The 52,949-nt window shown below is 67.1% G+C and carries 52 protein-coding genes and 1 pseudogene (1 of these 53 only partly in view); 24 read left to right on the top strand and 29 right to left on the bottom strand.

Translation table 11 applies throughout. From position 1 onward, the window contains the following. On the bottom strand, positions 1–405 hold the beginning of the coding sequence (locus HWX25_RS24395; protein WP_175911004.1) for a hypothetical protein. It extends 771 nt beyond the left edge of the window; the window shows 405 of its 1,176 coding nt (coding positions 1–405); its start codon is at positions 403–405; the stop codon falls past the left edge of the window. Positions 406–609: 204 nt separating this feature from the next. Between HWX25_RS24395 and HWX25_RS24400 the strand changes: the two genes are divergently transcribed. The 4 genes from HWX25_RS24400 to HWX25_RS24415 all read left to right on the top strand — a co-directional run bounded on the left by HWX25_RS24400 (position 610) and on the right by HWX25_RS24415 (position 2,972). Next, entirely contained in the window at positions 610–1,710 is a 1,101-nt protein-coding gene (locus tag HWX25_RS24400) for a nitronate monooxygenase (RefSeq protein WP_175911006.1), read from the top strand. Positions 1,711–1,878: 168 nt separating this feature from the next. Next, positions 1,879–2,250 (top strand): GFA family protein, encoded by a 372-nt coding sequence (locus tag HWX25_RS24405; protein ID WP_059691687.1) that lies wholly within the window; start codon positions 1,879–1,881, stop codon positions 2,248–2,250. Continuing rightward, a complete protein-coding gene (locus HWX25_RS24410; protein WP_175911009.1) occupies positions 2,247–2,390 on the top strand; it encodes a hypothetical protein in 144 nt (47 codons plus the stop codon). The genes HWX25_RS24405 and HWX25_RS24410 overlap by 4 nt, the downstream gene beginning before the upstream one ends. A 126-nt stretch (positions 2,391–2,516) precedes the next feature. Next, positions 2,517–2,972 carry a MarR family transcriptional regulator gene (locus HWX25_RS24415; RefSeq protein WP_059818265.1) on the top strand — a complete coding sequence of 152 codons (456 nt, stop codon included), beginning with the start codon at positions 2,517–2,519 and terminating at the stop codon, positions 2,970–2,972. Between the two features lie 58 nt (positions 2,973–3,030). Here HWX25_RS24415 and HWX25_RS24420 read toward each other — a convergent pair whose 3' ends face one another. The 5 genes from HWX25_RS24420 to HWX25_RS24440 form a co-directional block, all read right to left on the bottom strand. After that, positions 3,031–3,774 carry a GNAT family N-acetyltransferase gene (locus tag HWX25_RS24420; protein WP_175911011.1) on the bottom strand — a complete coding sequence of 248 codons (744 nt, stop codon included), beginning with the start codon at positions 3,772–3,774 and terminating at the stop codon, positions 3,031–3,033. A 141-nt stretch (positions 3,775–3,915) separates the two neighbouring features. Then, on the bottom strand, positions 3,916–4,245 hold the full coding sequence (locus HWX25_RS24425; protein WP_175911013.1) for a DUF4148 domain-containing protein: 330 nt from the start codon (positions 4,243–4,245) through the stop codon (positions 3,916–3,918). 72 nt (positions 4,246–4,317) lie between these two features. Then, on the bottom strand, positions 4,318–4,644 hold the full coding sequence (locus HWX25_RS24430) for a DUF4148 domain-containing protein (protein WP_175911015.1): 327 nt from the start codon (positions 4,642–4,644) through the stop codon (positions 4,318–4,320). A 66-nt stretch (positions 4,645–4,710) separates the two neighbouring features. After that, on the bottom strand, positions 4,711–5,130 hold the full coding sequence (locus HWX25_RS24435; RefSeq protein ID WP_059451383.1) for an organic hydroperoxide resistance protein: 420 nt from the start codon (positions 5,128–5,130) through the stop codon (positions 4,711–4,713). A gap of 276 nt (positions 5,131–5,406) precedes the next feature. Then, positions 5,407–5,871: a RidA family protein gene (locus tag HWX25_RS24440; RefSeq protein ID WP_175911017.1), complete on the bottom strand. Its 465-nt coding sequence runs from the start codon at positions 5,869–5,871 to the stop codon at positions 5,407–5,409. A gap of 356 nt (positions 5,872–6,227) precedes the next feature. On the opposite strand from HWX25_RS24440, the gene HWX25_RS24445 reads away from it, so the two are divergent. Continuing rightward, positions 6,228–7,160, top strand: coding sequence for a LysR family transcriptional regulator (locus tag HWX25_RS24445; RefSeq protein WP_175911019.1), 933 nt, complete (start codon positions 6,228–6,230; stop codon positions 7,158–7,160). A 111-nt stretch (positions 7,161–7,271) separates the two neighbouring features. Here HWX25_RS24445 and HWX25_RS24450 read toward each other — a convergent pair whose 3' ends face one another. Next, positions 7,272–7,985 carry an SDR family oxidoreductase gene (locus tag HWX25_RS24450; RefSeq protein ID WP_175911021.1) on the bottom strand — a complete coding sequence of 238 codons (714 nt, stop codon included), beginning with the start codon at positions 7,983–7,985 and terminating at the stop codon, positions 7,272–7,274. Between the two features lie 740 nt (positions 7,986–8,725). On the opposite strand from HWX25_RS24450, the gene HWX25_RS24455 reads away from it, so the two are divergent. Beyond that, the gene (locus HWX25_RS24455) at positions 8,726–9,388 is read left to right on the top strand and encodes a HEAT repeat domain-containing protein (protein ID WP_175911023.1); all 663 of its coding nucleotides are present in this window, start codon (positions 8,726–8,728) and stop codon (positions 9,386–9,388) included. Positions 9,389–9,731: 343 nt separating this feature from the next. Here the strand turns inward: HWX25_RS24455 and HWX25_RS24460 are convergent, their stop codons facing one another. After that, positions 9,732–10,220, bottom strand: coding sequence for a YbaK/EbsC family protein (locus HWX25_RS24460; protein ID WP_059814369.1), 489 nt, complete (start codon positions 10,218–10,220; stop codon positions 9,732–9,734). 468 nt (positions 10,221–10,688) lie between these two features. On the opposite strand from HWX25_RS24460, the gene HWX25_RS24465 reads away from it, so the two are divergent. Then, a complete protein-coding gene (locus tag HWX25_RS24465) occupies positions 10,689–10,976 on the top strand; it encodes a YciI-like protein (RefSeq protein WP_059451388.1) in 288 nt (95 codons plus the stop codon). Positions 10,977–10,989: 13 nt separating this feature from the next. Here the strand turns inward: HWX25_RS24465 and corA are convergent, their stop codons facing one another. Then, the gene (gene corA / locus HWX25_RS24470; RefSeq protein WP_059814477.1) at positions 10,990–11,967 is read right to left on the bottom strand and encodes a magnesium/cobalt transporter CorA; all 978 of its coding nucleotides are present in this window, start codon (positions 11,965–11,967) and stop codon (positions 10,990–10,992) included. Positions 11,968–12,146: 179 nt separating this feature from the next. Between corA and cydX the strand changes: the two genes are divergently transcribed. Both cydX and HWX25_RS24480 read left to right on the top strand, forming a co-directional pair. Next, positions 12,147–12,293, top strand: a complete 147-nt coding sequence (gene cydX / locus HWX25_RS24475; protein ID WP_082750519.1) for a cytochrome bd-I oxidase subunit CydX — start codon at positions 12,147–12,149, stop codon at positions 12,291–12,293. Beyond that, complete coding sequence (locus HWX25_RS24480) at positions 12,290–12,907, top strand: ATP-binding protein (protein ID WP_059524280.1); 618 nt, start codon at positions 12,290–12,292, stop codon at positions 12,905–12,907. Before cydX ends, HWX25_RS24480 begins: the two co-directional genes overlap by 4 nt. Before the next feature lie 108 nt (positions 12,908–13,015). Here the strand turns inward: HWX25_RS24480 and HWX25_RS24485 are convergent, their stop codons facing one another. Next, positions 13,016–14,116, bottom strand: coding sequence for a saccharopine dehydrogenase C-terminal domain-containing protein (locus tag HWX25_RS24485; RefSeq protein WP_040144221.1), 1,101 nt, complete (start codon positions 14,114–14,116; stop codon positions 13,016–13,018). 371 nt (positions 14,117–14,487) lie between these two features. Further along, positions 14,488–14,952 carry an Lrp/AsnC family transcriptional regulator gene (locus HWX25_RS24490; RefSeq protein ID WP_006481526.1) on the bottom strand — a complete coding sequence of 155 codons (465 nt, stop codon included), beginning with the start codon at positions 14,950–14,952 and terminating at the stop codon, positions 14,488–14,490. Positions 14,953–15,291: 339 nt separating this feature from the next. On the opposite strand from HWX25_RS24490, the gene HWX25_RS24495 reads away from it, so the two are divergent. Together HWX25_RS24495 and HWX25_RS24500 are read left to right on the top strand one after the other, a co-directional pair. After that, positions 15,292–15,843, top strand: coding sequence for a Spy/CpxP family protein refolding chaperone (locus HWX25_RS24495; RefSeq protein WP_175911025.1), 552 nt, complete (start codon positions 15,292–15,294; stop codon positions 15,841–15,843). Between the two features lie 129 nt (positions 15,844–15,972). Continuing rightward, the gene (locus tag HWX25_RS24500; RefSeq protein WP_059524276.1) at positions 15,973–16,404 is read left to right on the top strand and encodes a PGDYG domain-containing protein; all 432 of its coding nucleotides are present in this window, start codon (positions 15,973–15,975) and stop codon (positions 16,402–16,404) included. A 52-nt stretch (positions 16,405–16,456) separates the two neighbouring features. On the opposite strand, the gene HWX25_RS24505 is transcribed toward HWX25_RS24500, so the two are convergent. The 8 genes from HWX25_RS24505 to HWX25_RS24540 all read right to left on the bottom strand — a co-directional run bounded on the left by HWX25_RS24505 (position 16,457) and on the right by HWX25_RS24540 (position 24,314). Further along, the gene (locus HWX25_RS24505) at positions 16,457–16,819 is read right to left on the bottom strand and encodes a DUF3022 domain-containing protein (RefSeq protein WP_175911027.1); all 363 of its coding nucleotides are present in this window, start codon (positions 16,817–16,819) and stop codon (positions 16,457–16,459) included. A gap of 13 nt (positions 16,820–16,832) precedes the next feature. Beyond that, on the bottom strand, positions 16,833–17,621 hold the full coding sequence (locus HWX25_RS24510; RefSeq protein WP_175911029.1) for a YhfC family intramembrane metalloprotease: 789 nt from the start codon (positions 17,619–17,621) through the stop codon (positions 16,833–16,835). A 54-nt stretch (positions 17,622–17,675) separates the two neighbouring features. Continuing rightward, on the bottom strand, positions 17,676–18,719 hold the full coding sequence (locus HWX25_RS24515) for a LacI family DNA-binding transcriptional regulator (RefSeq protein ID WP_059814385.1): 1,044 nt from the start codon (positions 18,717–18,719) through the stop codon (positions 17,676–17,678). Positions 18,720–19,042: 323 nt separating this feature from the next. Then, positions 19,043–20,008: a D-glycerate dehydrogenase gene (locus HWX25_RS24520; protein ID WP_175911031.1), complete on the bottom strand. Its 966-nt coding sequence runs from the start codon at positions 20,006–20,008 to the stop codon at positions 19,043–19,045. A gap of 5 nt (positions 20,009–20,013) precedes the next feature. Next, positions 20,014–21,294 (bottom strand): MFS transporter, encoded by a 1,281-nt coding sequence (locus tag HWX25_RS24525; protein ID WP_059814388.1) that lies wholly within the window; start codon positions 21,292–21,294, stop codon positions 20,014–20,016. A 163-nt stretch (positions 21,295–21,457) separates the two neighbouring features. Further along, on the bottom strand, positions 21,458–22,450 hold the full coding sequence (locus HWX25_RS24530) for a sugar kinase (RefSeq protein ID WP_175911033.1): 993 nt from the start codon (positions 22,448–22,450) through the stop codon (positions 21,458–21,460). Positions 22,451–22,478: 28 nt separating this feature from the next. Then, on the bottom strand, positions 22,479–23,243 hold the full coding sequence (locus HWX25_RS24535) for a sugar phosphate isomerase/epimerase (protein ID WP_175911034.1): 765 nt from the start codon (positions 23,241–23,243) through the stop codon (positions 22,479–22,481). A gap of 177 nt (positions 23,244–23,420) precedes the next feature. After that, positions 23,421–24,314 (bottom strand): LysR family transcriptional regulator, encoded by an 894-nt coding sequence (locus HWX25_RS24540; RefSeq protein ID WP_175911036.1) that lies wholly within the window; start codon positions 24,312–24,314, stop codon positions 23,421–23,423. 113 nt (positions 24,315–24,427) lie between these two features. Between HWX25_RS24540 and HWX25_RS24545 the strand changes: the two genes are divergently transcribed. Continuing rightward, the gene (locus HWX25_RS24545; RefSeq protein ID WP_175911038.1) at positions 24,428–25,504 is read left to right on the top strand and encodes a YeiH family protein; all 1,077 of its coding nucleotides are present in this window, start codon (positions 24,428–24,430) and stop codon (positions 25,502–25,504) included. A gap of 115 nt (positions 25,505–25,619) precedes the next feature. Then, entirely contained in the window at positions 25,620–27,353 is a 1,734-nt protein-coding gene (locus HWX25_RS24550) for a ClcB-like voltage-gated chloride channel protein (RefSeq protein ID WP_208456483.1), read from the top strand. Positions 27,354–27,436: 83 nt separating this feature from the next. Here HWX25_RS24550 and HWX25_RS24555 read toward each other — a convergent pair whose 3' ends face one another. Continuing rightward, entirely contained in the window at positions 27,437–28,057 is a 621-nt protein-coding gene (locus HWX25_RS24555) for a TetR/AcrR family transcriptional regulator (protein ID WP_059524255.1), read from the bottom strand. Positions 28,058–28,248: 191 nt separating this feature from the next. On the opposite strand from HWX25_RS24555, the gene HWX25_RS24560 reads away from it, so the two are divergent. From HWX25_RS24560 to HWX25_RS24575, 4 genes are all read left to right on the top strand, one after another. Continuing rightward, the gene (locus HWX25_RS24560) at positions 28,249–29,358 is read left to right on the top strand and encodes an efflux RND transporter periplasmic adaptor subunit (RefSeq protein WP_175911040.1); all 1,110 of its coding nucleotides are present in this window, start codon (positions 28,249–28,251) and stop codon (positions 29,356–29,358) included. Continuing rightward, positions 29,355–32,501: an efflux RND transporter permease subunit gene (locus HWX25_RS24565; RefSeq protein WP_175911042.1), complete on the top strand. Its 3,147-nt coding sequence runs from the start codon at positions 29,355–29,357 to the stop codon at positions 32,499–32,501. The genes HWX25_RS24560 and HWX25_RS24565 overlap by 4 nt, the downstream gene beginning before the upstream one ends. 2 nt (positions 32,502–32,503) lie before the next feature. Next, positions 32,504–34,066, top strand: coding sequence for an efflux transporter outer membrane subunit (locus tag HWX25_RS24570; RefSeq protein ID WP_175911044.1), 1,563 nt, complete (start codon positions 32,504–32,506; stop codon positions 34,064–34,066). A gap of 123 nt (positions 34,067–34,189) precedes the next feature. Next, complete coding sequence (locus HWX25_RS24575; protein ID WP_059814414.1) at positions 34,190–35,218, top strand: MerR family transcriptional regulator; 1,029 nt, start codon at positions 34,190–34,192, stop codon at positions 35,216–35,218. A 68-nt stretch (positions 35,219–35,286) separates the two neighbouring features. Here the strand turns inward: HWX25_RS24575 and HWX25_RS24580 are convergent, their stop codons facing one another. Then, positions 35,287–36,669 (bottom strand): sigma 54-interacting transcriptional regulator, encoded by a 1,383-nt coding sequence (locus tag HWX25_RS24580; protein ID WP_175911046.1) that lies wholly within the window; start codon positions 36,667–36,669, stop codon positions 35,287–35,289. Positions 36,670–36,918: 249 nt separating this feature from the next. Between HWX25_RS24580 and HWX25_RS24585 the strand changes: the two genes are divergently transcribed. The 4 genes from HWX25_RS24585 to HWX25_RS24600 all read left to right on the top strand — a co-directional run bounded on the left by HWX25_RS24585 (position 36,919) and on the right by HWX25_RS24600 (position 42,098). After that, positions 36,919–37,803 (top strand): MBL fold metallo-hydrolase, encoded by an 885-nt coding sequence (locus HWX25_RS24585; protein ID WP_059524243.1) that lies wholly within the window; start codon positions 36,919–36,921, stop codon positions 37,801–37,803. Positions 37,804–37,832: 29 nt separating this feature from the next. Beyond that, positions 37,833–39,524: a bifunctional protein tyrosine phosphatase family protein/NAD(P)/FAD-dependent oxidoreductase gene (locus HWX25_RS24590; protein ID WP_059814423.1), complete on the top strand. Its 1,692-nt coding sequence runs from the start codon at positions 37,833–37,835 to the stop codon at positions 39,522–39,524. 18 nt (positions 39,525–39,542) lie between these two features. Beyond that, on the top strand, positions 39,543–40,349 hold the full coding sequence (locus HWX25_RS24595; protein WP_059814425.1) for a sulfite exporter TauE/SafE family protein: 807 nt from the start codon (positions 39,543–39,545) through the stop codon (positions 40,347–40,349). A 138-nt stretch (positions 40,350–40,487) separates the two neighbouring features. After that, on the top strand, positions 40,488–42,098 hold the full coding sequence (locus HWX25_RS24600) for a DUF3472 domain-containing protein (RefSeq protein WP_175911048.1): 1,611 nt from the start codon (positions 40,488–40,490) through the stop codon (positions 42,096–42,098). 86 nt (positions 42,099–42,184) lie between these two features. On the opposite strand, the gene HWX25_RS24605 is transcribed toward HWX25_RS24600, so the two are convergent. The 4 genes from HWX25_RS24605 to HWX25_RS24620 form a co-directional block, all read right to left on the bottom strand. After that, positions 42,185–43,006 (bottom strand): ABC transporter permease subunit, encoded by an 822-nt coding sequence (locus HWX25_RS24605; RefSeq protein ID WP_059524235.1) that lies wholly within the window; start codon positions 43,004–43,006, stop codon positions 42,185–42,187. Beyond that, positions 43,003–43,932, bottom strand: a complete 930-nt coding sequence (locus tag HWX25_RS24610; RefSeq protein ID WP_059691659.1) for an ABC transporter permease subunit — start codon at positions 43,930–43,932, stop codon at positions 43,003–43,005. The genes HWX25_RS24605 and HWX25_RS24610 overlap by 4 nt, the downstream gene beginning before the upstream one ends. Further along, the gene (gene potA / locus HWX25_RS24615) at positions 43,929–45,089 is read right to left on the bottom strand and encodes a polyamine ABC transporter ATP-binding protein (protein WP_059524233.1); all 1,161 of its coding nucleotides are present in this window, start codon (positions 45,087–45,089) and stop codon (positions 43,929–43,931) included. Before potA ends, HWX25_RS24610 begins: the two co-directional genes overlap by 4 nt. 86 nt (positions 45,090–45,175) lie before the next feature. Continuing rightward, entirely contained in the window at positions 45,176–46,270 is a 1,095-nt protein-coding gene (locus tag HWX25_RS24620; RefSeq protein ID WP_059524232.1) for a polyamine ABC transporter substrate-binding protein, read from the bottom strand. Positions 46,271–46,630: 360 nt separating this feature from the next. Between HWX25_RS24620 and HWX25_RS24625 the strand changes: the two genes are divergently transcribed. Next, positions 46,631–46,834 carry a DUF1289 domain-containing protein gene (locus HWX25_RS24625; RefSeq protein ID WP_027784516.1) on the top strand — a complete coding sequence of 68 codons (204 nt, stop codon included), beginning with the start codon at positions 46,631–46,633 and terminating at the stop codon, positions 46,832–46,834. Positions 46,835–46,909: 75 nt separating this feature from the next. Here the strand turns inward: HWX25_RS24625 and HWX25_RS24630 are convergent, their stop codons facing one another. From HWX25_RS24630 to HWX25_RS24640, 3 genes are all read right to left on the bottom strand, one after another. Further along, positions 46,910–47,551, bottom strand: a complete 642-nt coding sequence (locus HWX25_RS24630; protein WP_059524231.1) for an OmpW family outer membrane protein — start codon at positions 47,549–47,551, stop codon at positions 46,910–46,912. 66 nt (positions 47,552–47,617) lie between these two features. Further along, a complete protein-coding gene (locus tag HWX25_RS24635) occupies positions 47,618–48,808 on the bottom strand; it encodes a nitronate monooxygenase family protein (protein ID WP_175911050.1) in 1,191 nt (396 codons plus the stop codon). Between the two features lie 129 nt (positions 48,809–48,937). Next, positions 48,938–50,374, bottom strand: coding sequence for an aldehyde dehydrogenase family protein (locus HWX25_RS24640; RefSeq protein WP_175911053.1), 1,437 nt, complete (start codon positions 50,372–50,374; stop codon positions 48,938–48,940). 268 nt (positions 50,375–50,642) lie between these two features. On the opposite strand from HWX25_RS24640, the gene HWX25_RS24645 reads away from it, so the two are divergent. Further along, on the top strand, positions 50,643–51,008 hold the full coding sequence (locus HWX25_RS24645) for a hypothetical protein (RefSeq protein WP_059467440.1): 366 nt from the start codon (positions 50,643–50,645) through the stop codon (positions 51,006–51,008). Positions 51,009–51,236: 228 nt separating this feature from the next. Here HWX25_RS24645 and HWX25_RS33785 read toward each other — a convergent pair. Next, positions 51,237–51,362: pseudogene (locus tag HWX25_RS33785) on the bottom strand (hypothetical protein); the annotation flags it as partial. A gap of 43 nt (positions 51,363–51,405) precedes the next feature. Here HWX25_RS33785 and HWX25_RS24650 point away from each other — a divergent pair. After that, complete coding sequence (locus tag HWX25_RS24650; protein ID WP_175911055.1) at positions 51,406–52,374, top strand: site-specific integrase; 969 nt, start codon at positions 51,406–51,408, stop codon at positions 52,372–52,374. The last annotated feature ends 575 nt before the right edge of the window (positions 52,375–52,949 follow it).

Below are 52,949 nucleotides of genomic sequence, written 5' to 3' on the forward strand. Positions count from 1 at the left end.
CATCGCTTCCAGATGAACCTCGTAGTCGAGTCCGGCTTCGGCGGCGAAGCGCGCGAAGATCCCCGGAATCCCGCCCCACGGGCCCGGCTCGCGTTCGGCGCGGGCCCCGGTCTGCCCGAAGTTTTCGTCGATGACCCGCGCTGTGCCGCCCGTATCCTCGCGGTCGGACCGCATCGCGCCGTACGAACGCACTGGCGTGTAACGGCCGTGCGTGAGGCTATCGCCGACGAACAGGATGCGTTGCGGCGTGCGCACTGCCGGTACGGGCGACCCGGCAGGCAAGTGCGTGGCATCCGTGGCCGAGGCGGCCGTCGCCGGCCCGACGACCAGCAACGCCACGACGCACGTCAGTGCGAAACGCACGATCGGGCAACAGAACGAGGGCACGACGGGCATTTCACTCATTGCGGAGTTCCGGAGGACGCGTGGCCGCAGTATTTCACGAAGCGGCATGACGAGACATATGCCGTTCGTCGGACTTGGATGCGTTTTCCCCGTCCGCTATCCTGAGCGCTGAACTTTCGAACGGCGGCCCGCCGGCACAACCCACGTGCCGCGCACCCGCACGCTTCCCGTTTGCGTTCACGCCGCCCACAGGAGACGCACGACATGATTCCCTCGACCGACAACCGGACGCTGTTGCGCACGCTCGGCATCCGCACCCCGATCATCCAGGCGCCGATGGCCGGCGTCAGCACGCCCGCGCTGGCGGCCGCCGTGTCGAATGCGGGCGGGCTCGGCTCGCTTGGCGTCGGCGCGACGAACGCCGAAGGTGCGCGCAAGATGATCCGCGACACGCGCGCGCTCACCGACCGGCCGTTCAACATCAATCTGTTCTGCCACCAGCCGGCCCGCGCCGACGCTGTCGTCGAACGCGCGTGGCTCGACTGGCTCGCGCCCGCGTTCCGCGAACAGGGCGCGACGCCGCCGGCGTCGTTGTCGGAGATCTACACGAGCTTCGTCGCGGACGATGCGATGCTCGCGATGCTGATCGAAGAAAAACCGGCGGTCGTCAGCTTTCATTTCGGGTTGCCGTCCGATGAGGCCATTGCCGTGCTGAAGCGCGCGGGCATCACGCTGTTCGCGTCCGCGACGAATCCCGACGAAGCCCGGCAGATCGTCGCGGCCGGCATCGACGCGATCGTTGCGCAGGGCATCGAGGCCGGCGGGCACCGTGGCGTATTCGACTCGACGGCGCACGACGACCGGCTCGGCACGTTCGCGCTGACGCGCCTGCTGGTGCGCGAATGCGCACTGCCGGTGATCGCGGCCGGCGGCATCATGGACGGCGACGGCATCGCCGCCGCGCTGGCGCTCGGCGCGCAGGCCGCGCAGCTCGGCACCGCCTTCGTGGCGTGCCCGGAGACGTCGATCGACGACGGTTATCGCCGCGCGATCCTCGGCGACGCAGCGCGCCGCACGACATTGACGACCGCGGTCTCCGGACGGATCGCACGCGGCATCGCGAACCGACTGACCGCGCTCGGCGACGATCCGCACGCACCGGCCACGCCGGCCTATCCGATCGCATACGACGCCGGCAAGGCACTGCATGCGGCCGCGAAGGCGAACGGCGAGTTCGGCTACGGCGCGCAATGGGCCGGGCAGGCGGCGCCGCTCGCCCGGTCGCTGCCGGCGGCCGAACTGTTCGCGACGCTCGAGCGCGAGACACGGGCGGCCATCGCACGGTTACAGCATGCGCTGGACTGATTTCCCGGTTACATGCGGCGCGCCGGCGCTCGGCGCATGGGCCGCAATGCGCATGGCCGTGGACAAAATTGCAACGTCCTGTATCCACGCGCGGCGTGGATACAGCGTGATACAACGCATCGGCGAAGGCCCGTTATAAAGCGGACATGAACTCTTGAGGAGCACGACATGTCTGCTACGTGGTTCAACGGATCCTGCCATTGCGGCGCCGTGAAATTCGAAGTCCGGACCGCGCTTGCGCCGGCGACTCGCTGCAACTGCAGCCTCTGCCGCCGTCGCGGCGCGCTGATGAGCCCGATGTTCGCCGCGGCCGACTTGAAGATCGTCGAGGGCGAGGGCGCGCTGACGCTCTACCGCTTCAACACGCACACGGCTCGTCACTATTTCTGCAGCCGCTGCGGCGTCTATCCGTTTCATCAGACGCGCAAGGATCCCGCGTGCTGGCGCGTCAATCTCGGTTGCCTCGACGGTGTCGATCCCTATGCGCTCGATGCGACCGTCGCCGACGGCGCAAGCCTTTCCGTCGTGGAGGACGCATGAAGCGCTGGCTGATGATCCTGCTGTTCGCCGCCGGCGGCCTCGCGACCGAAATCGCTCATCCGGTGCAGTGTTCGCTGCTGTCAGTCAGCCGCCAGCGGACCGGCGACCGACGGGGTCGGAACGACGGCGGACAAGACTGAACCGGAACAGGTGCCGTGGGCGTCGAGTCATGTTGATCGGAAACGATAATCATGCTACCGATAAGATCGCACGCGATATATAATGCGTCCATCTGCGACACGAACAGTCGTCGCTGGAGAACGCCCATGAAACCGACCGAAACACAATCGCCCGCCGCACCGAAGCTGTCCGAATTCCTGTGCTTTGCGATCTACTCGACGAATCTCGCGTTCGGCAAGGCATACAAACCGATCCTCGAAGAGCTCGGCCTCACGTACACGCAATACATCACGATCATCGCGCTGTGGGAGGAGGGCAACCAGACGGTCGGGCAACTCGGCGAAAAGCTGTTCCTCGAATCGAACACGCTGACGCCGATCCTGAAGAAGCTCGAGGCGATGGGCTATCTGGAGCGGCACCGCGATCCGTCGGACGAACGCCAGGTGCTCGTGAGCCTGACGAAAAGCGGCCGCCGCGTGCGCGAGAAGGGGCTCGACATGAATCTGGTCGAAGCCACCGGGCTGAAACCCGACGAATTCGCGAAGATGCAGAAGGCCATCGTCACGCTGCGCGGCAACCTGATCGATTCGATCGACGAATAGACGATTAAACGCAGGCTCGATGTCGAGCCTGCGGTGCGATTGCCGGCGCGGCCCGTTCTTATGGCTGGCGTTCCGGCTGGCCCGTCCCGGTTTCCTCGGGCCCCAGCACCAGCAAATGCATGTCGCGACGCGTCACGAAGCCGAGTGCGCGATAGCGCTCGATCGCGCCGTGATTCGACGTGAGCACGTGCAGGAACGGCGTTTCCGCCCGCGCGCGGATGGTCGCGACCAACGACCGGATCAGTCCGGCCGCGAGGCCTTGGCCCCGGAAAGCCACATCCACGCACACCGCGCTGATCTCCGCATGACCGCCGGCCCTCAGCCGCTGACCGGCCATCGCCACGAGCCGGCCTTGCCGGCGTACACCGATATAGCCGCCGAATTCGACCGTGCGCGGGCCGAACGGGCCTGGCTCCGTCGCCGCGATCAGTTCGAGCATTTCCGGCACATCGGCTTCGGTGAGCCGGACATGCTCCAGAGCAGGCGCGCCGTCGAGCGTTCCCTGCCAGATCATCTGATGCAGCATCGCCCGCCAGACCACGGAAAAACCGGCCGGCGTCGGGATCTCGTCCGGCGTGACGAGTGCCGCCGGTCCATGCGCGTCGATCAGTCCGTGCAACGCGTCGAACGCGGTCGGGCTGCGGTCGGCCATGCCCGCAAACGGTGCGAGCGCAGGAGGAAAGCGACGCGCAAGCGCGTCGCCGAGGGCGAAACGATGCTGCTCCCCGGTGAGCGCGCGCCATACGGCATTGTCGAGCGGATGCGATCCGCCATCTTCCTGGTCCGTCGTCGGTTCCAGCATCGTCTGCTCCTTGATTGAAGGCCGCCCGTCGCACAGCATAGACGCGATCGTCCGCGCCGGTTGCGGGCAAACATAAAGCGCATACGATTACATCGTATGCGCTTTATTTGGCGGGCGGTGTCGTCGATTTCGTCGCGACGCTCAACGACCGAAATAGATCGAGCGCTCGGCCGTGCGAATCGCGATGCGACTGCCGGATTGCGTCGCACCGTCGGCGTTGTTGCAGTAACCGGCTGTCCGGGTGTCGGCCGCCGTTGCATCGTTGTCGCGCACCCGCTTCAGCGCGGCCTGCAGGTTGTCCGGATAGTTGGGATCGTTCGGGCGATTCGGCAGATAGCCGGCCTGCTGGAGGGCGGCCAGTTCCGCCCGCACTTGCGCGCGCGTCACGGTGCTTTCGGTCGCGAAGGCCGGTGCGGCAACGGAAGCCGACACGGCGACGAGCAGGGCTGCAATCAGTTGGGTCTTCATCATTTACCTCGACAGAAAAGAGTAATCGGAATGTGAACGCCGCGCGCCGGCAATCGGCGTCGATCGCGACTTCGTTCAACGGCCGAAATAGATCGAGCGCTCGGCTGTGCGCGTGACGGGACGGCTGCCCGATTGCGTGACGGCTGCGGCGTCGGCGCCATAACCGGACGTCGCCGTATCGGCTGCGACGGTGTCGTTCGCGTGGATACGCGTCAGCGCGACCTGCAGGTCGTCCGGGTAGTGCGGATCGTTCGCGCGGCCCGGCACATAGCCGGCCTGCTGCAACTGGACGAGTTCGGCACGCACTTGTGCACGCGTCACGACGGCGTCACTGGCAAAGGCCGGCGCGGCAACGGCGGCGGACACGGCAACGAGAAGGGCAGCGATCAGTTGGGTTTTCATCATTCACCTCGACAAGAAAATGGCAGGACATTCAGGAGGGCAGCACGTGGCCACCCGGGGCATGGCTCAGACGATGCGGATCTCGACATCGATATTGCCGCGCGTCGCCTTCGAATACGGGCAGGTCTGGTGCGCGGTGTCGACGATGTGCTGCGCGACGTCGCGATCGAGTCCCGGCACGCTCACGTTCAGGCGGGCCTGCAGGAAGTACGCGTTGCCGCCCGTGCCCAGATCCACTTCGGCATCGACCGCGAGATCGGCCGGCAGCGTGACCTTCGCCGCGCGCGCCGCGAGCTGCATCGCGCCGATGAAGCAGGCCGACCAGCCGGCCGCGAACAGCTGTTCCGGATTCGTGCCGTTCCCGGCGCTGCCCGGCGACGACAACTGGATGTCGAGGCGGCCGTCGGAACTGCGAGCCGCGCCGTCGCGGCCGCCGGAAGTCGTATGCGTCTTGCCCGTGTACAGCACTTTTTCGATCTTGCTCATCGTTCACTCCGTCAGGTAGGAAGGTTTTTCTCTGATGCGATTCGATCGCATGCGATGCAGTTTGGTCGAGACGACCGAGCACGTCAAGCGGATTCGATTAAATCGCATACGATATTTTGTATTTCAATGTATCTAGAGCGTGGCGAGCCTTGCCGGACAAGGCTCCCGGGCGATCAAACCCTTATATTGAAAAGACGACCCGGACCGGAAGATTCAGCGATGGCAGGGCAGATGGCCGCGCCGGAATAGCGGTCGCCCGGGCCTTCGGCAACCCGGTCATGCCGGGCGGACTTCGGCGATCACGACCAGGACCACCGCCGCGTCGGCCGGCAACTGGCGGTGGGAAAAGGCCGAGCGCGCGTGTCCGGCCTTGTTGCCCAGCACCTGGGCGAACAGGTCGGAGGCGCCGTCGATCACGGCCGGTTGACCGTGGAAGCCGTCGGCCGACGCGACGTGCCCCTCGACGCGCACGATGTGATGCAGGCGGTCGAACCCGCCGAGGTGCTTTCCGATCTGGGCAAGCACGTTCAGCGCCGCGAGCTGCGCCGCGCGCCGACCGTCATCGACGCCCAGTTGTTCGCCGACGCGCCCCGTATAGGCCACCTTGCCGTCGACGAGCGGCAATTGCCCGGAAATGAACAACAGGTTGCCTGCCTCACTGACGGCCGTATAGCTGCCGAGCGGTTGCGGCGGTTCGGGTAGCGTGAAGTCGAGTTCGGCCAGCTTCTGTTCGATCGTCATGGCATGCTCCTTCGGGGATCGTTGATGAGTTGGCCGCGGTGTGGACGCGCGACTCGCCACGGCCTCTGTCAGTCACTCTAGTGAGGCGGTCGGGGCCGGTAAATATCGTTCGCGCAATTGACTCGACACGCGGTGTAACGAATCGCCCGCGGTGCAACGCGGTGCGAACGCGTACCACCGGTATCGCCGATACGCTGGTTTCCTGGCGGCGATTCATGCACACTCGGTGCTTCAGCGTCCCGCCGCGAAACAACGCGCGCTGGCGGGCCGGAAGCGCCGTGCCTGGTTGCGGGCGCACGCCGGATTCGCCGTCTTGCAACCGCGCCAGGCGGCACGAGGAAGCAGGAGCCGCCCCCATGCAGAGAAAATTCGATGACCTCCTGCTCGGCAGCATCGAGCTGTTCTGTCTGGCAGCCGAACTCGGCAGCTTCACGCTTGCCGCAACGGCCGCGAGCGTCACGCCGGCCGCGGTGAGCCGGTCGGTCGCGCGGCTCGAGGAGCGTCTCGGCGTACGCCTGTTCGTCCGGACGACGCGCCAGATCCGGCTCACCGATTCTGGGCGGCGCTATTTCGAGCAATGCCGTGATGCGTTGTCGCAGCTCGTCGACGCGGAGCGCGAAGCGACGGGGCAGCAGGCAACGCCGGCCGGCGTGCTGCGCATCAGCATGCCGACGCCATACGGACACTATCGCGTGCTGCCGCTGCTGCCCGCGTTTCGCGAGCGATACCCGGACGTACGCGTCGAAACCCATCTCAGCAACCGCAACATCGACTTCGCCGAGGAGGGTTTCGACCTTGCGATCCGCGGCCGCGCGCCAGCGGATTCGAGCCTGGTCGCACGCAAGCTGGAGGACGCCGAGCTCGTCGTCGTCGCGACGCCGGGCTATCTGAAGCGCGCCGGCGTGCTGCGCACGGTCGACGATCTGCACTCGCACGAATGCATCCAGTTCGAGCTTCCGAGCAGCGGCCGCCCGATTCCATGGCTGTTCAGCGACGGATCGGCGGAAATCGACGTTGCGACGACGGGCGGCTACGGCACGTCGGGCGACGTCCTCGCCGGCGTCACGCTCGCGCGCAGCGGTGCGGGCCTGTTCCAGACCTATCGCTTCATCGTCGAGCGGGATCTGCGGGAAGGCACGCTCACTGAGGTGCTGTCCGCGCAGGGCGGGCGATCGCGGCCGTTCATGCTGCTGTATCCGCATGCACGCTATCTGTCGTCACGCGTGCGCGTCTTCGTCGACTTTCTCGTCGAACATCTCGAACAGGCACCCGCAAGGCGGACTCGCTAGTCGCGGCCAGCCATGCCGTCGACCGGGCAGAGCGGGGCGCCGACGCCACGCCTGCGCCGGCATCGGGGCGCCGGCATCATCCGCGCCGGCGCATGTTCACGACGTTGCCGCTCAGTGCCCGGCGCTCTGGCCACCGTCCACGTGCAGAATCTCGCCGGTGACGAACGGCGCCGAATCGAGATACAGGATCGCGCCGACGATGTCGCTCATCTCGCCCATCCGGCCGACCGGATGCAGCGATGCGAGCGTCGCGTGCGTGTCAGGCGCGTGCATCGGCGACTTGATGATGCCGGGCGACACCGCGTTCACGCGGATGCCGGCCTTCGCATATTCAATTGCGAGCGACTTCGTCGCCGCATTGATCCCGCCTTTCGTCAGCGATGCGAGCACCGACGGCACATTGCTGTTCGCGTGATCGACGAGGCTCGTCGTGATGCTGACCACGTGACCGCCGCCGTTTCCGTTGCGCTGCATCGCCGCAATCGCGCGCTGCGTGATGTGGAAGAAGCCGTCCATGTTCACGCGGGTGATGGCCGCATAGTCGTCCGCCGTGTATTGCGTGAACGGCTTCGCGATGAAGATGCCCGCGTTGTTGACGAGCGTGTCGACCCGGCCGAAGCGCTCGATGGCGGCGTCGACCACGCGCCGCGCGACAGCCGGGTCGCCGATGTCGCCCGCGACGGTGACGAGATCGGGGGCGTCCGACGTCCCGATCGAACGGGACGTCGCGACCACGCGATGGCCCTGCGCGCGGAATGCGTTGACCGCTTCGGCGCCGATGCCTTGCGATGCGCCGGTGACGATGATGACTTTGGAAGTGCTCATGATATGCCTCGACAGGTGACTGGTTTTCGGCTTCAGCGCCGACCGGATCGATGAATCCGATGGACGCAACTCTAGGCGCGGCGGGCCGGAGTTCGAATACCCACCATGGACCAACAGTCTTGCGTCGCGGGAACAAATGCGGGGCGGGGGAAGCGGCGAGGATGCTGGAGGAGCTGCGTCGACGCGATCGCCAGTGCGCCGTCTTTCACACACAGCGACACGCGTCGATCGTTGTGAATTCGAAGGTTTGCGCAGCGGAATGCTGGGAATGTCGTGTACCGGATCGTTCGTCACGCATCGGGCACTTCTGTTTTTTATCGAAAATATCCGGATAACTTTTCTTATCATGATAGCTGTATTTTTTATTAAAACTCCCGGATACGAAAACGCGCCTGACCGAACGCCTCCCCAAGAGAATCAGGGCAGGGCATGCGGCCGCACGTGGATGTTCGGTGCGTAATCCGGCACTCCGAACACGACCAAAACTGGCACAATCCTGCCCACATCCGTAGATACGGCCCGATATCGCCCGGAGATTGCCCGGTGGCGGACGACGCCGATTCGCTCGTCCCGGACGCTTGCTTCGGCCGGCGCAGCACCTGCGCGAGCGCCCCCGAACAGCCGGCGCGGTATGCGCGTCTCGCGGCATGCCGGGTGCCGCGAGACGCGACGAGAGTCGCGAGCGGGCGGCTCGATACATCCGGTTTTGGGGCTGCAGGGGCAACGTAGTTTTACGCCGCATGCATCGCACCGTGACGCAGGCCGCAATCAATACACTTTCCATGCACGCGTTGAACACACTGCACGAACAGGTCGAAAAATTCAGGGAATGGGCGGCGCTATACCCAGTCCACCAGCGAAGTGTCGAGTGGGAATGTGAGTACGGCCATTGGGAAGCGCTGTGGGACGCGTCGCTTGCCGTCGTCGACTCGCTTGCGCCGGCCGCCTGGACCGCAACCGCGTGCGCCGATCTGCTTTACGCGATTGCCCGCGACCAAGCGCTGGAACACATTTCGAGCATGCTCTGGACGCAACCCGACGCGTTACTGGCACTTGCGCGCGCCTCGATCGACGCGTCGGAGCCGAACGCCAAATGGCAGTTGGCCGCGCGACTCGGCGGGCTGGGTTCGCATGCCGCCGAGGCCGAGGCACTGCTGTTGCGCCTGGTGGACGACGAGGACGAATACGTGCGCCGGCGTGCCTTGCTTGCGTTGGGCGCACTGAAGTCCACGCATGCCGAGGCGCTCGCGGAGCGTGCGTGGCACACCGGACACGAATATCAGCGGATTGCCGCGTTGTGGGTGCTCAAGAACATCCAATCCGGAAAGCTGGTGCAATACGTGAAGCTGGCCGAGGCAGACGGTCGCGAGTACGTCGTACGGAACGCGCGAGACGTGTCATGAATATGGGTTGAACGGCCGCGGCACATCGTGCGGCTGGGACCCGGCGGCGGTTGGTCGGCAGATCTGCCGCTAGAGCGACATTTCCATGTAGCCCAAAGCGGACATTACAACTTAGCCACCACAACAAAACTTATCGATAACTATGATTATGTCAAATATGGAATTCACCCAACATCACCACTGAAATCCCGACCAGACGCCCAGAATCCCGCCTCACCGGTCGCTCGCAGCACCGATTTCCAGCGTGAACGCAACTGCGGCAAAACCAGCGACACGCAACGCCCCCGACGGCCGCCCGCCAGACGCCGTCTCCAACTACCGCAAACCGCCCGCTACAGGACGATCAGGACAACCACATCCCCTGCATCTTGTGCGAGAAATGCGCTCGCTCGGCCGTCTCCATCAGCGACAGGAATTCGTCCTGCATCATGTGGATCAGCGCTTCGTGGTCGCCGGCCTCGAAATACACTTCCGGCTGCTGCGCGAGATGTTCCTCGAGGAACGTCTTCATCCCGTACGCCATGCACACCGGCGGCAACGCGCCGAGGTCGCAATCCTTGAACAGTTCGCGCAGTTTGATTTCCCTGGCGAGCACGAGATGACGGCCGGTCTTGACCCAGAGGTCCGACAGGCGCACCGCGTGCGACGTCGGCAGCACGGCGGCGACGTAGCCTTCGTCGTCCTCGAGCAGCACGGTTTTCGCGAGGCGATCGCCGGGGATATGCGCGGCGGCGGCCGTCTCCATGCTGGTATGGCTATACGGGTGGTACACGACTTCGTACCGCGATGACTTCTGGCGCAGGCAATCCTGCAGGGTGGCTGATACAGGCATGGCACACCTCGTCTTGACGAATCGGGCGAACGAAGTTCGCTCCGGATTCGTTCAGCATAGGTCGCATTGCGGCCAATGGAAACGCCCTCGCACGACGTCCGCACGGGCGGTCCGATATCCGGCTTCGGCCCTTTTTGCGGTCGACACGGCCGCCCTCGCCGGCAGGCGAAATTCGTGCCCGGAATGCGCATGGAACATCCCGACCACACCCGCCTTTCTTGAAGACAAAACGAGCGATAACCGGTCCGGTGCGATGACTCGAATCCATGCGACGGCGGCTCCTAACCAGACCGTTAGTTGCATTTAAAGAAAGGGCGTCGGGGCCTGAAAATCATCTCGTCAGCCGCCCGGGATCAGCCGGCCACGCAGCGGCGAAGCCGTCGCAAACCATGCCCGACAAAGACCGAAACGCGCCCTATACTGAGCCAACCGCCCGCCATCCTGCGGCAGCCGATTCCGGGAGCGACCATGCACTACCAGTTGATCTACGAACTCGTCGACGATTATCTGTCCCGCCGCGAACAGTACCGCGCCGAGCACCTCGCACTCGCGCAGGCGGCAACCGAGCGCGGTGAGCTCATGCTCGCAGGCGCATTGCAGGATCCAGCCGACCGGGCCGTGCTCGTCTTCGAAGGCGACTCGCCGGAAGCCGCCGAATCGTTCGCCCGCGCCGATCCGTACGTGCAGCACGGCCTCGTCAAATCCTGGTGCGTGCGTCCGTGGCGCGTCGTGGTCGGCAAGCACGCCCCGCGCTAGCGGCGTCCCCCTGCTACAGCCACCCCGCCCGCTTGAAGCGCCACCACAACGCGAGATCGGCGGCGACCATCACCGCGATGCAGCCGTAGAAGCCGTACTTGAGGTGCAGTTCGGGCATGTTCGCGAAGTTCATCCCGTAAATGCCGGCGATCATCGTCGGTATCGCGAACAGCGCGGCGAACGAACCGAGCCGCTTGGTCACCTCGTTCTCCGAGAGCGAAATCATCCCGAGGTTGACCTGGATCGCGGTCACGACCATCTCGCGCCGCCCTTCGATCGTCTTCACGATCCGCTGCAGGTGGTCGTACACGTCGCGGAAGTAATGCTCCATCCCGCTGCAGATCTGCGGAATGCGTCCGCCGGTGAGCTTCGCGAGCGGCTCGATCAGCGGCGCCGTGTGCTGGTGCAGCGTCACGAGCCGGCGTTTCAGCGAATAGAGATCCTCGATGATCGCGCGCGACGACGCGGGCGAGGCCTTGGTGAAGATGCGGTCCTCGAGTTCCTCGAGCTCGTTGCCGAGCGTCTCAAGGATCGGGAAATAGCGGTCGACGACCTGATCCATCAGCGCATAGAACACGAACGCCGACCCTTCCTGCAGCAGATGCGGCTCGCGCTCGCAGCGCTTGCGCACGTCGCGGAAGTCCTGCTCGGTATGGTTGCGGATCGACAGCACGTAGTTCGGGCCGACGAACACGTTCAGCTCGCCGACCTTGAATTCGCCGTCGTCGTCGAGCTCGACCATATGCAGCACCGCGAACAGCGAATCGCCGTACTCCTCGATCTTCGGCCGCTGATGCCCCTTGCGGGCATCCTCGAGCGCAAGCTCGTGCAGCCCGAATTCCTCACCCATCAGGTCGATCTCGTCCGGCGTCGGATCCTTCAGCGCGACCCACACGAAACACTCGGGTTTCGACACGTAGTCGCTGATGGCGTCGATATCGATTTCGGCCAGCTTGCGGCCGTCCTGGTATGCAGCACAGTTGATCAGCATGTTGTCCGTCATGTTGCAGTTTTCGCATCAGTTTACCGGTTTGACGCGCGGGCGGTCCGGCTTGCGCGACACGCCGATATTGGTCATGATCGGACTGCGTGCGACGCGGCACGCGCACGACATCGCTTCGACAGACGCACGGCACGGCCGTGCGGCCCAACCGTCAAGGAGACAAACCCATGTGGTATTTCTCGTGGATACTCGGCATCGGCGTGGCGCTCGGCTTCGGCATCATCAACGCGATGTGGCTGGAGGCGGAAGTCTTCTCGCGCGGCGACAAGCGCAGCGACGCGTCGCGCGGGGATCCGGGGGGCCGGTATTCGTGACGCACCTGGTTTTCTTCTGCGGTCATGCCGGCACCGGCAAGACCACGCTCGCGAAGCGGCTGATCGGGCCGCTGATGCGCGCGACCGGCGAAGCCTTCTGCCTGCTCGACAAGGACACGCTCTACGGCCGCTACAGTTCGGCCGCGATGGGCGCCCTCACCTCCGATCCGAACGATCGCGACAGCCCGCTCTACCTGAAACACCTGCGCGATCCCGAATACCAGGGCCTGCTCGACACGGCCCGCGAGAACCTCGCGCTCGGCATCGGCGTGCTCGTGGTCGGCCCGCTGTCGCGCGAAGTGCGTGATCGGCGCATCCTCGACCGCACGTGGCTGGGCATCGGGCCGGACGTCGTGCTGACGGTCGTATGGGTCCATACCGCGGAAGACGTCGCGCACCAGCGGATCGTCGCGCGCGGCAATCCGAACGACGCGTACAAGCTCGCGCATTGGGACGAATACCGGCAACGCCGCTTCGTGCCGACCGGCCACGAATGCGACGGCATCGTGATGTTCGACAACACCGCGCCGTCCGACGCGGACATCGATGCGCTGCTGTACCGCATCGCGCCGCCGGCGCCGCAGGCAACGATCGTCCCGCCGCTGCCCGCCTGAGCGGCGCGCACCGCCCTGCTCTTCCCCGCCGCGACGCGCTAAAAAAACAACGCCGGAAGCGCTGTTGCGCTCCCGGCGTCGCACGGCCCTCGTGCCGGAGACCGGTCGTCAGGCGACTTCGTGCACGCGCTCCATCGTGCCACCTTCGTACAGCTTGCCGAAGCGGTTCGCGAGGAACGCCTTCAGCGACACCTTTTCCTGCGGGATGAAACCGCTCTGCGGCAGCTTCTTTTCGCGGAACAGATCCAGCACCGCGCACATCGCGCCAGCCGTCGTGATCTGGATCGCGCTCATGTGCATCCCGCACACGTCCTTCGCGAAAATCTTGCGCGTGAATACGTCCTGCACGAGCTGGCCGTCCTTCACGCCCGTCACCGTGACGAACACGAGCACGACGTCCTGCTTCGTCGACGGCACCGCGCGGCGCATGATCGACTTCAGCGTGTCGCGGTCGCTCGACAGGCGCAGGTCCTCGAGCAAGAACTGCACGAGTTCGCGGTGGCCCGGATAGCGCACCGACTTGTAGTCGAGCGTCTCGACCTTGCCCGACAGCGTTTCGCACAGCGTGCCCAGGCCGCCCGACGTGTTGAACGCTTCGTATTCGGTGCCGTCGAGCGAGAAGTGCTCGAGGCCTTCGAGCGGCTGCACCCACTGCTTGCGGCCGTCGCGGATCGCTTCGCACGGCTGGCAGTATTCGTTGATCAGACCGTCGACGCTCCACGTCAGGTTGTACTTCAGCGCGTTGGTCGGATACTCGGGCAGCGCGCCGACGCGCATCTTCACGTCGCGCACTTCGCTGAAGCCGTTCACGAGCTCGTGTGCGGCGATGCCGATGAAGCCCGGCGCGAGGCCGCACTGCGGCATGAACGCGCGGTCCGAACCGTCCGCCAGTTCGCGGATCGCGTGCGTCGCGCGCACGTCTTCGGTCAGGTCGAAGTAATGAACGCCGGCAGCCTTGGCCGCCGCGGCGACGTTGACCGCGAGGTAATACGGCAGCGCGTTGACGAGCGCATCGAAGCCCTTCACGGCTTCACGGATCGCATTGGCGTCGGCCGAATCGACACGTTGCGTCGCGATGCCTTCACGCGACAGCTTGGCGAGCGCATCCGCGTCGCGGTCGAACGCGACCACTTCGTAGTCGCCCGTTTCACGCAGCATGTGAGCAATGGTGTGGCCGATCAGACCTGCGCCGACGATGGCGATTTTCATGCGCTTATCTCCTGAGGATGAGTTTGGTGTTGGTGTACGGCGTCGAGCCATGAACACAGTTTAGGGACACGCAAAATCAGTTCCAAGACGAAGAATGATGCGAAACGACCGTTTAATTCGACGATATGACGACGCATTTCGTCACAACGACCAAATCATCTAAAAATCGCGTATATGACGCGCCGCAAACGGGCCGCGATGGGCGCGTTTGGACGGGCACGAAGGAACATGCAAGGAGGAAGATGCGCGAGGCAACGCCCCGCCCCGCGGCGAGCGCCGTCGACGGGTATCAGGGGAAGGGAAAGGAGGAAAAACCGACGCGACGAATCGAATCGCGCCGCGATGTCACACGCGACACCGCACGCGATACGTCATCCGCCGATCGTGCCGCGATCGATCTTGCGCGACAGGATGATCGACGTCGTCGTACGCTCGACGCCTTCGAGCGTGCCGATCTGGTCGAGCAGATCGTTGAGCCGCTCCGGCGAATCCGCACGCAGCCATGCGACATAGTCGTATTCGCCGCTCACCGCGCACAACAGCTGCACCTCGGGCATCCGGTCGAGCTTGCGCAGCACGTCCTTGCCGAACTTCGGCGTGAGGATGATGCCGACGTACGCATAGATGCTTGCATCGAGCACGTCCTGTCCGAGCCGCACGCTGTATCCGGCGATCACGTTGGTGCGCTCGAGCCGCGCGATGCGCGCGACGACCGTCGTGCGTGCGACATCGAGCTGTCGCGCGAGATCGGCGACGCTTGCGCGCGCATCCGCTTGCAGCAGCGCGACGAGTTGCCGGTCGAGGTCGTCGAGTTGGTCGAGGCGAGGTGGACGCATGAGGCTGGGCCGGTGTGCAACGCGCCGGCGAAATGGAACGTGACGCGATGATAGCGCCGAACGCCGGTGCGCCCAAACGGCATCGCACGCGGTCATGGGCTCACGCGTTCGCATCGCCCGCCTCGTTCGCGTGCGGCGTCCGACGTGTCGATCGAACGCCGTCGATCGTCGCCCGCCCGCTATGTCCCTTTCAATTTCGATTCGTATCGGATGTAAGCAAGTGTCGCTTTCGCTGTCGCGTTTCAGGCGACGTGCTACTAATAACGGGTGACAAGAGTTCGGCGCTCGCGGCATCGGCCGCCGCGCCCGCTCGCACGACACCACCCCGGAGAGCCAACCATGAAGAAAATCTCGCTCACCCTCGCCACGCTCGCCGTTGCGGCCAGCGCATTCGCGCAAACGCCGCCGCAACCGCAAACGCCCGCTCCGTCGACGGCGACTGCGACGGCCGCATCGGCCCCGAGCGCCGAACAGCGCGCGGCGCGCCACGAAGCGCGCATCGAGCAACGCATCAAGTACCTGCACGATCAGCTGAAGATCACGTCAGCGCAGGAGCCGCAATGGAAGACGTTCGCCGACACGATGCGTGAAAACGGCGACACGATGGGCCGCCTCTATCGCACGCGGATGGAAAGCCAGAACGTGTCCGCGGTCGACGACATGAAGCAGTACGCGGAACTCGCGCAGGCGAACGCGGACGGCGCGAAGAAGCTCGCCGACGCATTCGCGCCGCTCTACGAGAGCTTCCCGGCCGACCAGAAGGCACTCGCCGACACGACGTTCCGCAGCTGGCTGCATCACGGCGGCGAACACCGCGGCAAGGGCAAGGCCAGAAGCAAGGAAGGCAAGGCGGCCGCCGCGCCGGCCGCAAGCGCGCCCGCACAACCCTGACGTCCGCCCGCCGGCGTCGCGCTGCCCGCCCGGGCCGAACGGCGTCGCGCATCCCGCAGGAACCCGGTGCGTCACACGGCGCGCCGGATTCGGGATAAGCTCCCGGCTTTTCCCGCACTTCCCCCCGCCATGCTCGAACTCAAGCACATCGATTTGCGTACCGACCCGCAGGCCCGTCGCGTCGTGAAGGACGAAACCGTCACGGTCGCATTCGCGGAGGCCGACGGCGAACTGATGAGCCTCGAAGGCCCGAACCGCTATGTCGCGGGCGACGCGCTGATCACCGGCTCGACCGGCGACCGCTGGGTCGTGTCGCGCGCACGCTTCGACGCGAAATACCTGCCCGCCGATCCGGCACTCGCGCACGGTGCGCCGGGCGCCTACCGGAACCGGCCGGCCGTCGTGCTCGCCCGCCGGATGGACGAGCCCTTCACGATCGCCCGCTCGGAAAACGGCGACACGCTGCGTGGCGTCGCCGGCGACTGGGTGATGCAGTATGCGCCCGGCGACTACGGCGTCGTCCAGGCGCAGCGTTTCGCGCAGGTCTACCGCGACGCGTAACGCGTAGCGCGCGACGCCGGCATCGCGCCGGCGCGCGCGTTCACGTCAACGTTCAGGCAAAGTCTTCGTCGAGTTCGAGTTCCGCGTCGCGCTCGACGGGCTCGCCGGCCGCGTGCCGCTCCTCGAGCGAACCCAGCATCGCTTCCGTGTACGCATGCAGCACCGCATGGCTGCGGGCGCGCTGCATCGGCCGGAGCGCCAGATAGCGCGCCAGTGCGGCCGGCACGATGCGGATGTCGAGCGTCATCCGTTTCGGCGTCGAACCGAAACGCATCGCGAGCCACTGCACGGACAGGAAACGCCCGCGTGCGTCGCTGCTTTCGACAAAGCGCGTCTGCTCCGGAAAGAGATCGCAGATCACACGCGCGAGCGCGTCGAATTCGGCGCTCTGGCATTCGATCAGATAGTCGTCCATTCCGCCTCTCCCGTCAGGCCGCCGCACGCGGCGACCGGCACGTCTTCACCAGCACGGCGACCAGGATCGCGGCCAGCACGAAATACACGGCCTCGAGCGATCCGGCCGGCAGCACGCGCACCTGATACAGCAGCGCCGGCGCGACCGCCAGCGCATGCAGCACGATCGCGAGCGGCAGCACGCCCGCGCGGCCGGCGCGCACGCCGCGCCAGACCAGCACCGACAGCGCGAGTTGCACCACGAACGCCGAGCAGCGCTCGAGCAGCAACAGCAGCATCGACTGTGCCGACAAGGTCGCCAGCATCACGTGCAGCCGCACGACGGTATCGCCCGGCAGGTCCGCGAGCTGCGTCTCGAGCTGGCCGCGGCTCGCGAGCCACGCGAGATACGACCACTGGCCCCATACGAGCACGCCGACGAACCACGCTTCGGCGCCGGCATGGCCGATCCCGTAGCCGATGCCGCGCCCGTCGCCGGCCGACGCGCCGTAGCGGCGGTTCAGGAACCGGATCCCGAGATAGCGGCCGACCTCCTCGAACACGGCGGTCGCGAGCGCGCTGTACGCGACGAATGCGAGCGGCTGCGTGAGCCAGCCGCCGGCGGGCGTCTGGCTCAGCACGAGGCCATGGAATGCGCGTTCGACGATCATCGCGAACAACGTGAAGACGGCGACACCGACGATCGTGTCGCGGCGGTCGAGCGAAAGCGGCTTGCGCAGGATACGGAAGAGAAAGAACGGCAGTAGCGCGATGATCAGCGTGGCGGCGATCAGCACCGCCAGCGTGACGGGAGCGACAGTCATGAATTTCCTTGTTCTGGGCAGCGCACCTGACGCGCTGCGTGCCCCGAATGATACTCAGCTTGCGGTCGACGCGCGCGCAATCAGCTCGCCCGGCAGCAACGCGACGCGCACGTCGCCAGCCGCGCCGTCGATGCGCTCGTGCACGAATTCGACGGCCTTGTAGCCGATCTCGTAGGTCGGCTGACGAATGGTCGTGATGCCGATCAGTTCGGCCCACTCCGGATCGTCGATCGACAGCAGCGCGGCCTTTTCCTGCCACGCCGCGCCGAAACGCGCGCGCAGATGGCGCGCGATCGCGAGCGCGACCGGCGCGTTGGCGGCGAACAGCGCCGCACGCACGCCGCGCCGCGCCGCGTCGTCGATGCGAGCGTCGAGGTCGGCAAGCGCCGCCGCGGCCGCGGCGGGCTCGTTCAGGTCGAGCACGACCGTCGGCGGCACCGGCAGTCCGCGCGCGTCGAGCGCCGCGCGAAACGCGGCCTCGCGCAGGCGCCGCGAGCTGACGTGCTCGAACGGCTGCACGACGAAATGGATCGCATCGAAGCCGCGCGCGACCAGATGCGCGATCGCCGTCTCGATCGCCTCGGTATTGTCGAGCCCGATCAGATCGGCCTCGAAGCCCTCGACCGTCCGGTCGACGAGCACGGCCGGAATGCCGGCGCCGCGCAGCGGGCGCAGCACGTCTTCCTCGGCGCCGAGCGCGTTGACGATCAGCCCTTCGACCCGGTAGGTGGTGAGCAGCTGCAGGAAGCGCCGCTCCATCTCGACCTCATTGGCCGCGTGACAGATGAGCGGCATGTAGCCGAGCGCGTGGCACGCGGCCTCGACGCCTTGCAGCACTTCGACGGTATACGGATTGGTCAAGTCGGCCGCGAGCATGCCGAGCAGCCGGTTGCGGCCGCGCTTCAGCCCGCGCGCCATCTGGTTCGGCCGGTAGTTGAGACGTGCGATCGCCGCCTCGATCCGCTGGCGCAGATCGGCGGACAGCACGTGCGTCTCGCCGTTCAGATAGCGCGAAACGCTGGTCTTGCCCGTGCCGGCTTCGCGTGCGACGTCGCTGATCGTCGCCGGACGCTGCGTGGAAGGTTGCGAATCGCTCAAGTCGTGCCTCGCGACGTACGATCCGCGCCGCTTCGTGTGCGGACGGACCTTTGTTGTTGGATACGAAAGCCACCCGGCGGACGCCGCCGCCCCCCCTGCTTCGCGATCGATCGAAGCCGGCGCGTTCGCGCCCGCTCCGGTCGCCTGAAACGCACGGCGATCGGCCGCACCGGACCTGGCACGGATGCCCGCCGCCGGACGCCGCCGGCCGCGTGGCCGGGTCGTCGATGCGACGAGCGGGCGATCATAACGCAGCCTGCCCTCCCGTACCAAGACCATCGCCTCTAACCCGGCCGGCGGCCCCGCCGGCTGACCGCCCCCGCTCAGACGCCCGCGAGCGCGTCGGGATTGACGAGGTTCGTGCGCAGCGTGCCGGCCAGCGCGCCGACCAGGTTTTCCGCGGCGCAGCGCGCCATCGCATGGCGCGTCTCGTGCGTCGCCGAGCCGATATGCGGCAGCGCGACGACATTGTTCATCCGCAGCAGCGGCGAATCCGCCGGCAACGGCTCCTTCTCGAACACGTCGAGCCCCGCGCCGCGGATCGTGCCCGCGCGCAGCGCGTCGACCAGCGCGGCCTCGTCGACCACCGGCCCGCGCGACGCGTTGATCAGGATCGCGCCGCGCTTCATCTTCGCGAATTCGGCCGCGCCGATCAGGTGGCGCGTTTCCGGCGACAGCGGCACCTGCAGGCACACGAAGTCCGACTGCGCGAGCAGTTCGTCAAGCGTCACGCGACGGGCGCCGTACTGCGTTTCGGCTTCGGCATGCGCGGAACGATTCGTGTACAGCACCTGCATCCGGAAGCCGAGCGCCGCGCGGCGCGCGACCGCGCCGCCGATCCGCCCGAGCCCGACGATGCCGAGCGTCTTGCCCTGAACGTCGGTGCCGTACAAATCGGGGCCGATGCTGCGATGCCAGTGGCCGGCCTTCACCCACTCCGCCAGTTCGACCACACGCCGCGCGGACGCGAGGATCAGCGAGAACACGGTATCGGCGGTCGATTCCGTCAGCACGTCGGGCGTATGCGCGAGCACGATGCCGCGCCGCGTGAGATCCGCGACGTCGAAGTTGTCGTAGCCGACCGAGATCGTCGACCAGGCCTTCAGCCGCGGGGCACGATCGAGCATCTGCGGCGTGACCTTCAGGCTCGCGCCGATCGCGCCGTCCGCGTCGCCGAGGGCATCGGCGAGCGCGTCGGCGCCGTCGGCCTGCACGACTTCCGCATGCTCGCGCAGATACGCGAGCACGTCATCGGGCAGCGGCTTGTACGCGACGATACGAGGCTTCATCGTTTTCATTTTCCTTGCAGCGGCGTCGCGAGCGGGTGCGCATCGCGCGCCTGGGGTTTGACGGACAGCGTGAGGATCACCGCGGCCACGAGCGCGGCGCTCATGAACGCATACGATGCGACGGGCGACCCGGTCGCCCCGTTCAGATAGCCGACGAAATACGAGCCGACGAACGAGCCGAGCGCGCCCATGCTGTTGATCAGCGCCATCGCGCCGCCGGCGACGTTCCTCGGCAGCAGCTCCGGAACGATCGCGAAGAACGGGCCGTACGGCGCGTACATCGCGGCGCCCGCGACGACCAGCAGCGCATACGAGATCCAGAAATGCGACGAGCCGAGCGCATACGACGCGGCGAACGCGGCCGCGCCGATCAGCAGGAACGGCCACACGAAGCCGCGGCGCGAACCGACCTTGTCGGACGCCCACGACGCGACCAGCATTGCGATCGTCGCCGCGAGGTACGGCATCGCCGACAGCCAGCCGGTCGCGACCATGCCGAGCTCGGAGCCGTTCTTGACGATCGACGGCAGCCACAGCACGAAGCCGTACACGCCGATGCTCCAGCAGAAGTATTGCGCGCACAGCTTGATCACCGCCGGCGAGCGGAACGCCTCGCCGTAGTTGCGCACGGGCTTGATCGCCGCCTGTTCGGCCGCGAGCGCGGCATCGAGGTCGCTCTTTTCCTCCGCAGTGAGCCACGGCGAATCGGCCGGCTTGTCCTGCACCAGGAACCACCAACACACGGCCCAGATGATGGCCGGCACGCCTTCGGCGATGAACATGTGGCGCCAGCCGAATTCGTGCACGAGATAGCCCGACACGATCGACATCCACAGCACGGTGACCGGGTTGCCGAGGATCAGGAACGTGTTCGCGCGCGAGCGCTCGTTCTTCGTGAACCAGTTGCTGATGTAGATGAGCATCGCCGGCATCACGGCCGCTTCGACCACGCCGAGCATGAAGCGGATCGCCATCAGCGACGGGATGTTGGTGACGACGCCCGTGAGCGCCGCGCAAGCGCCCCACAGCACGAGGCTGGCGAACACGAGCTTCTTGACGCTGCGGCGCTCCGCGTAGATCGCGCCCGGAATCTGGAAGAAGAAGTAGCCGAGGAAGAACAGCGCGCCGATCAGCGACGACAGGCCCTTGCTGATCCCGAGGTCCTGGTTGATGCCGGCCGCTGCCGCGAACCCGTAGTTCGCGCGGTCGAGGTAAGCGAGGCTGTACGTGATGAAGACGATCGGCATGATCGTCCACCAGCGTCGTGCTGCGAGATTGGCTGCCATCAGAGTGTCTCCTGGGTGGACCGGAGCGGGCGCTCGAGCGCTTGCTCCCGTCCCGTCCTTTCGGGAATCGACCGGCGTCGGCGCATCGGCGCCTGCTCCGGCCTCATGCAAAACCGTGCACGAAGCACGAAATGGGTCCGCGGATTGTGCCGTGTCCGGCCTCTCATTGCGCGGTGACGCTTTCCTCTAAGCGATCGGCTCGATTGCTGACGTTTTCGAGCCGATCAAGTGCCTCGCGGGTCGGCAGGCCTTCCGAATCGCCGACCACCTGGATCGCGAGCGCCCCGATGCGGTTGCCGCGCGCGACCGCCTGCTCGACGGACCGGCCTTCCAGCAGCGCGCTGACCACGCCGACCGCGAAGCCGTCGCCGGCGCCGACCGTGTCGACCACGTTCGCGACGCGCTCGCCCGCGACCGTGCCCTCGCGGCCGTCGGCCGTGCGGAAGTACGCGCCCTCGGCGCCGAGCTTGATCACCACGCCTCGCGCGCCCTGTGCCAGATAGAAGCCCGCGATGTCGGCGGGCGTGTCGTGCCCGGTGAGCTGCTGCCCTTCGGCGAGGCCCGGCAGCACCCAGTCGGCGAGCGTCGCGAGCGCGTTCAGCGTCTTCGCCATCACGTCGGCGGACGGCCACAGCGTCGGGCGCAGGTTCGGGTCGAACGAGATCGTCTTGCCCGCCGCGCGCATCTCGCGCGCCAGCTGGAACGCGAGTTCGCACGACGTCGCGGAAATTGCCGGCGCGACGCCCGTCAAGTGCAGGTGACGCGCGCCGAGCACGTAGTCGGCCACGTAGTCGTCGCACGACAGGTGGCTCGCGGCCGAGCCCTTGCGGAAATATTCGACGGTCGGGTCGCTGCCGTCGTCGTTGCGCGACTTCAGCTGAAAACCGGTCGGATAGCGCGGGTCGACGGTCACGCACGACGCGTCGATGCCTTCGCGCGCGAGCGTGTCGAGCACGTAACCGCCGAACGAATCGCGGCCCACCCGGCTCATCCAGCCGACTCGGAAGCCGAGCCGCGACAGGCCGATCGCGACGTTCAGGTCCGCGCCCGCGATCCGTTTCGTGAATTGCGACGCATGCGCGAGGTGGCCGGGCTCGGCGGCGACGAACATCGCCATCGCCTCGCCGTAGGTCACGACATCGAGTGCTGCCTTCATCAGTGAATTCCTCCGTATCCTTCCTGCGTCACGCGGCGGCAAGCCACGCCACGCGCCGGCCGGCATCGCCCGCCAGGTCTGCGGCATCGAACGGGAATTCGATGCCGCGCGGCGCCGCTTGCGGCAGGGCCGCGAGCACGCCCGTGACGAGCGTGTCGCCCGGCGCCGGCGCCACCGCGAAACGGCGCGCGCCCTCGCCCTCGACTGCCTTGCAATGAATGTATTCCACATGCGGCGCGAGCGCGTGCGCGCACGCGAGCGGCGCTTCGCCCGGCCACTGCCAGTTGCCGATGTCGAACGTCATGCCGAGCGCATCGGGCACGCCCGCGTCGGTCAACGCGGCGAACAGCCCGCTGAATTGAGCGAGTGCGCCACCCACCGGCAGCTGGCCGTTCTCGACCACCACGCGGGCACGCGCGCCGCGCGACAGCGCGACGATCTCGGACGCATGCGCGTCGCCGGCGAAGCCGCCGAGCTGGAACTTGACGAAGCGCGCGCCGAGCGCGTCGGCTTCCACGAGCGTGTCGCGCAACGCGTCGACATCGAGCGCGCCGGTTTCCGTGTACAACGTGGCCGGCGTCGAATAGACCGACCACAGCCCGTGCGCGGTGAGTACCGAGCCAAGCTCGGCCAGCGCGCCGGGCGTCGCGTCGTCGTCCGATGCGAACAGCTCGCGCCGCACCTCGAAACCGGTCGCGCCGGATGAGGCCGCGGTCGCGATGAATGCACGGTGGCCCTCCTGACGCACGCGGTCCATCCCGAATGCGCTCGCCACGATCACGATGTCTGCCATTTCTGCCCTTTTTTCACCGGGATGGAACCGGTTCCATTTGCTTGAGACGGATGGTGCGCTTCGCATCCGGTGCACGCCATAGAGGAAATCCCTAGGCCGGCCGCCGCGCGCCGCGCGCCCGCGCCCGCGCACGTGCACGTGCACGTGCATCCGGCGTTCCACGACCCGCGTCGGCGCCTATTCGTTGTCGTGCGTGATGCACATGTCGAGGAACTGGGCCGCCACGCGCGACGGCGCGGCACCGTGCGGCACGAGGATCGAGAAATGGCGCGTGAGCGGCGCCGGGGCCAGCGAGCGCGGCATGAGCGCCGCATCCTCGTGGCGCAGCGACATCGCGGACACGAAACCGACGCCCATCCCCGCGCGCACGGCCTCCTTCACGGCCTCGACGCCCGCGATCTCGAACGCGACGCGCATCGGCGCGCCGCCATGCGCGAACGCGCGTTCGACGAGTTGGCGCACGCCGGAACCCTCCTCGCGCAGCACGAGCGGATGCGCGGCAAGTGCGTCGAGCGTGACGCCCGCTTCGTATTCCGGCGCGGCGAGCGGATGGCCGGCCGGCACGACCGCGACGATCTCGTCCTCGTGCCACGCATGCACGGCGGTGCCGGGCGGCAGCGCCTCGCCGGGCGGCCCTTCGATCATCGCGATGTCGAGCGACGCCAGCGCGGCGACCACGTCGGCCGTATTGCCGCTCATCGTGTGGATCGCCACCCGCGGCACGCGCGGCTGGAATGCCGCGATCAGGTACGGCAGCAGGTAGCTGGCGGGCGTCGTGCTCGCGCCGATTCGCAACGTGCCGGCGTCGAGCCCGCGCACGGCGTCGCGAAACGCGCGCGCCTGCGCGAACGTGTCGCGTTGCGCCTTCGCGTACTGCGCGAGTTGTTCGCCAACCGGCGTCAGGCGGATGCCGCGGCCCTCGCGCTGGTACAGCGGCTCGCCGAACTCGTCCTGCAGCAGGCGCAGCTGGCCCGACACGGCCGGCTGCGACAGATGCAGCGCGACGGCAGCGCGACTGATGTTCAGATGTTCGGCGACGGCCGCAAACGTTATCAGTTGATCCGGGGTCATGAGCGTGAATTATCGGATTTCCGGATAGTTTACGTCACAAATCACAATTTTTCATATCGATATAACCAAATTAGGATTAAGCCATCGCAACCCGTTTCATCACGGTGCCCCCCATGTCCACTGCTCCGACTCCCCATCTCAATCACGCCGCCCCGTCGATGCGCGGCCAGTTGAACGGCGTGCTGTTCGTCGCGCTGTTCGCCGCCGCCGTCACCAGTCTGTCGCAACTTCCGACGATCGCCGGGCTCGGCCTGTCGCCGCTGATCGTCGGCATCGTCGCAGGCGCGCTGTACGGCAACGCACTGCGCGACGGCATGCCCGCGAGCTGGGCGGCCGGCGTCAACTTTTCCGCGCGCAAGCTGCTGCGCATCGCGGTCGCGTTCTTCGGCCTGCGCGTGAGCCTGCAGGAAATCGCGCAGGTCGGCCTGCCGGGCCTGACGGTGTCGGTGCTGGTCGTCGTCAGCACGCTCGCGATCGGCACCTGGGTCGGCATGAAGGTGATGAAGCTCGATCGCGACGCGGCGCTCTTGACCGCCGCCGGCAGCGCGATCTGCGGCGCGGCCGCCGTGCTCGCATTCGAGTCGACGCTGCAGTCGAAGCCGCACCAGAGCGCGATGGCCGTGGGCAGCGTGGTGCTGTTCGGCACGCTGTCGATGTTCCTCTACCCGCTCGCGTATCACGCCGGCCTGCTCAATCTCGACCCGGCCGGCCTCGGCCTGTTCTTCGGCGGCACGATCCACGAGGTCGCGCAGGTGGTCGGCGCGGCGAGCGACATCAGCCCGCAGGTCGCGCACGTCGCGACGATCGTGAAGATGACCCGCGTGATGCTGCTGGTGCCGGTGCTGCTCACGCTCGGCTGGTGGCTCGCCCGCTCCGCACGCTCGGCCGGTGCGAGCGCCGACGGCGCGCAAGGCAAGCGCAAGGTGGCGGTGCCGTGGTTCGCGCTCGGCTTCCTCGGCTTCGTGATTGTCAATTCGCTGAACGTGCTGCCCGCCGACGTTACGCACACCCTGAACGTGCTCGACACCTTCGCGCTGACGATGGCAATGACCGCGCTCGGCATCGAAACCCGCGTGTCGCAGATCCGCGAGGCCGGCCCGCGTGCGCTGACCACCGGCCTGATCCTGTACGTCTGGCTGATCGCCGGCGGCTACGGGATCACCTGGGCCGTGCAGCGCTGGCTTGGCTGAGCCGCGCATCCACGCCGCGACACGCGCCGCGCCCGACGGGAAGGTCCCGCGGGCGCGGCGCAGTGCTATGCTTCGCGTCGTTTTCCTTCGTCCTCTTCACCATCCTCTTTCAGCCGTGCTCTCGTTCCTGCTGAAGCTGCGCACTCGCGCCCAGACGCTGTTCCGCCTGTCGGACGCCCATACGATGCTGATCTGGTCGGCCATCGTCGGCGTCGGCGGCGCCTTCGCCACCATGGCGTTTCGCGAAGGCATCGACCTGATGCAGCGCCTGATCTCCGGGCACAGCGGCAGCTTCGTGCAGATGGCGCGAAGCCTGCCGTGGTACGTGCGGTTCTGGATGCCGGCCGCGGGCGGCTTCCTCGCCGGCTGCGTGCTGCTGCTCGCGACGCGCGGCGTTCGGAAATCCGGCAACACCGACTACATGGAAGCCGTCGCGCTCGGCGACGGCGTCGTGCCGGTACGGCAGAGCCTGTGGCGCAGCGTGTCGTCGCTGCTAACGATCGGCAGCGGCGGCTCGATCGGCCGCGAAGGCCCGATGGTGCAGCTCGCCGCGCTCGCCGCATCGCTGGTCGGCCGCTTCGTGCACTTCGACCCGCCGCGCCTGCGCCTGCTCGTCGCGTGCGGCGCGGCGGCCGGCATCACATCCGCCTACAACGCGCCGATCGCCGGCGCGTTCTTCGTGTCCGAAATCGTGCTCGGCACGATCGCGATGGAAAGCTTCGGGCCGATGGTCGTCGCATCCGTCGTCGCGAACATCGTGATGCGGGAATTCGCCGGCTACCGGCCGCCATACGAGATGCCGGTGTTCCCGGCCGTGACGGGCCCCGAGGTACTGCTGTTCGTCGTGCTCGGCGCGCTGTGCGGCGTGCTCGCGCCGCAGTTCCTGCACCTGCTCGATGCGTCGAAGAACCAGTTCAAGCGGCTGCCCGTGCCGCTGCCGGTGCGGCTCGCGCTCGGCGGCCTCGTGGTCGGCGTGATCTCGGTGTGGATTCCGGACGTGTGGGGCAACGGCTACAGCGTCGTGAACCACATCCTGCATTCGCCGTGGACCTGGCAGGCGCTCGTCGCGGTGCTGGTGTTCAAGGTGATCGCGACCGCCGCGACCGCCGGCTCGGGCGCGGTCGGCGGCGTGTTTACGCCGACGCTGTTCGTCGGGGCCGTGTTCGGCTCGCTGTTCGGGCTCGCGATGAACGCGCTGTGGCCCGGCCACACGTCCGCGTATTTCGCGTATGCGATGGTCGGAATGGGTGCGTTCATGGCCGGCGCCACGCAGGCGCCGCTGATGGCGATCCTGATGATCTTCGAGATGACGCTCAGTTACCAGGTCGTGCTGCCGCTGCTGGTGTCGTGCGTGTTCGCGTATTTCGTCGCGCGCGCGACGGGCACGACGTCGATGTACGAGATCACGCTGCGCCACCACCAGGACGCGCAGGAACGGCTGCGGCTGCGCACCACCCAGATGCGCGAGCTGATCCAGCCCGCGCAGACGGTCGTGCCGCTCACTGCGAGCGTCGCCGACATGACGCGCGTGTTTCTCGAATATCCGGTGAAGTATCTATACGTGACCGACGACGCCGGGCGCTTCCGCGGCGCGGTCGCGTTGAAGGACATCACATCCGACCTGCTCGACAAGCGCGACACCACCGACAAGACGGCAGCGCACTACGCGCATACGCCGTTTCCGCTGCTCACGCCCGACATGCCGCTCTCGACCGCGCTCGAACGCTTCATGGCGTTCCAGGGCGAACGGCTGCCGGTGATCGAAAGTGAGGCCGAGCCGACGCTCGCGGGCGTCGTCTACAAGACGTCGCTGCTCGACGCGTATCGGCGCATGACCGGCGAGCGCTGACCTGTACGGGGCGCGGCGCGCGATACGGCGTCGCCGCATCCTCGCTCGCGGCGCCGTCCGCGCCGACCGACCGCCGGCCCCGCTCAGTCCGGCGCGCGCCCCAGCACGACCCGCGCGAAGAACCCCGCCAGCACCGATTCGGCCACGTCGGCCGAAACATGCTGCGGATCGGCCGTGTAGTACGACTGCACGCCATCGCACAGACACATCAGCCCGAACGCGAGCGTCTCGGCCGGCAGCAACAGCGGCGTGCCCGCGCGCTCGGCGAAGCGCTGGATGAATTCGGCCATCTGCAGCCGCTTGCCGTGCAGGAACTGGTTGAAGCGCACGCGAAATTTCGCGTCGCGCGCCGCCTGCAGCTTCGCCTCGCCCCACAGCAGCGAATATTCGTCGTCGCGAAACAGCGTCCGGTAGTACGCGAGCGCCATCGACTCCATCTGCTCACGCGGCCCGCCCACCTCGAAGATCGCCTCGAAATCGGCCCGCACCGAATCATGGTCGCGCTCGAGCAGTTCGAGCAGCAGTTCCGACTTGCTGCGGAAATTCGAATAAAACGCGCCGCGCGTATAGCCGGCCGCCGCCGCGATGTCCTCGACGCTCGCGGCGACATAGCCTTTCTTCAGAAAAATCCGGTGCGCGGCATTCAGCAGACGTTCGCGCGTCTGGTCCCTGCTCTGCTCGCGAGTTAAGCGCTGTGGTTTCATGGCGCGCAGTCTAGCACCAACTCCCTTTCGGATTCATCTTTGCATTCAGATACAGGTGTGTATTAGAATCCGCCACAGTTTCCGAACGACCTCGTTCGACTGTGTTCGTGCGCGCCGGGCCGGCGCCACTCGGGGCAAGCGCCCGCCGCGCTTGCCGGCTTCGCTCCGTTCTCACCTCATCTGGGGGTTTCGTGAATCGCTCCGGTTCCCGCGCCGTGCTGCTGATCGGCACCGCGCTCGTCCTCGCCGCCTGCCACCCGAAGGAAGCTGCGCCGCCCGCGCCGCGCCCGGTCGTCGCGTTGCCCGCGCACGCCGACGGCGCCGCGGCGGCCGCCATGCTGCCCGGCGAGATCCAGCCGCGTTACGCGACGCCGCTGTCGTTCCGCATCGCGGGCAAGATCGTCGAACGCAAGGTGCGGCTCGGCGACACCGTCAAGGCCGGCCAGGCCGTCGCGCTGCTCGATCCGTCCGACGTCGAGAAGAACGCCGCGAGCGCGCAGGCGCAGCTCGATGCCGCATCGCACGGCCTCGCGTTCGCGAAGCAGCAGCTCGACCGCGATCGCGCGCAGGCGCGCGAGAACCTGATCGCGACCGCGCAGCTCGAACAGACCGAGAACAGCTACACGTCCGCGCTCGCGCAGCGCGACCAGGCGCAGCAGCAACTCGCGCTCGCGAAGAACCAGCTCCGCTATGCGACGCTCGTCGCGGACCACGCGGGCACCATCACCGCCGAACAGGCCGACACCGGCCAGAACGTATCGGCCGGCCAGGCCGTCTACCAGCTTGCGTGGTCGGGCGACGTCGATGTCGTCAGCGACGTGCCCGAGGCCGCGCTCGCGTCGCTCGCGCCCGGGCACGCGGCGAGCGTGACGTTGCCGTCGCTGCCGGGCCGCCGGTTCGACGCGAAGGTGCGCGAAATCGCGCCGGCCGCCGATCCGCAAAGCCGCACCTACCGCGTGAAGCTCACGCTCGCCGCGCCCGATCCGGCCGTGCGCCTCGGGATGACCGCGACTGTCGCGTTCGACGGCGCGCCGATTGCCGGCAACGCGCCGAGCATCACGCTGCCCGCGACCGCGCTGTTCCACGACGGGCCGCATCCGGCCGTATGGGTCGTGCGCACGAAGGACGACACGCTCGAACTGCGCCGCGTCGACGTCGCGCGCTTCAACGAACGCACCGTCACCGTGTCGGGCGGGCTGCAGCCTGGCGAGCGCGTCGTGCTGCAAGGCGTGCACACGGTCAGCGCGGGCGAGAAGGTGCGGCCGATCGCACCGCTGCATGCGGAGGACTTCGCGTCATGAGCGGCCCCCGCGAAGAAGGCCGGTTCAATCTGTCGGCATGGGCGCTGCGCCACCAGGCGCTGGTCGTCTACCTGATCGCGCTCGCGACGCTCGCGGGCATCCTCGCGTACACGCGGCTCGCGCAATCCGAAGACCCGCCGTTCACGTTCCGCGTGATGGTGATCCGTACGTTCTGGCCCGGCGCGAGCGCGCGGCAGGTGCAGGAACAGGTGACCGACCGGATCGGCCGCAAGCTGCAGGAAACGCCGGCCATCGACTTCCTGCGCAGCTATTCGCGGCCCGGCGAATCGCTGATCTTCTTCACGATGAAGGATTCGGCGCCCGTGAAGGACGTGCCCGAGACCTGGTACCAGATCCGCAAGAAGGTCGGCGACATCGGCTACACGCTGCCGCCCGGCGTACAGGGCCCGTTCTTCAACGACGAGTTCGGCGACGTCTACACCAACATCTGGACGCTCGAAGGCGACGGCTTCACGCCCGCGCAACTCCACGACTACGCGGACCAGCTGCGTACGGTGCTGCTGCGCGTGCCTGGCGTCGGCAAGGTCGACTACTTCGGGGACCCCGACCAGCGGATCTTCATCGAGGCCGACAACACGCAGCTCACGCGTCTCGGCATCTCGCCGCAGCAGCTCGGGCAGGCGATCAACGCGCAGAACGACATCTCGTCGGCCGGCGTGCTCACGACCGCCGACGATCGCGTGTTCGTGCGGCCGAGCGGCCAGTTCGACAACGTCGCCGCGATCGCCGACACGCTGATCCGCATCAACGGCCGCACGTTCCGGCTCGGCGATCTCGCCACCGTGAAGCGCGGCTACGACGATCCGCCCGTCACGCAAATGCGCACCCAAGGCCATGCCGTGCTCGGCATCGGCGTGACGATGCAGCCGGGCGGTGACGTGATCCGGCTCGGCAAGGCGCTCGACGCCGAATCGAAGGACCTGCAGGCGCAGTTACCGGCCGGCCTCAAGCTGACGCTGGTGTCGAGCATGCCGCATGCGGTGTCGCATTCGGTCGACGACTTCCTAGAAGCGGTCGCAGAAGCGGTCGCGATCGTGCTGGTCGTGAGCCTCGTGTCGCTCGGCCTGCGCACCGGGATGGTCGTCGTGATCTCGATTCCGGTGGTGCTCGCCGTCACGGCCCTGTTCATGTACTTGTTCGACATCGGGCTGCACAAGGTGTCGCTCGGCACGCTGGTGCTCGCGCTCGGGCTGCTCGTCGACGACGCCATCATCGCGGTCGAGATGATGGCCGTGAAGCTCGAACAAGGCTACAGCCGCGCGCGCGCCGCCGCGTTCGCGTACACGAGCACCGCGTTCCCGATGCTGACGGGCACGCTCGTCACGGTGTCGGGCTTCCTGCCGATCGCGCTCGCGAAATCGAGCACCGGCGAGTACACGCGCTCGATCTTCGAGGTGTCGGCGATCGCGCTGATCGCGTCGTGGTTCGCGGCCGTCGTGCTGATTCCGCTGCTCGGCTACCACCTGCTGCCCGAGCGCAAGAAGCACGCGCACGAAGCGCACCTGCCGGACGATCACGAGCACGACATCTACGACACGCGCTTCTACACGCGCCTGCGCGGCTGGATCGACTGGTGCATCGAGCGCCGCTTCGTCGTGCTGCTGATCACCGGCGCCCTCTTCGTCGTCGCGCTGATGGGTTTCTCGCTCGTGCCGCAGCAGTTCTTCCCGAGCTCCGATCGCCCCGAGCTGCTGGTCGACCTGCGGCTGCCCGAAGGTGCGTCGTTCGCGGCGACGCTGCGCGAGACCGAACGCCTCGAGAAGGTGCTCGACAAGCGGCCCGAGATCGACCATTCGGTGAATTTCGTCGGCAGCGGCGCGCCGCGCTTCTACCTGCCGCTCGACCAGCAACTGCAATTGCCGAACTTCGCGCAGTTCGTCGTCACCGCGAAATCCGTCGAGGATCGCGAGAAGCTCGCGACGTGGCTCGAGACCACGCTGCGCGACCGCTTCCCGGCCGTGCGCTGGCGCCTGTCGCGGCTCGAGAACGGGCCGCCCGTCGGCTACCCCGTGCAGTTCCGCGTGAGCGGCGACGACATCGCGACGGTGCGCTCGATCGCCGAGAAGGTCGCGGCGACGATGCGCGGCGACGCACGCACGATGAACGTGCAGTTCGACTGGGATGAGCCGGCCGAGCGCTCGGTGCGCTTCGAGCTCGATCAGAAGAAGGCGCGCGCGCTGAACGTCACGTCGCAGGACGTGTCGAGCTTCCTCGCGATGACGCTGTCCGGCACGACCGTCACGCAGTATCGCGAACGCGACAAGCTGATCGCGGTCGACCTGCGTGCGCCGCGCCCCGATCGCGTCGATCCCGCGAAGCTCGCGGGCCTGGCGATGCCGACGCCGAACGGCCCCGTGCCGCTCGGCTCGCTCGGCCGCTTCACGCCGACGCTCGAATACGGCGTGGTGTGGGAGCGCGATCGCCAGCCGACCATCACCGTGCAGTCCGACGTGCGCGCCGGCGCGCAGGGCATCGATGTCACGCATGCGATCGACGGCAAGCTGAATGCGTTGCGCGCGCAACTGCCGGTCGGCTACCAGATCAACATCGGCGGGTCGGTCGAGGAAAGCGCGAAAGCGCAGACGTCGATCAACGCGCAGATGCCGCTGATGGCGATCGCCGTGTTCACGCTGCTGATGATCCAGCTGCAGAGCTTCTCGCGCGTGCTGATGGTCGTGCTGACCGCACCGCTCGGGCTGATCGGCGTGGTCGGCACGCTGCTGCTGTTCGGGCAGCCGTTCGGCTTCGTCGCGATGCTCGGCGTGATCGCGATGTTCGGGATCATCATGCGCAACTCGGTGATTCTCGTCGACCAGATCGAGCAGGACATCGCGGCCGGCCACGGCCGCTTCGACGCGATCGTCGGCGCGACCGTGCGGCGCTTCCGCCCGATCACGCTGACGGCCGCGGCCGCCGTGCTCGCGCTGATCCCGCTGTTGCGCTCGAACTTCTTCGGGCCGATGGCGACCGCGCTGATGGGCGGGATCACGAGCGCGACCGTGCTGACGCTGTTCTACCTGCCCGCGCTGTACGCCGCGTGGTTCCGCGTGAAGCGCGACGAACGCGACCCGCGCGACGGCCCGCCGCACGACGGCCCGCCTGCCGCCCCGTCGGGAGCCTGATCATGGAACTGTCGATGAACCTGAAAACGAAGACCGCGCGAGCGCTCGCGGCCGCGAGCCTCGCCGGCCCGCTCGCCGGCTGCGCATGGTTCGCGCCGAGCGGCGAGCCGCCCGCGATGCCGTCGCCCGCGCATTACGGCGCCGCGCCGCAAGTGCAGCAGACCGTCGCCGCGCAAGGCGTCGCGCAGCAGTTCGAGGTCGGCGCGCAGCCCGTGCCCGACTGGTGGACGCAGTACCGCTCCGATGCGCTGAACGCGCTCGTCGACGAAGGGCTGCGCAACAGCCCGACGCTCAGCGCGGCTTCGCATTCGCTGGATGCCGCGCGCGAGCAGTTGCGCGGGCAGATCGGCAGCTCGATGCTGCCGTCAATCGACGCTGGCGCCCAGGCCACGCGCCAGCGTGCACTCGGCGTGCCGATCCCCGCGCTCGGCGCGCCGACGCTGCTGTACGACACGTTCGTCGGGCAACTGCAGGCGAGCTACACGATCGACCTGTTCGGCGTGTCGCGCTTCGCGAACCGCGCGCTCGCGAAACGCGTCGACGTCAGCGCGTTCCAGCTCGAATCGGCGCGTCGGGCACTCGCCGCGAACATCGTCACCGCGTCGATCACGGTGTCGGTGCTCAATGCGCAGATCGCGACGACCGAACGGCTCGTCGCGCTCGCGAACGACCAGGCGCACGACGCGCAACGCCGCTACGCGCTCGGCTCGGCGTCGCACAGCGACGCGCTGAACGCACGGCAAAGCGCGGACACCTTCGCCGCGAGCCTGCCCGCGCTGCGCCAGCAGCGCGACTCGGCGCGCCACGCGCTGGCGGTGCTGGTCGGCCGCACGCCCGACCGGCCGCCCGCCGACCTCACGCTCGCCGATCTGCACCTGCCCGCGCAGGTGCCCGTGGTCGTGCCGTCCGACCTGCTGCAAAGCCGCCCCGACATCCAGGCCGCCGACGCGGGGCTGAAGGCGGCCGCCGCCGAAGTCGGCGTCGCGACCGCGCAGCTGTTCCCGCAGCTGTCGCTTTCGGCGGCCATGGGCAAAGGCGGCTTCAGCTGGCCGACGATGCTGTCGGGCGCCGGCGCGATCTGGAATGTCGGGGCGTCGCTGAGCCAGCCGCTGTTTCACGGCGGCGCGCTGCTCGCGCAGCGGCGTGCGGCGAAGGCCACTTACGAAGCCGCGGTCGACCAGTACAGGCAGACCGTGCTGAGCGCGTTCCAGAACGTCGCCGATTCGCTCGCCGCGCTCGAGCACGACGCGGAGGCGCTCGACGCGTCGTCGCGGGCCGCGCTGTCCGCGCGCGGCGCGTACGACGATGCGGCCGCCCGCGTGCGGCTCGGCGCGTTGCCGCCGTCGGCGGCGCGCGCGAGCGAGCTGCAGTACCGCAACGCGCGGCTCGACGAGATTCGCGCAACCGGCGCACGCTTCGCGGATACCGCGCGGCTCTATCAGGCGATGGGCACGCCGCCGGTCGACGCGGCCGGCAAGGCAGCGACGGCCGGGAACGTCGGCACGGCAGGCCACGCCGGCAACGCGGATCAAGGCGCTCCCGCCGCGCCGCCGTCACCGCAATAACGCGCCCTTGCCCCGGACGCACGGCGCGCGGAACCACCCCGCGCGCCGATCCGCGATCTTCCGCTTGACCCTCACGTAGCGTAACGTTCGAGACTCCAGTGTGCGCACCGAACGGAGGACACCATGCGGCTGAAAGTGGGAGAACTGGCGAAACGCAGCGGCCTGACCGTCCGCACGCTTCATCACTATCACGCGATCGGCCTCCTGACGCCTTCGGCGCGCGCCGACAACGGCTACCGTCTGTACGACCGCGACGACATCGCCCGGCTCCACCAGATCCAGGCCCTGCGTCGCTTCGGACTGTCGCTTGCCGAAATCGGCGACTACCTGAACCAGCCCGGCACCCCGCTCGTCGAGCTCGTCGCGAAGCAGATCGCGTCGCTCGACCACCAGCTCGCGCAGGCCGCGCAGCTGCGCGAGCGGCTCGTGCACCTGCACGCGCAACTCGCCGCGGGCACCGAGCCGGAACTGGCCGATTGGCTCACCACACTGGAGTTGATGACCGTGTACGACAAATATTTTTCCGAGGAAGAACTCGCGCGTCTGCCGATGTACCGCAAGAGCCAGGCGGGCGACGCCGAATGGATCGCGCTCGTCGCCGACGTGCGTGCGCTGCACGACGCGGGCGTGCCGCCCGAGGACGAGCGCGTGCGTGCGCTCGCCGGCCGCTGGATGGCGCTGCTCGTGCGCGACACGAACAACGATCCGCGGCTGCTCGCGAAGCTGAACCTGATGCACGAGCGCGAACCGGCGATGCAGTCGAAACTCGGCATCTCGACCGTGCTGCGCGACTATGTGCTGCGCGCGTCCTCGGAAACGAAGATGCGGATCTTCGAGAAGTATCTCGCCCCGGACGAGATCCGCTTCATGCGCGCGCACTTCGGCAAACACGCGATGGAATGGCCACAACTGATGGGCGACGTGCGCGATGCAATCGATACGGGCGCACGGCCCGATTCGCCGGAAGGCCGCGCGCTCGCGCAACGCTGGCTCGACCTGTTCCGCAGCTATGCGGGCAACGACCCGGCCACGCACGCGAAATTCCGGCACGCGATGATGACCGAGCCGGCGCTGACGAAGGATTCGTGGGTCGACGACACGCTGCTCGGTTTCATCCGCGAGGCGATGGCGCAGCTTGCGCCGGCGCGCTGACGGCGTAACCCCCGCGGGCTGTGCGTGGTGGTTTCACGCGCCGCCCGCGCGAGCGCGCCGGCTTCCGCTCACCGCTCGCGCACGCCGAGCCCGAGCGCCTTCATCCGCCGGTACAGCGTGCGCTCGCTCAACCCGACGTGCTCGGCCAGCTGCTTGCGCGTACCGTCGAACGTGCCGGCAATCCGCACGAGTTCCGCGTCCGACACGCCACGCGTGTCCACCGCATGCGCGTGCGACGCGGCCGACGCCGCGACCAGCTCGGCCGGCAGATGCTCGACGCGAATCATCCCGTCGTCCGCGAACAGGCACGCGCGTTCCAGCACGTTGCGCAGCTCGCGGATGTTGCCCGGCCATGCATACGCGTCGAGGCACGCACGCGCATGCTCGGTCAGCACGAACGGCCGCGCGCTCGCATCGCCCGCGCCGGCACGCGCGTTCGCGATGCGCCGCAGGATCGATTCGGCCAGCAGCGCGACGTCGCCGCGCCGCTCGCGCAGCGGCGGCAGCGGAATCGGAAACGCGTTGATCCGGTAGTAGAGATCCTGCCGGAACCGGCCGTCGTCGATCATCTCGCGCAGCGGCTTGTGAGTCGCCGCGACGAGCCGGAAATCCGCGCGCAGCGCCTCGACGCCGCCGACGCGCCGGAACGTCCCCGACTCGATCAGCCGCAGCAGCTTCACCTGCATCGGCAGCGGCACGTCGCCGATCTCGTCGAGAAACAGCGTGCCGCCCTGCGCGGTCTCGACGAGGCCCGGCTTGCGTTGGTTCGCGCCGGTAAACGCCCCCTTCTCGTAGCCGAACAGTTCGCTCTCGAACAGCGTCTCGGCGATGCCCGAACAGTCGACGACCACGAACGGCCCCATCGCGCGCGCGCTCGCCTCGTGCAGCGCCCGCGCAAACAATTCCTTGCCGGTGCCCGATTCGCCGAGCAGCAGCACCGGCAGCATCGACGGCGCGACGCGCTGCAGCGCGCCGAGCGCCGCATTGAACGCGTCGGCGCCACCGACGAGCCCTTCCGCGCTCGGCTGCGCGGACGCGCTGCGCACGGTCGTCAGCCGCTCGACGTACGCGATCACGTCGCCGCGCGCATCGAAGATGGGCCGCAACTCCACATCGACGTGCTCGGGGCCGCGCGGCGTATGGTGAATGTGCAGCACGCGGTTCAGGCTGCGCGACTCGAGCGCCTGCTTCATCGGGCAATGCTCGCCGGCCTGATCGCACGGCACGTCGTAGTGATGCGAGACCTGGAAGCAGCGCCGGCCGACGTGCTCGACACCTGCCACGCCGAACTGGCGCCGGTACGCATCGTTCGCCGCGAGGATGCGGTACTCGGGATCGACGACGATCATCGGCTGCGGATCCTGCTCCAGATACGCGACGAGCGCGCGCACGTCGGGCATGACGTCGCGCGCCGGCGCGGGAACGATCGGAATGGTGTCGTGCGGATTCATGAGGCGGCTCGGGAATGGATGGACAGTCGGACTGCCAGATCGACTGCCAATTCTGCCACAGCACTGCCATATATGGCAGTCGACTTCGATGATGCCCCATCGGCCGCGCCCGCGGCGCACCGCGGCCGGGCCAGAAATCCGAGCCGAATCAAGTACCTGCCACATCGTCCGGCGTCGCGACGCGGATTGGCATGCTTCTTGAACATGGAATCGCCAATTGCAGATGCAGAACCCGATCGAGGACAACCCGTGAGCCATGCCCCCATGCTGTCGGTCGAAGGCTTTTTCGACCCGGCGACCCATACCGTCAGCTACCTGTTGCTCGACACCGCCAGCCGCGCGTGCGCGCTGATCGACAGCGTGCTCGACTACGACCCGAAATCGGGCCGCACGCGCACCGCCAGCGCCGACCGGCTGATCGCGCGCGTCGCCGAACTCGGTGCGACCGTGCACTGGCTGCTGGAAACGCACGTGCACGCCGACCATCTGTCGGCCGCGCCGTACCTGAAGGCGCATGTCGGCGGGCAGATCGCGATCGGCTCGCACGTGCGCCGCGTGCAGCACGTGTTCGGCACGCTGTTCAACGCCGGCCCGGGCTTCGCGCAGGACGGCAGCCAGTTCGATCGGCTGCTCGACGACGGCGACACGCTCGCGCTCGGCGCGCTGACGATTCGCGCGCTGCACACGCCGGGCCACACGCCCGCGTGCCTGACCTACTGCGTCGACGACGCGACGCAGCGTGCCGCGTTCGTCGGCGACACGCTGTTCATGCCCGACTACGGCACCGCCCGCTGCGATTTCCCGGGCGGCGACGCACGCACACTGTATCGCTCGATCGCGCGCGTGCTCGCCCTGCCGCCCGACACGCGCCTGTATCTGTGCCACGACTACCAGCCGGGCGGCCGCGACGTGCAGTTCGTGACGACCGTGGCGGAGCAGCGCCGCGCGAACGTGCATGTGAAGGACGGGGTGACCGAGGACGATTTCGTCGCCATGCGCACCGCACGCGACGCGACGCTCGACATGCCCGTGCTGATGCTGCCGTCCGTGCAGGTCAACATGCGCGCCGGCCACCTGCCCGAGCCCGAAAACAATGGCGTGCGTTACCTGAAGATCCCGCTCGACGCGATCTGAGCCGCCGCCCCGACCGGAGAACCCCCGACATGACCATCCGTTCGCTGACCGACCTGCTGTCGGTCTCGCCCCAGATCGCCGCGACCGACCTGCCCGCGCTCCACGCGGCCGGCATCCGCACGATCGTCTGCAACCGCCCGGACGGCGAAGGCGCCGACCAGCCGACCGTCGCCGAGATTCGCGCCGCCGCCGCGCCGCTCGGCATCGCCGTCCATTACCTGCCCGTCGATACCGGCAAGGTCACCGACGATCAGGCCCGGCAGTTCGACGCGCTCGTCGCGTCGCTCGCCGGCCCGGTACTCGCATACTGCCGCAGCGGCACGCGCTCGGCGACGCTGTGGGCGCTGTCGCAGGCCGACAGGCGTCCGGCCGGCGACATCGTCGCGATCGCCGCCACGGCCGGCTATGACCTCGCCGCGCTCGCGCCGCGTCTCACACGAGGTTCCGCGCAAGGACTCGCGCAGGACGGCCGCCAGGCCGCGCCGGCCGTCGACGCGCGGCACGACATCGTGATCGTCGGCGCGGGCGCGGCCGGCGTCGCGGTCGCGTCGAGCCTGCTTGCGCGCGACGCATCGCTCGATATCGCGGTGATCGACCCGGCCGAGACGCACTACTACCAGCCCGGCTGGACGATGGTCGGCGCGGGCGTGTTCCGGCCCGACACGACCGCGCGCCGGATCGTCGACCTGCTGCCGCGCGGCGTGAAATGGATCCAGGCCGCCGTCGCCGGCTTCGAGCCCGACGCGCACACCGTGGTGCTCGATGGCTGCCGGCGCATCGGCTACCGCAAGCTGATCGTGTGTCCGGGGCTCAAGCTCGACTGGCACGCGATCGACGGCCTCGCGGAAACGCTCGGCCGCAACGGCGTCACGTCGAACTATCGCTACGACCTCGCGCCGTACACGTGGGAACTGGTGCAGGCGTTCCGCGGCGGCAACGCGCTGTTCACGCAGCCGCCGATGCCGATCAAGTGCGCGGGCGCGCCGCAAAAGGCGATGTACCTGTCGTGCGATCACTGGCGGCGCACGGGCCGCCTCGGCGCCGCGAACGTCGAGTTCCTGAATGCGGGCGCCGCGCTGTTCGGGGTCGCCGACTACGTGCCCGCGCTGATGGAGTACGTGAAAAGCTACGACATCGCGCTGTCGTTCGGCCACAACCTCGTCGCGATCGACGGGTCCGCGCGGCGCGCGACGTTCCGGCGCGCGTTGCCCGACGGCGGCACGGAAACCGTCGAGCGCGCGTTCGACATGATCCACGTCGTGCCGCCGCAGAAGGCGCCCGATTTCGTGCGCGCGAGCCCGCTCGCCGATGCGGCCGGCTGGATCGACGTCGATCCGGCGACGCTGCGGCACAAGCAGTTCGCGGACATCTTCGCGCTCGGCGACGTCACCAACACGACCAACGCGAAAACCGCCGCGGCCGCGCGCAAGCAGGCGCCCGTCGTCGCGCACAACGTGCTCGCGTCGCTGGGCCGCGCACACGGCGACGCCGCGTACGACGGCTACGGGTCGTGCCCGCTCACCGTCGAGCGCGGCAAGATCGTGCTCGCCGAATTCCTCTACGGCGGCAAGGTCGCGCCGACCTTCCCAGCGTGGCTGATCGACGGCCGGCGTCCGTCCCGGCTCGCGTGGCTGCTCAAGGAGCGCCTGCTGCCGCCGCTCTACTGGAAGGCGATGCTCAAGGGCCGCGAATGGCTCGCGAAGCCCGCGATCGCACGTTGACCGGAACCCGATGACACCATGCTGATTTCCCTCGTACTCGGCAGCCTCGTCGGCGCCGTGCTCGGCCTCACCGGCGCGGGCGGCGGCATTCTCGCGGTGCCCGCGCTCGTCGTCGGGATGGGCTGGCCGATGCAGCAGGCCACGCCCGTCGCGCTCGTCGCGGTCGCGGGCAGTGCCGCGCTCGGCGCGCTCGAAGGGTTTCGTCGCGGGCTCGTGCGCTATCGCGCGGCGCTGTTGATGGCCGTGGCGGGCGTGCCGCTCACGACGCTCGGCGTGAAGCTCGCGCACGTGCTGCCGCAACGCGTGCTGCTGGCGCTGTTCGCGCTGACGATGCTGGTCGTCGCGAGCCGCCTGCTGCGGCAGGCACTGCGCCACGCCTCCGGCGACGCGGACGAATCGCGGTTGTGCGTCGGCCGCGTGAATCCCGATACGGGCCGCCTCGTATGGTCCTGGCCGGTCGGGCTCGCGCTCGCGTCGACCGGCGCGGTGACGGGGCTGATGACGGGCTTGCTCGGCGTCGGCGGCGGCTTCGTGATCGTACCGATGCTGCGCAAGTTCACGAACGTGTCGATGCACGGCGTGGTCGCGACATCACTGATGGTGATCGCGCTGGTCGGAACCGGCGGCGTGCTCGCGACGCTCGTGTCGGGCACGCGCGCGCCGCTCGACATGATGCTGTGGTTCACGGTCGCGACCGCGATTGGCATGGCAATCGGACGCAATGCGTCCCGGCACCTGTCCGCGCGGCACGTGCAGGCCGGCTTCGCCGCGGTGCTCGTCTGCGTCGCGCTCGGGCTGCTGGCGAAGGCGGCGTTCGGCGCGTGAACCGGGGCGCGGGAATCGCCTCCGCGTCCTGCGCCGGAGCCGCCCACGCCGTCGCAAAACCGCCGCGAGCCGCATGCTAGACTCCCCGCGCGCCGTTGCCCGGCGCGTCGACACCAACAAGAACAATGGAGTCCGGTCATGCACATCGGTAAACGAGGAAGCGCGGCACTTGCCGCACTGCTGTTGACGCCACTCACCGCGCTAGCCGCATCCGCCTATACGGCGACGCTGACGCTCGCCAGTCTCTCCCCGTCGGTCGGCGGAACCGACAAGGCAACGCTCAAGCTCGCCAACACCGGCACCGCGCCCGCTGCCGCCGGGCTCTTCATCGGCATGCCATCCGGTTTCAGCGCGAGCAGCCTCACCAGCACGTGTGGCGGCACGCTCACCGACGACGGCACGTCACGCATCGCGTTGTCGGGCATGACGGTGCCGGCGGGCGGCACCTGCACGCTCGGCTTCACGCTCGGTGTGCCGCCGGTCGCGGCGTTGCCGCCGGCAGGCGCGCGCAGCTTCACGATCACGGCCGATACGGCCGCAGGGCTCGCGACGCTGACGGCCGCCACCGCGCCAACGCTATCCGGTTTCTTCGGCTCGACACCTGGGCTCTACAGCAACACGTGGTTCCCGTCGTCCGTGCGCAGCGTCGGCACGCTCGACCTGTTCATCACGCCGGCAACGGACCCGGGCCCGAACTCGAACGTCTTCTGGTCGAACCAGATCGGTTCGCTCAACGGCTATACCGGCCTGCAGTCGACCGAGCTGGTGTCGGCCAGCGAAGGCGTCGGCAAGCAGTTCCTGTTCAGCTTGTGGGGCGCGACCGCCGCCAAACCCGGCACGCCCGCGAGCGCGGGCATCGGCGCGGGAAGCTATTGCACGGTCAGCGGTTCGGCGACGGACGGCAGCGCGGGCGCGCAATGCCGCTATCGCTACGAATGGCACGCGGGCCACACGTACCGGTTCCGCATCACGCCGGACACGAGCCAGGGCCCCGGCTGGTTCAAGAGCAACGTGACCGACGTGACGAACGGTACAACCGGCGACAGCTTCGATATCGGCAGCATCTACGTCGGCACCACGCAGACGCAGGTGCCCGTCGGCTGGATCAGCCAGTGGGTCGAATATTTCGACTGGAACTCGAGCCGCACGAGTTGCGCGTCGATCGCGCATACGGACGCGCAGTTCAGCATTCGCGCGTATGACGCGATCGGCAACGCAGTGTCGGTCCCGGCACCCTCGGTCACGGTCAACAAGTCGTGTCCGGCGAGCTATGCGACCGCGTCGCAAGCGAATGGCGTCGCCACGCTGATCGGCGGGCCGCAGCAATCGGCCGCCGGCCTCGTGAAAAGCGGCGGCGCATGCCTGACGGCGTCGGGCGGCCTGACCGACGGCAGCGTCGCAACGCTCGGCGCATGCCCGACGCTCGCGTCGGTGCGCGCATCCGGCGGCACGCACTTCAATCCGCAACTGTGGGTCGTGGCCGGCGACGGCACGCTGCAGACCAAGTACAGCTACTGCCTCACCGCGCAGGCGCCCGGCTCGGCCAACGGCGCGCTGCTGCGCACCTGCGTGCCCGGCACGGCGAGCCAGCAGTGGCAGGTGAAGGCCGGCACGCTGCCGGGCACAGCGCAACTCGTGTCGCAGGCCACCGGCCGCTGCCTCGCGCCGGCCGGCAGCGCCGCGACGCTGCAGGCTTGCACTATGGCCACGGCAGTGTGGAAGACGCCCGGCAAGAGCTTCGCATACTGAGCGCCTCGGCGCGGTACATAAGGAAAACGCCCGGTCCGACTCGACGTCGGCACCGTGCGTTTTTCATGACGACAGCCGTGCGCGCGTCAGGTCGCGAACGACATCATCCGCTTGCGCTCCTGACGCAGCATCACGAAGTTCGCGATCACCACGCCGGCCGTCACCGCGACGATGAACAGCGTCGCGAGCGCGTTCATCTCCGGGTTCAGGCCGAGGCGCACGCGCGAGAACACGACGAGCGGCAACGTCGTCGAGCCGGGGCCCGACAGGAACGCCGACAGCACGAGGTCGTCGATCGACAGCGTGAACGACAGCAGCCAGCCCGCGATCAGCGCCTGCGAGATCAGTGGCAGCGTGATCGTGAAGAACACCTTCAGCGGCGTCGCGCCCAGATCGAGCGCGGCTTCCTCGAGCGACGGGTTCAGTTCGCGCACGCGCGACTGCACGATGATCGCGACATAGGAGATGCACAGCATCACGTGGCCCAGCCAGATCGTGAACACGCCGCGCTCGGCCGGCCAGCCGATCCACTTCGCCAGCTCGATGAACAGCAGCAGCAGCGAGATCCCCTGGATCACCTCGGGAATCACCAGCGGCGCGTTGATCATCCCGCTGAACAGCGCGAAGCCGCGAAAGCGGCCCATCCGCGCGAGCACGAAGCCAGCCCACGTGCCGATGAACACCGACGCGAACGCGGTCAGCACGCCGATCTTCAGCGACAGCCATGCGGCCGTCAGCAGTTCGTCGTCCTCCACGAGCGCCGAGTACCAGCGGAACGAGAAGCCCGACCACACGGTGACGAGCTTCGACTCGTTGAACGAATAGACGATCAGGCTGATGATCGGGATGTACAGGAACGCGAAACCGGCGAACAGCGCCGCGAACTGCAGGTAACGATTCGGCTTCATCGACGGCGGCCCTCCTGCTCCTTCGCCTGGAAGTGCTGGAACATCGCCATCGGCACGAGCAGCAGCAGCACCATCGCGCAGGTCACGGCCGATGCCATCGGCCAGTCTGCGTTGTTGAAGAACTCATTCCACATCACGCGGCCGATCATCAGCGTGTTCGCGCCGCCGAGCAGTTCCGGAATCACGTACTCGCCGACCGCCGGAATGAACACCAGCAGGCAGCCCGCAATGATCCCGTTCTTCGACAGCGGCAGCGTGATCTGCACGAACGCCCTCCACGGCCTGGCTCCCAGGTCGTACGCGGCTTCGAGCAGGCGCAGGTCCATCTTCACGAGGTGCGCGTACAACGGCATCACGAGGAACGGCAGGTACGAATACACCATCCCGATGTACACCGCGTAGTTCGTGCGGTACAGCTCGATCGGCGTATGGGTCAGGCCGATCCACATCAGGAAGTTGTTCAGGAGCCCGTTGTTCTTCAGGATCCCGATCCATGCGTACACGCGAATCAGGAACGACGTCCAGAACGGCAGCATCACGCCCATCATCAGCAGGTTGCGGGTCGCCGGGTTCGAACGCGCGATGTAATACGCCATCGGATAGCCGATCAGCAGGCACAGCAGCGTCGTGATCGCCGCGACCACCACGGAATTCACGTAGGTCGCGAAATACAGGCTGTCGGTGAGCAGGAACGCATAGTGCGACAGGTTCAGCGCGATGTGCACCACGCCGTCCGCGTACGACGCGAGTTCCGTATACGGCGGAATGCCGAGCTGCAGCTCCGCGAAACTGATCTTCACGACCAGCACGAACGGCACGAGGAAGAACAGCACGAGCCACGTATACGGCCCCGCGACGACCGCCGAGCCGCCGGTCAGGTTGAAGCGCCGCACGGGCCATGCAAGCAGGGACTTGAGCGTGCTCATGACGTCAGCACCACGCCCGCGGTCGCGCTCCAGCGCACGTAGATCTCGTCGCCGAGCGACGGGGTGTCGAGCTCGGAGATCGCGAGGCTCGACACGTTCGCGATCACCGTCTTGCCCGCATCGAGCTTCACGTGATACAGCGAATAGCCGCCCATGTACGCAACGTTGGTGATCTTGCCGCGCGCCCAGTTGAACGCGCCCTCGGGCGGCTTGCGCGTGAGCGCGATCCGCTCGGGGCGCACCGACACCGTGACCGGCATTCCGAGCGGGCCCGTGATCCCGTGGCTCACGTACAGCCGGCTCGGCAGCTCCGGCGATTCGATGTACACGTGGTCGGGTTCGTCCTCGACGGTGACGCCTTCGAACAGGTTGGTCGAGCCGATGAACTCGGCCGAGAAGCGGCTGTTCGGATATTCGTAGACTTCGTTCGGCGAGCCGATCTGCACGATCTGCCCTTCGCTCATCACGGCGAGCCGGTTCGCCATCGTCATCGCCTCTTCCTGGTCGTGCGTGACCATGATGCAGGTGACGCCGACCTTGTTCAGGATGTTGACGAGTTCGATCTGCGTGCGCTGGCGGATCTGCTTGTCGAGCGCCGACATCGGCTCGTCGAGCAGCAGCACCTTCGGGCGCTTGACGAGCGAACGCGCGAGCGCGACGCGCTGCTGCTGGCCGCCCGACAGCTGGTGCGGCTTGCGCTTCGCGTACTTGCTCATCTGCACGAGCTCGAGTGCCGCCGCGACGCGCTCCTTCAGCTCCGCCTTCGGCGTGCCTTCCTGTTTGAGGCCGTATGCGACGTTCGATTCGACCGACATGTGCGGGAACAGCGCATACGACTGGAACATCATGTTCACGGGCCGCTTGTACGGCGGCATCTGCGCGAGGTCCTCGCCGTCGATCAGGATCTTGCCCGACGTGACCGTCTCGAGACCCGCGAGCATGCGCAGCAGCGTCGACTTGCCGGAACCCGAGCTGCCGAGCAGCGCGAACAGCTCGCCCTGGCGCACCGTCAGGTTCACGTTGCGTACCACTTCGGTCTCGCCGAATTTCTTGACGACGTCGACAATCTGGACAAAGTTCTCGGCGCGCGCATCGGCGCCGGACGAAGGAACGAAGGACGGCGCGCCCGCGACCGGCGCACCCGACTGGCTATTCATGATGTGCTGCTTCTCTCCTGCGTTTGACGAACAAAGCCCCCGGGGACACCAGGGGCTTCATGACTGCTGGCCTGCTCCGGCTCGCTTCAGCGGCCCGATTTCAGCTCGGTCCACAGACGCGTCTGCAGACGCTGGATTTCAGGCGGCAGCGGCTTGAGCAGGAACAGCGTCTTCACGACGTCGGCCGGCGGGTAGACGGCCGGGTCGTTCGCGACGTCCGGCCGCACATACTTGCGTGCCTCGGCGTTCGCGCTCGGGTAGTACACGGCGTTCGTGATCGCCGCGTGCACCTTCGGATCCTCGATGTAGTTGATCCACTGCAGCGCGGCGTCCTTGTTCTTCGCGTCCTTCGGGATCGCCATCACGTCGAACCATACCGGCGCGCCGCCCTTCGGAATGTAGTACTCGACCTTGTACGGCTTCTTCGCCTCGATCGCGCGATGCTTCGCGATCACGACGTCGCCCGACCAGCCGAACGCGAAGCAGATGTCGCCGCCGACCAGGTCGTTGATGTAGCCCGACGAGTTGAACTGCGTGATGTACGGGCGGATCTTCTTCAGCACTTCCATCGCGGCCTTGTAGTCGGCCGGGTTCGTGCTCATCGGATCCTTGCCGATGTAGTGCAGCGCCGCCGCGAACATCTGGTCCGGCGCGTCGAGCACCGACACGCCGCAGGTCTTCAGCTTCGAGATGTTTTCCGGCTTGAACAGGATGTCCCAGTTGTCGAGCGGAACCTTGCCGAGCGCCTGCTGCGCCTTCGTCAGGTTGTACGCGAGACCGGTCGTGCCGTACGCCCAGGGCACCGAATACTTGTTGCCCGGGTCCGCGCCGGCGACGAGCGCCATCAGTTGCGGATCGAGGTACTTGAGGTTCGGCAGCTTCGACTTGTCGAGCGGCGTGAAGATGCCGGCCGCGATCTGCTTGCCCGCATAGTTGCTGGTCGGCACGACGATGTCGTAGCCCGAGCTGCCCGTCAGCAGCTTCGCCTGCAGCGTGTCGTCGCTGTCGTAGTTGTCGTAGCGAACCTTGACGCCCGCCTGCTTCTCGAAGTTCGGGATCGTGTCCTTCGCAATGTAATCGGACCAGTTATAGACATTGAGCTGCGTATCCTTCGCCGCCGCCGCCGATGCACCCACGCACAGCGCAAGCGCTGCGAACCGGCCCACTACCTTTGCTTTCATCCCGTTCTCCCTCCGGCCGGACCCGTGTCCGGCTGCCGTCTGCCTCGTCATGGCGGCGCATCCCGGCACGCCGCCCCTCGAAAACCCCGAACGCTACCACCATTCGCGCTCCGTCACAAAAAAATCATGCCGGTGTCGCGCAAACGGAACAGATTGCCGCCGCTGGCCGCTCGAGCGGCCCGCGCAGCGGGGCGTTCCGGGGGAATTCTATCGGGTAATCGGCGTCTGTCCATCAGGAAAAGAAGGCGGCCGCGAAACCGTCCGGACGGGTGGCCGTCGCGCCGCCGGGATCGCGGCCGGGGCGCGTCGTCGCGATGCATTAAAATGACGCCCTGACGATTCAACGCGCGAACCCTTCCGATGGCCTCCAACCTCCACGACCTGCCCGACAGCCCCTGCATCGGCGTGTGCTCGACCCTCTTCGACGAAGTCTGCAAGGGCTGCGGCCGCACGGCCGGCGAAGTGTCGAACTGGGTGTTCCTGAGCGACGACGAGAAACGCGCGGTGTGGGAGCGCATCACGCGCGAAGGCACCGCGATGCGCTTTCAGTACGACAAGCTGTAAATCCGCCGCACAAAAAAAGAGCGGCATGCCGACTGCCATGCCGCCAACCCCAACTCTGTTCTTTTTCGCTCGCGTCTAGAACTTCATCCCGACGCCCACGCCGACGATCAGCGGATCGATGTGCAGCGTGCCGATGCCCTTGTCGCCGAGCGTCGCATCGGTGCTCATCCAGATCTTCTTCACGTCGACGTTCATGAACACCTTCTTCGTCAACTGCACGTCGACGCCGAACTGCAGCGCGGGACCGAAGCTGCTCTTGTTGATCGACACGCCTTCCCCGCCGACGTTGAGCCCGTTGTTGTAGAAGTACGTGTAGTTCAGGCCCGCGCCGACGTACGGCCGCACCTTGCCGGCATGGTTGAAGTGGTACTGCAGCAGCAGCGTCGGCGGCAGCACGCCCACGCCGCCGAGATTGCCGAGGCTCGATGTCATCTGGTGCCGCGACGTGCCCAGAATCAGCTCCACGCCCAGGTAGTCGCGGATCATGTAGGTGAAGTCGAGTTCCGGCACGATCGCGTTGTTCACGCCTGTATTGATCGCGCCGAGCGTATCGCTCGCGCGCTCGTTCGGCTGGATGCTGATCGCGCGCAGCCGGACCAGGACGTCACCCTGGTTGATCCCGTCTCCCGCCGACGCCGCGTGCGACAGCGAGGGCAGCGTGACGAGGCTCGCCGCCACGGCGGCAGCGGTGATGCATGTTCGAATCGTTTTATGCATGGTACGGACCCCTTGTAGAATTTATTCCATTCTCCATGTAGGGTCTTTGCGTCGTCTTGATATCCGTCAAGCCAGCGTAAACATTGGACGGTTTGTCGCAGGCTCCGTCGCACAGCCCGTCAGCAGCAGGTCGAGCAGATCGCGCACGCTACGGATCGCGTTGCCGAACGGCAGCGCTTCGCGGCCGCGGAAGAACAGGCCGTTCGCGACGTCGCCGCGCAACGCGGCCGAGAGCCGCGTGTCGATGCAGAAATGGCCGAACTTTTCGATGCCGTCGCGCAGTCCGCAGACGCTCAGGCACTCGAGCGCGGTCGGGCAGCGCTGCTTGAACGCGCCGAGTTTGTCGCGAATGCGCGTTTCGTTGCGCAGGTAGCGATCGAGCCAGGGGGTCTTCACCGCGCGCGCCGGCAGCCCCGTCACGCTGACGAATTCGACGATGTCCTCGGGCAGCGCATCGGCCAGCACGCGCTTGAAGTTCGGATGCGCATCGCCCTCTTCCGTCACCGCGAACGGCGTTCCCACCTGGACGCCGTTCGCGCCGGCCGCGAGCGCCGCACGCACCGTGTCGTGACTGTTGATCCCGCCCGCGACGATCAGCGGGATCGTGTCGCGCGCGAGACCGAGCGACGCCATCACCTGTGCCGTCTCGTCGAGCACGCGCGCGAAATCGAAGCGCGCATCGTGCATGTCGTCGATCTGCGTGACGCCGAGGTGGCCGCCCGCATGCGCGGGATGCTCGATCACGATCGCGTCGGGCAGCCGCCCCTTCTTCATCCACTTCTTCAGCACCAGCGCGATCCCGCGGCTGTCCGACAGGATCGGGATCAGCGCGATGTCATGACCCTGCGTGAGATCGGGCAGATCGAGCGGCAGGCCTGCGCCCATCACGATCGCGTCCGCGCCTTCGTCGCACGCGACGCGCACGTAGTCCGCATGCGCGCTCACCGCCTTCATCACGTTGACCGCGATCATCCCGCGTCCTTCGCTGTAGGTCTTCGCGAGGCGAATCTCGCGCGCGAGCGCCTCGAGGTTCGCGGCCTCCAGCGTCGCGCGATCGGGATTCGCGCGACAGCGTGCGAGCAAGTCTGCATGGTGGTGACGCAGGTCGATGCTCGCGATGGTGCCGAGCGCGCCTTCGCGCGCGACGCTGCCCGCAAGGCGGTGCGCGGAGATGCCGACGCCCATGCCGCCCTGCACCACGGGCAGCAAGGTGCGGCCGCGAATCGTGAGCGGCGGGAAGGAAGTGCGTGCGGTCATCTGAACCTCGTCGAAACATCGGAAATCGGAAACGCGATGATCGACGGATCCACCGGCGCGCACCTTGACGGCGGTCAATAAAAAAACGGCACGCGAGCGTGCCGTTCCGGGTCATGCGGCGTGAAACGCTCAGGACGGATTCGCCGGCTTGAGCTGCATCGACTTGTATTCGAGATACTCTTCGAGCCCGTACACACCGTTTTCGCGGCCGTGTCCCGACTGCTTGTAGCCGCCGAACGGCGCGGCGCCGTTCCACGTGCCGCCGTTGATGTCGACCTGCCCCGTGCGGATGCGGCGCGCGACGCGCATCGCGCGTTCGTCGCTGCCCGCCCATACCGCGCCGCCGAGCCCGTACGGCGAATCGTTCGCGATGCGCACGGCTTCGTCTTCGTCGCGATACGTGATGATCGACAGCACCGGCCCGAAGATCTCTTCCTGCGCGATCGTCGATTTCGGATCGACGCGGCCGAACACCGTCGGCTTGACGAAGAAGCCCTTCGCGAGCCCTTCCGGCAGGCCCGTGCCGCCGGTCACGAGTTCCGCGCCGTCGTCGATTCCGCGCTGGATGTAGGCCTGCACGCGCTGCTGCTGCACGGCCGATGCGAGTGCGCCGAGGCGCGTCGTTTCCTGACGCGGGTCGCCCGCGACATACGCTTCGGCTGCCGCCTTCGCGATCGCGCGCGCCTCGTCGTAGCGCGCCTCCGGCACCAGCATCCGCGTGTGTGCCGAACAGGTCTGGCCCGCGTTCAGGTAGCACGCGTTGACCGTGCCCTTCACCGCCGCCGCGAAATCGGCGTCATCGAGAATCACCGACGCCGACTTGCCGCCCAGTTCGAGCGCGACGCGCTTCACGCCCGCGGCCGCGAGTTCGGCCACGCGCTTGCCGGCACGCGTCGAACCCGTGAACGACACCATGTCGACGTCCGGATCGGTCGCCAGCACCTCGCCGACGACCGGGCCATAACCGCACACGAGGTTGAACACACCCGCCGGCAGGCCCGCTTCGTGAATCGCCTCGGCGAGCATGAACGCGTTGAGCGGCGCGACCTCGGACGGCTTCAGGACGACCGTGCAGCCGGCCGCCAGCGCCGGCGCGACCTTCAGCGTGATCTGGTTGAGCGGGTAGTTCCACGGCGTGATCGCCGCGACGACGCCGACCGGCTCGCGCACCACCAGCGAGTTGCCGACCTTCGCCTCGAATTCGAACGATTCGGCGAGCTTCGCGTATGCCTTCCAGTTGTAGATCGGACCGCCGACCTGGATCGCGCGCGACAGCTTGATCGGCATCCCGACTTCGCCGGTGATCGACTGCGCGAGTTCCTCGCTGCGCGCCTGCAGACGCTCGACGATCTTGCGCAGATAGGCCGCGCGCGTCGCGGCCGGCGTCGCGGCCCATGCGTCGAATGCCGCGCGCGCCGCGCGGATCGCGTCCTGCGCGTCCGACGCCACGCCCTCGGGAATCCGGCCGATCACGGCCTCGGTGCCCGAGTCGATCACGTCGATCGTGCCCGTTCCGGCCGGCTTGCGCCATGCGCCGTCGATATAGAACTGATCGTAGATTTTCATCGCTTCCTGTCTCCCGGAAAACGGCCATTCTAACGAGTGCGGCGCGGCTCCGCGACGACGCCGAACGTGACTTCGAGCGTCGCCGAACGGCCCGCGCGAACGACGGGGACCGGGCGCCGGACGCCCGCTTCCCGCCACCGCGGCATTCGCGCCGCGCCGACGCGTCACGAGGTCGCACCTCGCGCCCCGCATCGTGCTATGTTTTTAGTATCGGCGCCGGCTGCTGCAGGCCGCGCCACCCGGAATCGATGCTTTCGTGAGCGCTGCCATGACCGACGCACCCCATATCCTCGGCTCGCAAGATCGCCTGGAGCTGCTGTGCTGGCTCACCTGCGGCAATCTCGGCGCGTTTTACCTGAACGAATCCTGGCCGGATGCGTCGTTCCAGGTGCAGGCCGCACACCGCTGGCTCGACCGCCACCACCGGCAGTCAGACTGGCTCGCGATCGCGAAGCTGGCCGCGCTGGCGCAGGACATCGCAAAGCGGCACGCCGATTTCGTCGACGCGTCGTGGGCGCGCGACGCGGTCGAGGAAATCGTCGATACCGACGATCTCGACTACCGGGCGAAACTGGTGCAATGGGTGTACGAGGACTGCTGCAAGGCGCTCGCCGACAAGCGGCTCGCGGATTGACGCGCCGGGCGGCGCGCGAGGTAGTGCAAGCGGCTGTCGGCGGGGAACGGTGCCGCCGCGTCGAATCGTGATCGCGGGCGCCACGCCCGACCTGACATTTTCCCTTCATCGAGCCGCCGGGCTGGCGCGGCACGCGCTCACTTGGTCGGCCTGGATGCGAAAAAGCCCGCCAGGCTTCCACCTGGCGGGCTTCCGGTACATCAGATCGGGCATGGCTGCCCGGGGCAATTACTCCTGCCCCTGGCTCGTGAGGAACTCCTCGTAATTCCCGCCGAAGTCGAACAGCGTGCCGTCCGTGCGCACTTCGATGATCCGGTTCGCCAGCCCGCTCACGAATTCGCGGTCGTGCGACACGAGACCCCTTTCATGTTCTTAATCAATCACTTGGAGAACATGAATGGCAACAATCACCATGCGTGGGACAAAATGGCAGGTCAAAATCCGCCGCAAGGGGCTGCCCAGCCTTTCCGCAACCTTCGCCAGCGAGGAAGCCGCTACGCGCTGGGCGGCCGAACAAGAGCCCGGACACGCGGCCAAGGTCATTGATACCGGCCCCACTGTTGGAGACCTGTTCCGGAAGTACATAGAGCATCCTACGCCCGGAAAGCGGTCGAGCGAATGGGACCGCCGAACGCTTCAGCGACTGCTCAGAAAGGAAAAGAAACTCTGCTCCATCCCGGCCGCCCAACTCAACAAATTCCACCTTGCCGAATGGCGCGACCGGCGCATAACGGAAGTGCTCGGTAGCTCCGTAGGTCGCGAGCTGGACGCTATCTCAGCCGTCTACCGAGTTGCGATAGACGAATGGGAGATGGGGCTCACGGTCAACCCTGTGCGTGGCTTCCGTCGCCCTAAGCTCCCCCTTCCGCGTGACGTGCGGCTAATGGCCGGTGACGACGAGCGGCTAATTGAGAAGGCTCTTGACTTCAACCGCGAGATTGCCCCGGCAATCATCCTTGCCATTGAGACAGCCATGCGCCAAGGTGAGATAGCAAAGCTGCGGTGGGAACACATCGACCTTGAAGCGCGCACCGCCTTTCTTCCAATGACGAAGAATGGAACTCCCCGAAAGGTCCCGTTATCCAGTCGAGCTATCGAAGCGCTGACGTGGTGCCCACCGCCTCACAAAGGCCGAGTCTTCAAGCTGACTCAGTCCGCCATGAAGTACGCTTTCTGCCGTGTCCGCGATGAATGTGGGCTGGGCACACTTCATTTCCACGACCTGCGGCACGAAGCAGCGAGCCGCCTGTTTGAGAAAGGGCTGAATGTGATGGAGGTCGCAGCCATCACCGGCCATAAGAATCTGAAGCACCTCCAGCGCTATACACACCTTCGCGCTGAGGACTTGGCGCTCAAACTGGGCTAACGATTCGCGGGCATGCTTCCCCTCTACGCGTGCCCGCCTCACTACTCAGCCCGCGTCGCTACCCCCTGATACAGGTGCTGGTCTCTGGTCTCGTACACAATGTGCTTGCTCTCCCCATTGCGTGCTCCAAAAGCACAACACCTGTAAACGGGCTGACAAACTTATGTACTCGAACTGCGTCATCCAATGTCCCCGCCGATGAGCCGGCAAATCCATCGAGTACCACAAGAAGCCACACGTCCTGAGCACGCTTCCGGTACGCCTCCAACTTCTCTTGCTTCTTGTCGATGACCGCTTGAATGTCAGCCACGGTAATCAGCGGCACCCACCATGCACCTACCGGCTGCCACCTCGCGTACGCAATCGATGGGCGGTAATGTAGCCAGACACTCTGGAAGAGCGCCGATTCAAAGCTGACACCACATTGAAGATGAGAGGCTAACGACTCTCCTAGGGAAACACTGATTAATAGGCGATCGCGCGAGGTGGTCGGCGATGTGGGCGGGGAATGGCCGGATACCGAAGCGAAGCGCCGCCCATTCGGAGAAGTTTGCCCCGAGGATGCACCTTATTTC

It is taken from the genome of Burkholderia sp. BCC1640 (assembly GCF_902833125.1).
GTDB lineage: Bacteria > Pseudomonadota > Gammaproteobacteria > Burkholderiales > Burkholderiaceae > Burkholderia > Burkholderia diffusa.

Bases quoted from the DNA above. Each gene is read 5' to 3' on its own strand.
- HWX25_RS24430 (WP_175911015.1), bottom strand. From the start codon at position 4,644: ATGAAAACCCAACTGATCGCTGCCCTTCTCGTTGCCGTGTCCGCCGCC.
- HWX25_RS24440 (WP_175911017.1), bottom strand. From the start codon at position 5,871: ATGACGATCGAACAGAAGCTGGCCGAACTCGACTTCACGCTACCCGAA.
- HWX25_RS24445 (WP_175911019.1), top strand. From the start codon at position 6,228: ATGCAGAGAAAATTCGATGACCTCCTGCTCGGCAGCATCGAGCTGTTC.
- HWX25_RS24495 (WP_175911025.1), top strand. From the start codon at position 15,292: ATGAAGAAAATCTCGCTCACCCTCGCCACGCTCGCCGTTGCGGCCAGC.
- HWX25_RS24500 (WP_059524276.1), top strand. From the start codon at position 15,973: ATGCTCGAACTCAAGCACATCGATTTGCGTACCGACCCGCAGGCCCGT.
- HWX25_RS24415 (WP_059818265.1), top strand. From the start codon at position 2,517: ATGAAACCGACCGAAACACAATCGCCCGCCGCACCGAAGCTGTCCGAA.
- cydX (WP_082750519.1), top strand. From the start codon at position 12,147: ATGTGGTATTTCTCGTGGATACTCGGCATCGGCGTGGCGCTCGGCTTC.
- HWX25_RS24460 (WP_059814369.1), bottom strand. From the start codon at position 10,220: ATGCCTGTATCAGCCACCCTGCAGGATTGCCTGCGCCAGAAGTCATCG.
- HWX25_RS24530 (WP_175911033.1), bottom strand. From the start codon at position 22,450: ATGAAGGCAGCACTCGATGTCGTGACCTACGGCGAGGCGATGGCGATG.
- HWX25_RS24580 (WP_175911046.1), bottom strand. From the start codon at position 36,669: ATGAATCCGCACGACACCATTCCGATCGTTCCCGCGCCGGCGCGCGAC.
- HWX25_RS24595 (WP_059814425.1), top strand. From the start codon at position 39,543: ATGCTGATTTCCCTCGTACTCGGCAGCCTCGTCGGCGCCGTGCTCGGC.
- HWX25_RS24620 (WP_059524232.1), bottom strand. From the start codon at position 46,270: ATGAAAGCAAAGGTAGTGGGCCGGTTCGCAGCGCTTGCGCTGTGCGTG.
- HWX25_RS24510 (WP_175911029.1), bottom strand. From the start codon at position 17,621: ATGACTGTCGCTCCCGTCACGCTGGCGGTGCTGATCGCCGCCACGCTG.
- HWX25_RS24570 (WP_175911044.1), top strand. From the start codon at position 32,504: ATGGAACTGTCGATGAACCTGAAAACGAAGACCGCGCGAGCGCTCGCG.
- HWX25_RS24405 (WP_059691687.1), top strand. From the start codon at position 1,879: ATGTCTGCTACGTGGTTCAACGGATCCTGCCATTGCGGCGCCGTGAAA.
- HWX25_RS24600 (WP_175911048.1), top strand. From the start codon at position 40,488: ATGCACATCGGTAAACGAGGAAGCGCGGCACTTGCCGCACTGCTGTTG.
- HWX25_RS24590 (WP_059814423.1), top strand. From the start codon at position 37,833: ATGACCATCCGTTCGCTGACCGACCTGCTGTCGGTCTCGCCCCAGATC.
- HWX25_RS24610 (WP_059691659.1), bottom strand. From the start codon at position 43,932: ATGAGCACGCTCAAGTCCCTGCTTGCATGGCCCGTGCGGCGCTTCAAC.
- HWX25_RS24490 (WP_006481526.1), bottom strand. From the start codon at position 14,952: ATGCGTCCACCTCGCCTCGACCAACTCGACGACCTCGACCGGCAACTC.
- HWX25_RS24435 (WP_059451383.1), bottom strand. From the start codon at position 5,130: ATGAGCAAGATCGAAAAAGTGCTGTACACGGGCAAGACGCATACGACT.
- corA (WP_059814477.1), bottom strand. From the start codon at position 11,967: ATGCTGATCAACTGTGCTGCATACCAGGACGGCCGCAAGCTGGCCGAA.
- HWX25_RS24455 (WP_175911023.1), top strand. From the start codon at position 8,726: ATGCATCGCACCGTGACGCAGGCCGCAATCAATACACTTTCCATGCAC.
- HWX25_RS24635 (WP_175911050.1), bottom strand. From the start codon at position 48,808: ATGACCGCACGCACTTCCTTCCCGCCGCTCACGATTCGCGGCCGCACC.
- HWX25_RS24420 (WP_175911011.1), bottom strand. From the start codon at position 3,774: ATGCTGGAACCGACGACGGACCAGGAAGATGGCGGATCGCATCCGCTC.
- HWX25_RS24565 (WP_175911042.1), top strand. From the start codon at position 29,355: ATGAGCGGCCCCCGCGAAGAAGGCCGGTTCAATCTGTCGGCATGGGCG.
- HWX25_RS24465 (WP_059451388.1), top strand. From the start codon at position 10,689: ATGCACTACCAGTTGATCTACGAACTCGTCGACGATTATCTGTCCCGC.
- HWX25_RS24640 (WP_175911053.1), bottom strand. From the start codon at position 50,374: ATGAAAATCTACGATCAGTTCTATATCGACGGCGCATGGCGCAAGCCG.
- HWX25_RS24605 (WP_059524235.1), bottom strand. From the start codon at position 43,006: ATGAAGCCGAATCGTTACCTGCAGTTCGCGGCGCTGTTCGCCGGTTTC.
- HWX25_RS24505 (WP_175911027.1), bottom strand. From the start codon at position 16,819: ATGGACGACTATCTGATCGAATGCCAGAGCGCCGAATTCGACGCGCTC.
- HWX25_RS24645 (WP_059467440.1), top strand. From the start codon at position 50,643: ATGACCGACGCACCCCATATCCTCGGCTCGCAAGATCGCCTGGAGCTG.
- HWX25_RS24425 (WP_175911013.1), bottom strand. From the start codon at position 4,245: ATGATGAAGACCCAACTGATTGCAGCCCTGCTCGTCGCCGTGTCGGCT.
- potA (WP_059524233.1), bottom strand. From the start codon at position 45,089: ATGAATAGCCAGTCGGGTGCGCCGGTCGCGGGCGCGCCGTCCTTCGTT.
- HWX25_RS24410 (WP_175911009.1), top strand. From the start codon at position 2,247: ATGAAGCGCTGGCTGATGATCCTGCTGTTCGCCGCCGGCGGCCTCGCG.
- HWX25_RS24525 (WP_059814388.1), bottom strand. From the start codon at position 21,294: ATGGCAGCCAATCTCGCAGCACGACGCTGGTGGACGATCATGCCGATC.
- HWX25_RS24575 (WP_059814414.1), top strand. From the start codon at position 34,190: ATGCGGCTGAAAGTGGGAGAACTGGCGAAACGCAGCGGCCTGACCGTC.
- HWX25_RS24650 (WP_175911055.1), top strand. From the start codon at position 51,406: ATGGCAACAATCACCATGCGTGGGACAAAATGGCAGGTCAAAATCCGC.
- HWX25_RS24535 (WP_175911034.1), bottom strand. From the start codon at position 23,243: ATGGCAGACATCGTGATCGTGGCGAGCGCATTCGGGATGGACCGCGTG.
- HWX25_RS24400 (WP_175911006.1), top strand. From the start codon at position 610: ATGATTCCCTCGACCGACAACCGGACGCTGTTGCGCACGCTCGGCATC.
- HWX25_RS24630 (WP_059524231.1), bottom strand. From the start codon at position 47,551: ATGCATAAAACGATTCGAACATGCATCACCGCTGCCGCCGTGGCGGCG.
- HWX25_RS24625 (WP_027784516.1), top strand. From the start codon at position 46,631: ATGGCCTCCAACCTCCACGACCTGCCCGACAGCCCCTGCATCGGCGTG.
- HWX25_RS24520 (WP_175911031.1), bottom strand. From the start codon at position 20,008: ATGAAGCCTCGTATCGTCGCGTACAAGCCGCTGCCCGATGACGTGCTC.
- HWX25_RS24485 (WP_040144221.1), bottom strand. From the start codon at position 14,116: ATGAAAATCGCCATCGTCGGCGCAGGTCTGATCGGCCACACCATTGCT.
- HWX25_RS24545 (WP_175911038.1), top strand. From the start codon at position 24,428: ATGTCCACTGCTCCGACTCCCCATCTCAATCACGCCGCCCCGTCGATG.
- HWX25_RS24540 (WP_175911036.1), bottom strand. From the start codon at position 24,314: ATGACCCCGGATCAACTGATAACGTTTGCGGCCGTCGCCGAACATCTG.
- HWX25_RS24555 (WP_059524255.1), bottom strand. From the start codon at position 28,057: ATGAAACCACAGCGCTTAACTCGCGAGCAGAGCAGGGACCAGACGCGC.
- HWX25_RS24450 (WP_175911021.1), bottom strand. From the start codon at position 7,985: ATGAGCACTTCCAAAGTCATCATCGTCACCGGCGCATCGCAAGGCATC.